Genomic DNA, 57,671 nt, shown 5'->3' with positions numbered 1-57,671 from the left:
ATACACCACACCGGGCTGAACAGATTTCACAATTTCTTCAATTTCATCATCGGTATAGGATTGTTGAGGCTGCAAATCGTGCGAGAAATCCGTGATTATTATTTTATAATCTGGATTAAAATCGTGCCGATGATTCAGATAGATTCCCGATACGACGTATACGATTGTTATTACAACAATGAAGTATCCAAAGTCGCGATGTAAAATGCGTAGAAGTTTCCGAAATTTCATGGATAAATTGTTTTGGGAGTAAATATATGATAAATGAGTTGATTAGCAGTTTAACAAAAAATGTTAAATATCAACATTATTGGAAAATATTGATAATCAATATAAACCGCATCATGTTTACGATTCGAGAGATTAATTCAGGTAATTTTGTCTTTATAAGAGAAATCAAGTATTGACATGAAAAGCATATAGTTGTATATTGCATTCATCCTAGTGTACTAGGGCTCTGGTTTTATCACAACTTAATTGGGTACCTCCGGCTATTGAGCCGGAGGTTTTTCATGTCTTTTTTAAAAAACTTTCTACCTGAAAGCTTTTATTTATCCATATAATAGTCGTTTAACGATACCAAGTCTTCGGAGTTACAGACCGGGCATTTTTCATTATTTTCAGAGTAATCGCTAAAACTTGCTTTACAACTGTTACATCTGAACCAGTTTTTATCAAAATAAACATCACCACCTCTGAAAATAAGGTCTCTACCCTCAACGAATGCAGTCGCCACTTTATTTCGGGCTTCTTCGTAAATACGGGTTAATGTCGGGCGCGAAACATCCATAAAAACGGCTGCTTCCTCCTGTGTAAGGTTTTGGTAATCCAGTAAACGGATTGCCTCGTATTCTTCGAGGTGTAAAATAACTTCATTGGTTTTACGTCCGCGAACACCATAAACCGACATACCTTTAATTACCGGAGGTACCTGGATCCTTCTGTTTCTTTTTCTTCTTGGCATATTAAATCGTGTTAAGTTTATTTAGTAAAAAGTGGTCAACTAAAACTAATGCAGCCATTGCCTCAACGATGGGAACAGCACGTGGAAGCACACAGGGATCGTGCCTTCCTTTCGGATTAATTTTTATGCTTTTTTCATCCTTGTCGAGTGTTTGTTGTTCTTTTAACAAGGTGGCGATTGGCTTAAATGCAACATTGAAATAAATGTCTTCGCCATTGGAGATACCTCCCTGTATACCACCTGAGTTATTCGTTTTTGTACGAACACCTTCGTCGGTTTTTATAAAAATGTCGTTATGTTCCGAGCCACTAAGTCTTGTTCCTTCAAATCCTGAACCATACTCAAATCCCTTTACAGCGTTAATTCCAAGCATTGCAAAACCCATGTCGGCATGAAGTTTATTAAAAACGGGTTCTCCCCATCCTGCAGGTACTCCTGTCGCAACTCCGGTAATTACACCACCAACAGTATCGTGCTCGTGTCCGGCTTTTTCAATTCGTGCGATCATTTGATCTGCTACTTCCTGATCGGGGCACCGTACAATGTTATTCTCGGTAGCCGAAAGATCAAGTTCTTTGTAGCTTTTCTGCAGTTTAATTTCTCCTACCTGCGACACATAAGCCTGAATGGAAACACCGGCTTTAGCCAGGATTTGTTTGGCAATTGCACCGGCTACAACACGTGCAATGGTTTCGCGTGCCGATGATCTGCCACCTCCGCGATGATCGCGCGTACCGTACTTTTTAGTGTAAGTAAAATCGGCATGCGACGGACGGAATACATCTTTAAGATCGTTGTAATCGTTCGAGTGTTGGTCTTTGTTCCAAATAGCAAATGCAATTGGCGTGCCCTGAGTTTTTCCTTCAAATACACCTGAAAGAAATTCCACCTGATCCGGCTCTTTACGTTGTGTTGTAATTTTCGACTGTCCTGGCTTTCTTCGGGCCAGGTCTTTCTGAATTAAATCTATATCGAGCTCAACCCCAGCCGGACAACCATCGATTATACCACCAATTCCTCGTCCATGAGATTCGCCAAATGAGGTTAAGCGAAATATCTTTCCAAAAGTGTTCATCTGTAAAATATTGTTTGTTACTTTTTGTAACAATTAGATCTTGTGTTATTCGCAACTACTAATAAAGTGGTTGATTTTCACACCATCAGCTCTATAAAGTGAGAAACCCCGTTTCCAATATCAAATGAAAACAGGGTTAAAATAATTAAATTGAACTTATTATCAAAATTTATTAGCAGCCGCAGCCACAGCCACCACTGCTTTCAGTTCCACATGAACCGTCGCCACAGCTTTCGGTAGAACATCCACCACCGCTACCACAGCCACAGCCACCACCTCCTGAAAGGATCTGTGCAACTTCTTCGTCTGATGCTTCGCGAACATCAACAACCTTGCCTGCAAAAAACAAATCTTCGCCCGCCAATGGGTGGTTAAAGTCCATTTTTACAGTTTCGTCGTTAACGTCTAAAACCAATCCGTTTAAACGCTGGCCGTTACTGCTCATCATTGGTACAGTATTACCAACTTTAATCAGTTCTGCGTCGAATTCACCATTCACCAAAAACACGTTTTTTGGCAGCTCAACAATTGCTTCGTTGTTTACTGCACCATATGCTTCCGTGCTTTCAATTTTAATTGTGAAAGGATCGTCTTGTTTTAAACCGATCAATTCAGATTCGAACTTTGGTAGCATCATACCTGCTCCGTAAAGGAACTCCAAAGGTTGTTCAGTTGTTGCCTGCTCAACCAGTTCTCCCTGCTCGTTGTCGATACGAAGGTCGTACGTCAACTTCACCATTTTATATTTTCCAATCTCTAACATATTCTTTAATTCTCTTGATGATCTGCAAAATAAGTTATTTTCAATTCTCTAACAAAATACTTGCAGCTCCTCTATTCAGTTTTAACATTAATTTTTACTATTCTTAAAAACCACCTCCGGTTTAATTATTGCTCTGTATATCAATAGTGCTCCAACAAGTACAAAAGGAACACTTAACCACTGCCCCATGTTCAATGCCATACCTGCTTCAAATGCTTCCTGATCTTCTTTTATAAACTCGATAAAGAAACGAGCTAAGAAAATGAGAACGAAAAATGCGCCCAGCAATAAGCCCGGACGGTTTTTGGCACTAGTTTTCCAATATAAATACATTAGCACACCAAACGAAATGAGGTAAGCCAAGGCTTCATATACCTGGGTAGGATGTTTGGCAACGGTTTCGCCGTTTCTTTCGAAAATTACGCCCCATGGCAATGAAGTTTGAATTCCATAGATCTCTGAGTTCATAAGGTTTCCGGTGCGAATAAAAGCTGCTACCAATGCTGTTGGAACCACAATGCGGTCCAATGTCCAGAGCATGGTACGTTTGGTTACCCATCTTGAATGCAGGTACATAGCAATTAAAATACCAAGCGCACCACCGTGGCTGGCCAGCCCACCGTGCCAAACCTTAATAATTTCGCCCGGATTTTGTGAGTAATAATCCCATCCGTAAAAGAAAACGTGGCCGAGACGTGCACCAACAACAGTTGCTATAATAATGTAAAAGAACAGACTGTCGATCCATTTCTGGTTTACATTTTCCGACTTTAGCATCTTTTCGCCAATGTAATAGCCAATTAAAAAACCTGAGGCAAACAATAAACCATACCAACGTATTGACAGTGGCCCCAGGCTAAAAATTTCAGGATCGACATTCCAGTGAATGAAGTTCTGTAAACTGATCATACTCATCATATAGTTTGATTATAAGTCACCACCTCTTCCGTGGCATTGTTTGTATTTTTTGCCGCTTCCGCAAGGACAAGGATCGTTACGTCCAACACGTTTCTCAACTTTAACAGGTTGAGGTTTCGCCTTTTCCGCCGTATTTGTATTGGCTCCTTCCATAGCATTTTCGGCCGTTGGAAGTTCCGATTTTTGTGTTTTGTAGCGACTCATATCCGTTCTGCGTCGTACTTCTGCTTCACGTACCTGTTCCGCGCTCTGAATAGGAATCTGGCCTTTCATTAAGGTTGAAACAACATCCTTATTTACTTTGGCAACCATAATCTTAAACAGGTTAAACGACTCGAACTTGTAAATTAACAATGGGTCTTTTTGCTCGTATGTGGCATTTTGCACCGATTGTTTTAAGTCGTCCATCTCACGAAGTTGTTCTTTCCACGCTTCATCAATCGTGTTCAAAACTATTTGTTTCTGGTACGATTTTACCAATTCCTTACCTTTATTATTGTAGGCCTTTTCAAGGTTACAAATAATCTGGAATACACGTTTTCCATCGGTAATCGGAACAACAATATTTTTGTAAACCTCTTTTTTGGTTTCGTATACATTTTTAATTACGGGGTAAGCCTGTTGTGCAATCGTTTCAACTTTACGGTTGTAATTGCTGATCATTTTTTCGTAAATGCGCTGGGTTACCTCCGCTACATTCAAAGTTTTGAATTCTTCCTGATTAACAGGCGTCTCTAATGAAAGTAAACGCATCAGTTCCAGGTTGAAATCTTCAAACATATCGGAACCGTGGTACTCATTTACCAACTCTTCAACCGAGTCGTACATCATGTTCAGCACATCAACTTCCAAACGTTCGCCGTATAATGCGTGACGACGTTTTTTGTAGATCACTTCACGTTGCGAATTCATCACATCATCGTATTCCAGCAAACGCTTACGAATACCGAAGTTGTTCTCCTCAACCTTTTTCTGCGCCCGTTCAATCGATTTAGAGATCATGGAGTGTTGAATAACCTCTCCGTCTTCCAAACCAAGCCTGTCCATTACCCCGGAAATACGATCGGAGCCGAACAAACGCATCAAATCATCTTCCAGGGACACATAGAACTGCGAAGAACCCGGATCTCCCTGGCGCCCTGCACGTCCTCGCAACTGTCTGTCAACGCGTCGGGAATCGTGACGTTCGGTACCAATAATTGCCAAACCTCCGGCTTTTTTCACCTCTTCTGACAACTTAATATCGGTACCACGACCCGCCATGTTGGTTGCAATTGTTACCGCTCCCGGCTGACCAGCTTCGGCAACAATATCAGCTTCACGTGCATGTAGCTTCGCGTTCAAAACGTTGTGCTTAATACCTTTTATTTTCAGCATTCGGCTGAGCAACTCCGATATTTCAACCGATGTTGTACCCACCAATACCGGACGACCTTTTTTGTTCAGTTCAACAATTTCGTCGCCAACTGCATTGTATTTTTCACGCTTGGTTTTGAAAACCAAATCTTCCCTATCATCGCGAACAATCGGACGGTTGGTAGGAATTACCACAACTTCCAGTTCGTAGATGTCCCAGAATTCGCCTGCTTCCGTTTCTGCAGTACCGGTCATACCGGCCAGTTTGTGGTACATCCTGAAATAGTTCTGAAGCGTAATAGTCGCAAAAGTTTGCGTTGCGGCTTCCACTTTTACCTGCTCTTTCGCTTCAATTGCCTGGTGTAAACCATCGGAATAACGACGACCTTCCATAATACGACCGGTCTGCTCGTCAACAATTTTCACCTTATTGTCCATCACCACATATTCCACATCTTTTTCAAACATGGCATATGCTTTTAACAACTGGTTGATGGTATGAACACGCTCTGATTTTATAGCGTAATCCTGCATTAACTTATCTTTTTCAACCTGAATTTCTTCCGGCGCTTTCTCGCTGTTTTCCAGTTCGGCCATTTTTCCGCCCATATCAGGCAGAACGAAGAATTCAGCGTCTTCAAAACCAGCCGAGATCAAATCGATACCTTTATCGGTAAGCTCTACTGAATTTTGCTTCTCTTCGATAATAAAAAACAATGGATCGGTAACGATATGCATGTTTTTGCTGTTCTCCTGCATATACAGGTTTTCTGTTTTTTGCATAACAGCTTTCATGCCTTCCTCGCTCAAAAACTTAATGATGGATTTGTTTTTAGGCATCCCTTTATGGGCACGCAACAAAAGCAAACCACCCTCTTTTTTCTCGTCGGAAGTTGCATCGGGTTTTGTAAGCAGACGTTTGGCATCGATAAAAATTTTATTGACCAATTCGCGCTGCGCCCGGTATAATTTTTCTACATAAACTTTCAGTTCTTCAAACTGCTGATTATCGCCTTTTGGCACCGGCCCTGAAATAATTAGTGGTGTACGAGCATCATCAACCAACACCGAGTCAACCTCGTCGACAATGGCATAGTGATGTTTGCGCTGCACCAAATCTTCAGGATTGATAGCCATGTTATCGCGCAGATAATCGAAACCAAATTCGTTGTTGGTTCCGAATGTAATATCCGAGTTATATGCTTTTCTTCGGGCTTCAGAGTTTGGCTGGTGTTTATCGATACAATCAACCGATAATCCGTGGAACTCGTACATCGGCCCCATCCACTCGGCATCACGTTTCGACAGGTAATCGTTAACCGTTACAATGTGCACCCCTTTTCCGGTAAGTGCATTCAAAAACACCGGCAATGTTGCCACCAGTGTTTTTCCTTCACCGGTTGCCATCTCGGCAATGTTACCCCTGTGAAGTACCACACCACCAATCAGCTGCACATCGTAATGAACCATGTTCCAGGTTACCCTGTTTCCTCCGGCCAACCAACTGTTCTCCCAAATGGCTTTTTCTCCGGAAATTTTAATGCTGTCGCGGGTTGCCGAAAGATCGCGGTCGAAATCGCTGGCTGAAACTTCAATGGTTTCATTTTCGGAAAAACGTCGTGCCGTATCTTTAATTACAGCAAAAGCAGTGGGTAGAATTTCGTTGAGAACTTCTTCTATTTTCTCATCTATTTTTTCTTCCAGCTTGTCAATACGTTCGTATATCTTTTCGCTTTCCTGAATTTCAACTTCTTCAACTTCTACTTTTAAAGCAGCTATTTCGTCCTCTTCGGGTTTAATTCGGTCGGCAATAATTTGTTTTAATTTCGCCGATTCAGCCCTAAGATCATCATGCGATAATTTGGAGATTCTTTCGTATTCCTCTTTTATTTTATTGATGATAGGAGTTATTTCTTTAATATCCCGCTCCGATTTGTTTCCCAGCAATTTTCCCAGGATCTTATTTACAAATGCCATCTGTGCAACTTATATTTAAATTATATAAAACCTGTGCAAATGTAATTAATTGTACAGGCTAAAAAAACAATCGTTTTACTTATTACTAATAATTATGCCAAATAGTTTGGCTGTCTGTTATCAGACACATTAACAGTTTTCTGCACCATTATCTGCCAATACAACTGCCATATGCGCATAACTTTATTCAACTTTTAAAAAAGCGATCATCTGGTAATCGACCAATTTTAATACTTTTGACGCAAATATTTCGGATGGGAGATTTAAAAAATACCTGTTTTGTTTGTAAGCAACCGGTTAGTTCTGAGAATTCGGAATTGAATACTACCGTTAATTTGCCGGTTTGTGTGGAATGCAAATCAACTGATGCGGAGAAAAAGGCCGAAAAAGAGGCGTTCGACAGTTTGGCCGACGGTTTTGTTTGCGGCTGCATATAAAAAAAAACCGCGATCGCTCGCGGTTCCTTTAAAATTGCTTTCTATGAAATAAAATTTGATGTCTAATTCAAAAGGTGAGTGTAACCATCATTAATCAGGTCGGGCAAATAACTTGCAATTAAACCCAGCGCAGTTTCATCATCAACTTTATTAGGAGTGATAATACGTTGGCGCTCCATTTCTTCCTGGCTAATAACAGCTCTTGAAATTCTTTTTGGCACATCGCTCCAGGCTTTACGGGTTTCTTTAGCACCAAATCCTTCGCTGGTTGCAGCGTAGCTCACCTGAAAATGTTTTGAATGTACTACATACTCAACACCTTCAAGCGTTTTACGTTTTACAACTGTAACAGGCTCTTCTTCTGAGCTGTAACTTACTGTCCAAAGTGCTTTTACCGATTTTCCCATGTAAAGATTATCGACTTCTTCAATTTCGAACGATTTAAACTGAGTACGTACTCCAGTTGCTGATGCACTAACTGATACGAACAAGAATGCTAAAACCAATACGGATAATAAATTTACTTTTTTCATGACTCTAAATTTTTGTTTTCTGACTGTAATTGTTTTCGTAATTATTTGTATTGAAGAGACGCACGAATTACATTTTGGTGACACCCAAAAGCCTTGCTGTAAAACAGATTCCGTTTGCAGAAAAAGGTTGCTTTTTACGATTTGACATTTATTATCCATTTTAACTTTCAATTTAAAATATAAAGACGTCCTTGTGTTTTATTTTTAAATCTCTTTTTAAGATTAGTGATTACCCCTATTCTAACGGCAATTTTTTTCTGTCGGCCAACGACAGAATTTATCGACGAAAATTTTGTGCTTTTTTTAGTTTTATTTCCACTAAAACAACAAAAACTAAAAAAGCCATCCGTCAATTGACGGATGGCTTCGAATTAAAATTGCTTTTATTCTATTATTGCGATTAATTGAGTAAGTGCGTATATCCATCATTTAACAGGTCGGGCAGGTAGCTTGCAATCAATCCTAAAGCCATTTTATCATCCACCTTGTTTGGCGAAATAATCTCCTGTTTTTTCAATTCGGCCTGATTGATAACCGCATGGTTAATTTTGCTATCTACATTACACCATGATTTCCGAACCTGTTTTGCTCCAAAACCCGATGCAGAAGCTACGTAACGAACAGAAAAGAATTCTGCGCTTATCACGTACTCAGTTCCTTCAATTGTGTTTCTTTTAACAACGGTAACAGGTTTTTCTGATTTGTCATAGCTCAAGGTCCAAATTGCATCAACCTTTTTCCCCATATACAAATCATCAACAAGGGTAAATTCAAATTCATTAAATTCGGTACGTATTCCGGTGGCATTGGCAACAGAAGTGGCCATTGTAATAAATGTAACAATTGCGATTATAAAATTTACTTTTCTCATGACATTAAAATTTCAGGTTCAACTCTAAACTTTGTTATTGTTTAATTTTCGTGCAAATGACGTATATTTTTTAATGCTGCAACAAGAAAAACTAATGCTCTAAAACACATATCAAAAACGATTAAAACGTTGAAAATAAAAGACTTTAAGCGCAAATCAAATTTCCCTTACACTCTGATCTTCAAAATTTGAAAAACGAATAAATAATTGACAGAAAACCATATTTTTGCTTACACTTTTAAAAATTGAAAAAGTTTATCTTTACGAACTAAAAGCACATATTTTAACAAAAATCCCTTCGAAACACCCGCCAAACGGTAGAAATAATAAAATCCGTAAATTGGCAAACAGTTAATAACAAACAATTAATGGCCTATGAATTTGTCAGATATTATAAAAAACCGTTATTCAGTTAGAGATTATAAAGCTGCCAAAGTAGAAAAGGAATTACTATTAGAAATTCTGGAAGCCGGCAGGCTGGCTCCGTCGGCGGTTAATTTTCAGCCCTGGCATTTTATTGTTGTGCAAAACAAAGAAATCCTGACTCGACTATATAATTGTTACGACCGCAGCTGGTTTCGCTCAGCCCCGGTAATCGTTGTGGCTTGCGCCGATCATTCACAATCGTGGAAACGGGCTTCGGATGGCAAAGATTCAGCCGACATCGACCTGGCAATTGCCATCGACCACATTACATTAAAAGCTACAGAATTGGGCTTAGGAACCTGCTGGGTGTGTAATTTTGATGTAAAGGCTTGTTCCGGTGTATTGGAGCTTCCGGGCAACATTGAGCCTGTTGCCATGATTCCTGTGGGCTATCCGAACAACAAAAGGCCTGATAAAAAGCGCAAACCGATTGACGAGATCGTTCATTTCGATCGCTTTAATCCCTAGGTAAATTGTGATATTTAACCAGGTAGTTCTGCAAACGATTCACGCCTTCTTCGATATTCTCAATAGAGTTGGCATACGAAAAACGCAGGAAACCTTCTCCATTCTCGCCAAAATCGATTCCGGGAGTAACACCAACATGCGCTTTTTCCAAGATATCAAAAGCCAATTTGTAACTGTCGTTTGAAAGATGTTTGGCATTTACCATTACATAAAAAGCTCCTGTGGGCTTCACTTTTATATCGAAACCCAGGCCGGTTAATCGTTCAATTATATACCGGCGCCTTTTATCGTAGGTTAAGCGCATTTCTTCCACCTCGGCACCTGCATTTTTTAAAGCTTCAATGCCGGCACGCTGTGTGGTTGAACCGGCACAGATAAATAAGTTCTGCTGCATTTTCTGCATACACCGTACATATTCTTGTGGGGCAATTACATACCCCAAACGCAACCCCGTCATTGCATAACGTTTCGAAAATCCGTTTAACACAAAAGCTTTGTCTGTTACTTCCAAAATGGAATGGGCGCGATCTTCGTAAACCAAACCGTGGTAGATTTCATCGGAAATAATTGGAATATCAAATGTTACCAAATCTTTCATCAACTCAACCGACAAAAGGTTTCCGGTAGGATTCATGGGGCTGTTTATCATTATTGCACGGGTTCTGTTGGTAATGCGCTTTTTTATTTCCTCGTACCGATACTGAAAACCATCTTCCTCGTAAACCGGTACTTTAATTGCTTTTGCGCCAATAAACCGGATAAAATTCTCGTAACAGGCGTACCCCGGGTCGGAAATGATCACTTCATCGCCGGCATCGCACAAAACACCAAGTGTTAGCAAAATGGCAGGCGAACTTCCCGATGTTACAATAATCTGCCCGGGCGAAACGGTAACATTGTATTCCTCTTTGTACTTTTCGGCAATTTGTTTTCGCAGCTCAGGGTCGCCAAGACTGTGCGTATAATGCGTCCGGCCTTCATCAAAGGCCTTTTGTTCGGCTACCGACACACATTTCGGAACATTAAAATCGGGTTCTCCTACTTCCAGGTGGATTACATTAATTCCCCGCTGCTCCATTTCGGCAGCTTTTTCAAGCACCTCCATTACAATAAACGGGGTAATTTCCTTAGCCTTTTGTGCGATCATTAAAATCGGAATTTGGTTTTGGGGCTAATTTAATCAATAAGCAAAGTGCCAACAATGGCTTTACTCATAATTTTTATCGATGGTAACTTTACTTACCACTTTATCGCCCACCTGGAAGAGTGTTTTTACCTTTAATTTCTGTGACAAATATTCAGCAGCAAAAAAGAATGGAATAGGTAAAGTTACAGGACTAAAAATGCTTTCCACATATTTATTCGACAATTCGTAAGTTTCTGCTCCTGCAACATTTACTTTTTTTAGCAGCCTTTTGGTGCGGTTATGTTCGCGTCCCTCGTGGTTTACAGCAATTACCAGCGAGTCTTTCGCTGTTTCAATAAATCCGTGTTCGTATTGCGAAACCGACATGCTTAAAACCGGCATTCGCGTAACCTGACCGAGTACCAGTGCCGCAATATTAGCGGTAGCAACATTTGGTCCGTTACCAAGAATATACAAACAACAGCGTTTTTTCCGTTGAGTTTTTAAATATATTCTCGAGCCAATTTCGGTACCCAGTGTTTCAAATTCTGTCTGATGTTTTTTTAGGGCATTAACCGCTTCAACCGGATCAAAACCAAACCCCAGGTACAATACCAGCAATGTATTAATATATGTTTTTGTTGCAATATGATCTTCTACTCCGGAATACAACAGTACCTTTTTCGTGCAGTTTGGATGATTTACCAAGGGACTGTTCTCGTCGTTCACAATTGCAGTAAACGACTTAAAATAATCGGCACACCAAATTGTTTCGGAACTTTGTCCCGATTGCGAAATCAGAACACCTTTATCAGGCTCTTTATACTTTAAAAGGTAATTAAAATACTCTGCTGCTTTCTCCGGAAAAAAGTCTATTCCCATAAAACGAAAAGCCTTTGTTGCAATATGCGAAGCCCCCATACCAATATAAGGCACCTCCTCCGGCAATATCAACCCCTTGTTCTTCATGTAACACAGCTCTGCCCTGTACGGTATCTCAAAAACTTCATCTTTCATTGCTGTAGCCTTTTGGATTATAACTATAAGTTACAAAAACAAAACGTACAAATACAAGTAATTGCCGGAAAGAAATTTATAAATATCGTTTGGCTATAGCTATCGCCTGTTGCAAATATCCACCTCCAAATAGATAATAATGATTGAGCACATGATACAACTGATACAGTTGATTTCTTTCACGCCATCCTGAATCTAGCAGAAATTCTTCGTTGTAGGCATCAAAAAAACGCGAAGAGAAACCACCAAACATGGTAACGATTCCAAATTCCATTTCGCGGTGCGAATAGCTGGCTGCCGGATCGATCAACGCCGGACCATTTGCTGTTAACATGTAATTACCCGACCACAAATCGCCATGAATCAACGAAGCCTTTTCTTCATTCGGGATTAACAATTCCAGGCGATCGAGCAACTTTTCGAACAGGCGCAAATAAGAACTGTCAAGCCCTCTGCTTTCCCGAATCATGGTGATTAAAAACGATAATCTCCTGATGCGGTAAAACGACACCCAGCTGTCTCCCCAGTTATTATTCTGAGTGGTTGCCCCGCAATAGTTATCGGAATAGAATCCAAATTTATCCTGCCTGAATTTATGAATACGTGCCAACCCTCTTCCCAGGCGTTCCGACTGATCGGGACCTCCAGGCTCCAGGTATTCCACTACCAGAAAGGCGGGCGTTTCGTCGAGTTCTTTTGCATACAGCACTTTGGGAACACAAACTGTCCCGTCCGATGCTTTGCTTAGCTCATTTAAACTCTCTGCTTCCCGGGTAAAAATATCGCTTTCGCAATCCGAATTCCATTTCAGAAAAAAACGACCACAATTCGTATCAATTTTCGAAGCATGATTTATACATCCTCCGGATAAAGTACTAGCAGACAGAATTTTTACTGTTTCACCAAATACTTCCGACAATCTTTCTTCAACTTCTTGTAAAATATAATCCTGACTGTTTATATTCATTTTGTTTCCTTAATTTTCTTAATTCAAGAATATCCTTAAATTTAACAGGATTTTAATTTCAAAAAAACTATTTAGATTTGTTTCAAAAGAACCCGGTATGCGAATTCTTTTAATTTGCGTAATAGTACTTACTAATTGCTATTACCTAAATGCTCAATATAAAATTAAAGCCAGTAATGATTACCCTCCGTTTAACTACACTGATAAAAATGGTAATCTTGTAGGTTTTAATATAGATCTGGCAAAAGCCATAAACAAGCTTTATAACAACCAGATTGAAATTTCGGGAGCAGACTGGCAAACAATTAATGAAATGCTGGAAGAAGGCCAGATTGACGGTATTGCCGGAGCTCACTATCCCGGTTACCCCGACAACCAGCACCTTTATACACGTTCGGTCATCAATACCTCACACTGCTTTTTTTACAACAGCAATTATCAGAAAAATATAACACCCGAACTATTACGTACCGTAAAAGAACCTGTTGTTGCTTTGTGGAAAAATGATGTGCTTGTACGCTACGTATTAAGTATTAATCCGGCGGCAAAATTTGTTTATGCAACCGACTACGACCAATTGATTGAGTTATTGGAAGACGAGCATGTAACCTGCGCAATTGCTCAACGAATTGGAGGAATGTACCATGTAGCAGAGCTGCAAAAAGAATACATAAAAAGCACCAACCACCGCATATTGGAGCGAAATATGGGTTTTATGCTTTCTCCAAAATCTGTTGAACTGGCAGCAATTATAAATAATGCAACCGAGGTTTTACTTTCAAACGGCGAATACCAGCGCATTTACGACAAATGGCTTGCCGAGTACGACAAAGAATCGAATGGTTTACGCGACTATTGGCGCTACATTATTTTAATTAGTACGATTGTTGGCATTGTAATTTTACTGCTAGTTGTAATCAATCGAATACTTCAGGAAAGGGTTCGGAGTAAAACACAAGATCTTCAGCATCAACTCGACCTGAACTCCGAAATAATGAAAGAACTGTCGCGTCAGAAAAACAAGGCAGAGGAGAGCGACAAAATGAAGTCGGCTTTTTTAGCCAATATGAGCCACGAAATACGAACCCCGATGAATGGGATACTGGGGTTTGCTGAACTTTTAAAAACACAGGTCTATTCAAAAGAAGAAGAACTTCAATTTATAAACATTATTCAGCAAAGTGGCGACAGAATGCTGAATACCATTAACAACATCATTGATATTTCAAAAATCGAATCGGAAAACGAAGAGGTACAGATAAAAAAGATAGACATTGTAAAAATCATATCTGAACTAAATGACTTTTTCAAGGTGGAAGCAAATGAAAAAGGAATTGATTTGATTATTGAACCCGAGACTGCAGTAACATCGCAGAACTTTTACAGCGATAAATACAAGCTAACTTCCATTTTAACCAACCTCATTAAAAATGCCATTAAATTCACCAAAAAAGGATATGTAAAAATTCATTACTCGCTTAGCGATACAGAATTAAAGGTTACGGTATACGATACCGGAATTGGAATTCCTCCCGAAAAGCAAAAAGCCATCTTCGATTATTTTGTTCAGGCCAACCATTCGCACTCCAGCGGATACGAAGGATCGGGGCTGGGGCTTTCAATTACACGCGGCTATATAAAATTGTTGAATGGCGAGATCAGCGTTTCGTCAACACCCGGAAAAGGCACCTCGTTTACCTTTGTTTTACCAAATTTAAAAGCGGTTAGTACGCCTGCGGAATCGGTGGAAACAGAAACACCTGCTGAGCACATTGATTACAACAGGAATGGCGAACTAAATATTATTATAGCCGAGGATGATGAAATATCCTACAACTTTTTGTGTCATATCCTTTCCGATGTGCCTGGCAATATAAAACGTGTTAAAAACGGGGCCGATGTTATTGAACTTGTATGGAAAAATCCGGATACCGATGTTGTTCTAATGGATATAAAACTGCCTAAGATAAATGGTTTTGAAGCCACCAAGCGAATAAGAGCATTTAACAAAGATGTGTACATTATTGCGCAAACGGCTTATGCCCAGGATAACTACAAAAAAGAGGCAATTGCCGCAGGATGTAATAATTTTATTGTTAAGCCTATTAATAAAAATCAGCTAAAAAAGATTTTGTCGAATCTTAAACAACCGGCCTGATTTGAATAGCAGAATTATTGAGAACAATTTACGCAGGTGCGTGCTTGCGGCATAATAAGAATGCGCCCCAATGGAATTGGCTTTTTACATTTTATACAGCGGCCAAAATCATCGTCATTAACTTTCGTTAATGCAAATTTTAATTTCTCCAGCTTTTCTTTTGCCTTACGCAAAGTGGCTTCGGTAACACTCTTGTTGTTTATGGCATCCATTCTGGATATTCGGCCAATTGCATTCTCCGGCTCAATTGGTTTCGTAAGCTCGGTATATTCCTGAATAAGTTTTTCCGTTTTTTCAATTTCGGAAGTGATTTGAACTTTTATTTCAACCTTATTCAGTTCGGCCATAACAACAATAGCGTATTACGAAAACAGCGAATCGACAAACTCGCGACGACGGAAAATTTGCAGATGCTCCATTTTCTCACCAATACCAATGTATTTTACAGGAATTTTAAACTGATCGGAAATGCCAATCACCACACCGCCTTTAGCAGTTCCGTCGAGCTTGGTTAACGCCAGTGCCGTTACTTCGGTGGCTTTTGTAAACTGTTTTGCCTGCTCGAATGCGTTTTGCCCGGTAGATCCGTCCAAAACAAGTAAAACTTCATCCGGAGCGTCGGGAACAATCTTCTGCATAACTTTTTTAATCTTACTCAGCTCGTTCATTAAACCAACTTTATTGTGCAGTCGGCCGGCAGTATCAATAATTACCACATCGGCGTTGCTGGCTTTTGCCGATGCCAAAGTATCGTAAGCTACCGATGCAGGGTCTGAACCCATTTTTTGTTTTACAATAGAAACATCTACCCTTTCGGCCCAAACCTCCAATTGCTCAATTGCAGCCGCCCTAAACGTATCTGCAGCTCCCAATACAACCGATTTTCCGGCTTGTTTAAAATTGTATGCTAATTTACCAATGGTAGTGGTTTTTCCAACACCGTTAACACCAACAACCATAATTACATAAGGCCCGTCTTTTTTAGGAAGATCAAAATCTGAAACATCGGTGGTATTATTTTCCTCTAATAAATCAGATATCTCATCTTTAAGAATGGTATTCAGTTCGCTAACACCCATGTATTTATCGCGAGAAACACGCTCTTCAATACGTTCAATGATTTTAAGCGTTGTATCAACTCCTACGTCTGATGTAATAAGTACCTCTTCCAGATTATCCAGAACTTCGTCGTCAACTTTCGATTTTCCAACAACCGCACGACTCAGTTTCTTAAAAACACTTTCTTTTGTTTTCGACAAGCCCTCGTCAAGACTCTCTTTCTTTTTTCTGCTAAAACTTCCGAATATGGCCATATAAAAATAATTTGCAGGTCCTAAAATAGTACAAAATTTGGTTACAGTAAATTTGTGGTACAAAAAATACCAAATCGTTCATATAAACAAAAAAAGCTTTCATCTTACATGAAAGCTTTTCCTGTTATACATTATATTTTCTTATTTTTTAAAATAAGTTTTAACGTCGTCGTTTGGCACCATTTCTTCTTTAAAAGCGTATGCTCCGGTTTTCTCCGACTTAATCATTTTGATTACTTTCGCATAACCTTTACCGGCACCTTTCTGTAGTGATGCTACTGCTTTCTTTGCCATGTCTTATTTATTTAATTTCTTTATGTACTGTTACTTTCTTAAGAATAGGATTGTATTTTTTCAATTCCATACGATCCGGAGTATTCTTTCTGTTCTTTGTAGTAATATACCTTGAAGTACCTGGCACACCACTATCTTTATGCTCTGTGCATTCTAATATCACCTGCACTCTGTTACCTTTTTTTGCCATCGCTTAAGATCTTTTAAAATTTATCAATAAAACCTTTTTCCTGCGCCTCGGCTAAAGCAGATTTAATGCCTTTTTTATTAATGGTACGCATACCGGCAGCAGATACTGTTAGTTGCACCCAACGATCTTCGTGGGGCATATAAAATTTCTTTTTAAACAGGTTTACATCGAACTTTCTTTTAGTTCTTCTCTTAGAGTGAGAAACATTGTTACCCACCATTGCTCTTTTACCTGTTATTTGACAAACTCGTGACATTTCTTTTTAATTTCTTGATGTTCAAAATAAACACATTACTAAAAACGGAGTGCAAAGAAAATACTTTTTTAGAAAATAATCAAGCAGTTACCCTAATTTTTGCAAAAACAATTAACAATACAGTGTTAATACTCAGGAAAAAACGAGTTTTCTGCTCAATCGCCTGCAAATATATGCTATTTTTCGACAGCTTGATAAGAATATTGAAGCAATATTAATTTTTCTGAAAACCGATGAATAACAGCGTATTTTATGATTAATTCACTCCGGTTAATTCCCTGTAGAAACTTAATGAACAATAGTTTTCGAATCAAAAAGCCATATAAAAACAAAAGGTCCGGAATTAACCCCGAACCTTTCACTTTTTATCTAAAAAATCTCTTATAAACTTTGCTCACATGCTGCCAATACTTTTTTAGCATTTGCATTATTAGGATCAAGCTCTAAAGCTTTTTTCAAGAACGGAATAGCTTGTTCAAAGCTTTTCTTACCTGCTGCTACTGCATTTTTGTATTCATCATCCAAAGTTGTGATACTTCCTGAGTTAACACTTTCGGTTGCACTTTTAATAGTTGCAGCTCCCTCCTGGTACTTGTCATAGCCTTGAGAGAAATAAACCTTGGCAATGTTTTCAACCAGTTCGGCTTTATTTGCCTCGCTAACAGCTACTCCTTCAACAGACGATTTTCCTTCAGCAACCAAAGCTTCAGCTGCTTTTTTCAACGAAGCACTTTTATATTTTTCGGCTTTGTCGTAATTAAAATCGTTTTGTGAAATCGCAAAACAATTTGCCGCAGCCACAAAGTCTTCGCTTTTATAGCTTTTAATTCCTTCGTTATAGAAAATCTTACCTGCTTGCTCTTCAATTCCCTCACTTGGATAATCGGCAATAGCAGCTTTATAAAGCTCAATTGCTTTATCGTACTCTTTGCTATCAACTGCATCCGATGCTTTACTTTTTGCAACAGCCGGGCGCAACTGACCAAGTACTGCGTTAATATTTTCTACATTCTGTCCATGATCAGGAACGGCTAATACAGATTCAAATAATTTAATAGCCTTTTCAAAATCCTTGCTTTCAACAGCGGCATTTGCCTGCGTCATTAATTCACTGGCGTCCTGGGCAAATGTCATTACTGAAATAAACACCATCACCATTAATAATACTACTCTTTTCATTTTTCAACTACTTTTTGATATTTTATAATTCAGTTTAATTTTTCTCTAAATTTCGTCGATGAGCCCCAAAAATAGTAATTCTGAATTAAAAACCTAAAATACAGCAATTAAGATTCCCAACTCATTTTACACATTCCAGCAAAAACAAAAACAGTACCATTTATAAATGGTATTATTTTTTAACGACTTACGGGTTGAGCAGATCCGGATTCCAGAAGTTCAATATATTTTTAATCAGGTGAAGATTATTTGCCGCCTCAGTGTTCGCGGGGTCAATATCCAACACACGGTTAAAAGCATTAATGGCTTTGCCCCAGTTCTGATATTTTTGTTCAATTTTTCCTTTCAGCAGAAAATATCGTACGGTATTTTGTTCTTCAAGCTCTTCAAAACGATTTTTCGCCTCTTCTGCTTTTTCGGTTTTTAACAAATCTTCAATTACTTTCAGGCTGTTTTCAATCTTTGCGTTCTCCATTTCTATTTCTCTCCCCTACTTACTGAAATAACACCTTTTACCTTTTTAAGTTTATGAATAAGAAATTCGAGGTGATCGAGATTATAAACCGAAATCTGCAATATTCCTTCGAAATTGCCTTTATCGCTCGAAATATTTATCGAGCGCATTTGTGTGCCTACATCTTTTGCAATAATGTGCGTAATCTCTGAAATGATGCCAACTTCATCCGTTCCGGATATATGCAATGATGTTAAAAATGAACTGTTGCTGGTATTGTCTTTCCAAACGGTTTTTATAATTCGGTAAGGAAAACGCTCTTTCATTTGAGGCGCATTCGGGCAAGTGGCACGGTGAATTTTTATACCATCATTTATGGTAACAAACCCAAATATTCGGTCGCCAAAAACCGGATTACAGCATTTTGCCAGCTTATAGTTTACGTTTTTCAGGTTGTTGTCGATGATCAGAAAATCTTCGCCTCCATCATACGTAAGATTTTTCGCTTCGCTGGTGGGCAACAGTTCTTCAATTGTCTTTTTCGCCGTGTCTGCTTCCTCTTCTTTTTCAATAAACAGCGATTTTACTTCAAGCGTATCGATTTTACCATTGGCTACTTCATAGTAAAAATCAACTGCCAGTTTAAAACCAAAATGTTTTAGAATTTTACGTATTGCATCGTCGTTTAAATCCAGTTTCCAGTTTTTAAACTTGCGCAACAACATTTCGCGACCATCACTCGCCTGGCGATTACGATCTTCGTTTAAACTCGTCTTAACCCGGTTTCTCGCTTTTGACGTAACCACAAAATCCAACCAGTCGAGTTTGGGTTTCTGGTTATTTGACGTGTCAATTTCAATTTGATCGCCGTTTTTTAGCTTATGTTTTAAAGTAACTTTTTTACCATTTATTTTTCCGCCAACACAGGTATCGCCAATGCGCGAATGAATTTCGTAAGCAAAATCCAGCACTGTAGCACCCGATGGCATTTTTTTGAGGTCGCCTTTTGGCGTGAAAACAAATATCTCGTCGCTGTATATATCGGTATTGAAATGATCGATAAAGTCAACCGCATTTAATCCCGGATTTTCAAGAATTTCGCGAATTCCGGCCAACCATGAGTCAAAATTCGATTCCTTGCCACCTTTGTATTTCCAGTGAGCTGCCAAACCTTTTTCGGCAACCTCGTCCATTCTTTTGGTTCTGATTTGTATTTCAACCCATTTTTTATGCGGCCCCATTACCGTTGTATGCAGCGACTCGTATCCGTTTGATTTTGGAATGGTTATCCAATCGCGCAAGCGGTTTGGGTTGGTCTGATACTCCTCGGTAACAAACGAATAAGCTGTCCAGCAATCGGCCTTTTCATTTTCCGGCTCCGAGTCAAGAATCACACGAATTGCAAACAGGTCCATCACCTCGTCGAACGAAACATTCTTTTTACGCATTTTAGTATTTATCGACGAAATAGACTTTGTGCGCGCTTTCATCGAAAACTTCAATCCACGCTGCTGCAACTTTTTCTCAATGGGTTTTACAAATTCGGCTACAAAGTTGGCTCGCTCGCGTTCGGTTTCTTTTAAGCGGTTTACTACGTAATAGTACTCATCCGGCTTTTGAATTTCCAGGCAAATGTCCTGCATCTCGGAGTTTATATTGTACAAACCAAGCCGGTGTGCTAAAGGGGCGTATAAATACTGTGTTTCGTTGGCCAGTTTAAGCTGATTGTCCCTGCTGTATACTTCAAGGTTACGCATTACCTGCAGGCGGTCGGCAATTTTTACCAATATTACACGTACATCGCCGGCCAGTGCCAGCATTAGTTTTCGGTAGTTTTCCGAGTGCAGATCAATGGTATCGGTTCCCAAGGCATTGATCTTTGCCATGCCCTCCAGAATAGAACTAATATGCGCACCAAACTTTTCACCAATTTCTTCCTGAGTTACTTTTTCCTTTAACCCGGCGTACATAACGTTGTGTAAGAGGCCTGTAATTACCGAGTCGGGCTCGAGACCAATTTCCATAGCAATTATAGAGGCCACTTCAAGCGAATGGCTTAAAATCACTTCGTCGTGCGAAAAGCGGGTTTCACCAAGAACATTTTGGGCGAACTCAAAAGCATTCTCAAGTTTCAGAAACGATGCATCGTCCCACGTTAACTGGCAAAACTCCTTTAAGTGGTCGTATCTGGTATATATTTGTTCTCTGGGTTCCATGGTGTAAAAATAAAAAAGGCTGCACTTCCCGCAGCCTTTTAATTCTATATTTTGATCCTAATTTTATTGAGCTGCAGCAGTAGTATCAACAAAGGTACGATTACGCATTTCGCGATCCAGCATAAAAATACCGTTACCCTGTCCGTTGATAAGTTTTAAGGTGTCAAGAATTTCTGTAACGTTTGCTTCTTCTTCAACCTGCTCATCAACAAACCAGCGTAAGAAACTTTGTGTTGCATGGTCTCTTTCATCAACGGCAACATCAACCAACTTGTCTATTAAACTGGTAACCAACTGCTCATGTTCCAGTGTTTTCTCAAACACATCGATAACACCTTCCCATGTTGTTGGCATTTGGTCAATGGCTTTTAACTCCACTTTACCTCCACGCTCTACAACGTAATTGAAAAACTTATTGGCATGCGTCAGCTCTTCCTGGTACTGTACATACATCCAGTTGGCAAATCCCGGCAGCCCTTTATCGTTAAAATAGGCTGACATTGAGAGGTATAATAATGATGAATATTGTTCTGCGTTTATCTGCTCATTTAACGCATTTAGTACTTTTTCTTTCAACATGATCTACTTGTTTAATGATTTTGTGCTTAAAAGTAGAAAAAACAGTAGAAAGATAAAAAAGAAAGATCCGAAAACGGATCTTTCTTAACGAATTAAAAATCGAATGTTGTCAGAGAAAATTTTCACGTTAGTTGTGATACCGGATTTAATGGTGGCTTTATTCGATCTTCAATTTCAAGGTTTAATAAAAAATAAGGGTATCTTAATTACTTCGTTAGTACTGTATTGTAAAATTAAGTGGTTAAAATAAGCAAGGCAATAAGCATTTTAAGCAAACAATACAGAATACGCGGTTTTACTAGCCTGAAAAGAGATAAGCAAACATTTAAGGGAACAATCTGAACTACTTCTATTAAAAATTTGTAACCCACACAAAACACAAAAACCACTATCGACTAAATATCAACAATTTAAGCAAAGTAATATTCATCGTCACAACCAAGTTAAGCATTATCCACACCACAAAACAACCTTCCTATTTCACGTATTTTTTTTTGGTTGAAACTGAAATACTTTTGAGTTAGCAACTGAAAGAAAATAACCGCTATACCTGTCAAACATGACAAACAACATACTCTTTATAAATCCACATTATTAACAACTAAAATTTTAAATTATGAAAAAATTAGGATTTTTATTTGTCTTTATGGCGTTAGCAGGCTTAACGTTTGCTCAAAATGCAGTAGTCGACCAAACCAACGAAAGCGGCACTTCTGTGCAGGCAGCCGTTACACAAACCGGAACAAACACAGCTACGGTTACACAAAGCAGTGTTTTAAACGTTAACAATGTTAACACTATAAGTGCTACGGTTAATCAAACAAATACACCGGGAGGAGTGGCAAACAGCGTTACTATTAACCAAAGCATTACAGATGATGATGACTCCGATGGAAGCATTTTATCGGCTGATGCTACCCAGGAAGGTGAAGACAACAGCATCAGACAAACTCAGGAAAACAATGGAAATGATTTTCTTGACCGATTTGTATCCCGGGTTTTCACAGCTTCGCAAACTGGGAATTCAAACCTTATTGAACAATCATCTACTGATGGTGACCAGGGATCGGTTGAGTTTACAGCAACTCAGGTTGGAGATGAGAATACTGCAACACAAACAACTTTAATGGCAGGTGGTTCTTCGTACGACGGAGACCAAACACCTTTTGCTACGGGTGTAATTCTTCAGGAAGGAAATTTAAACCAGGCAACACAGATAATGCAAAGTCTTGATGCCGATGGCAACATTTACCAGAATGGTAGTTCAAATACTGGCACCCAGTTTTTTGGTAATTTAAGCAAAGAAAACTATGCCGATATTGATCAATTCGGGGAAGCAAATGAAGCACACCAGACATTTTCATCAGGTAATAGCACCGCAATTTCTACTTTAACTGCTTTTCAAAACGGTCAAGGCAACCAGTCAGAGCAGACTGTAACTGTTGGAAACGACAATACAGGATATGTTGAGCAGACAGGTAATTATGGCGATGCTTTTCAAACCTTTACAGGAGACGACAACAACGCTTCAGTTGATCAGTCTGGTTATATGAATGTTGCAACCCAAGATCTGATAGGAGATATGAATAACGCCACAATTGAACAAGTAGGTGGCTCGGAAAATTCGGCAACACAAAAAATGGAAGGTCACAATGACAATGCAACAATTCAACAACTAAATAACTTTTACGGGTCGTACAACACAGCTTCACAAACATTTACTAGTACAAGTGGAGACAACACTGCCAGTATATTACAAAATGGATTAGGAGGAGCTACTCCTCCAAATACAGCCACACAATATGTTGAAGGTACTTCAAACAATTTATCAATCACACAGACAGCTGAAAGCTGGTATAGTGATGCAACACAAAATGTTTTGGGTGCAGAAAGTTCGAACAACACACTAACTATTAATCAAAATTGGGGAGACGACAACAATGCGTTACAAACGGTAAGCGGAAGCTCAAACACTGTATACGGCGAACAACACGGAGTTTGGTATGGCAATGGAGAAAACCTGACTCAAACCATTACAGGTGATTTAAACGATATTAGCGTAATTCAATATGAAGACAATGATTTTGCTTCCCAAACAGTAACCGGCAATGGCAATACCCTAAAAACAGTACAGAATGGTGAAAACGCCAGTGCTGTAATGCTTGTTATTGGCGACAACAACGTTGCTTCGCTCGAGCAAAACGGATCTGTTGCTTCGGCCGACATTTATCAGGAAGGAGAATTAAACGTTGTACAGGGTTTGTCGGGTGCCGAATTTGCTATTGGTAACGGAACATTGGACATCGATCAGTTTGGAACAGGCAATATTGTCAATATAGGGCAAACTGCTTTCGGCGCCAGCGCTACCGTCAATCAGTCGGGAGCAGGAAACGTTGCAACGGTTAATCAATATTAACACTATTTTGGCGGGGAGGACAATTCTTGAAACAAAAAAGAGGCAGCTTATTAGTTGCCTCTTTTTGTGTTAACGAGTATTGTATTATTTAATTACCAGTCAACTTTTAAACATTCAACATATGGTTCTTTCCAAACATAAATACGGCTTCCATAATATTGCCACAATCAGTCTTCTGAATAATATTCGAACGATGTTTTTCTACGGTTCGCTCAGATATTCCCAGGCGCTCAGCAATTTGTTTAATGGGCACTCCGGTTGCCGACAATTGTAGTACCTGCCGTTCGCGAGCTGTTATAACATTCGGATCAAGATATTTTACGCTATTTTTAGTATTAAGGTAATTCACTTCTGCCAATTGCTCTTTATCTTTTAAAGGAATAACAACCCCTATAATTTTTGATGAAGACCCACGTTTTTTTACAAGCGAAAAATATAGGTTGAAATACTCATTCTCCCGTCCATGAATTCTAATTCTGTTTAAGCGGCAATCCTTAGTTAATCCATTCATAAATCGCGATAATTTTAATTCATCTTCATAACCGGTGTTAAGAGCAAAAACCTCGCTTAACAAATAATTACCGTTTTTTTTGGTGGCAAAGTTTGCCAGTTTATCAAACGTTTCGTTGGTTTGAGTAATACACTTATCATCGGCAACAAATACACCATAAGGAATCATCCGGCAAATTGAATCGAATTTTATGGCGCCATAAGCCTTTCGCTCCATATTCTTAATTAATTGTTTTTGAACAATGTTTAATATTCGTTCCTGATCGAATGGCGGAAAAATAAAACTATCAATACCCAATTCAACAGCAACAAAAAACTCATTTTTGCGAAATTGATTAAAGATTATAATAAACGGAATTTCGTTTTTTAATATCTCATTATCGAGAATATTGTAAACCTGGAAACCATTTAATTCATTTACATCGTAGAAACAGATAATTAAATCAGGGAGCTCTTTCATTAACTTTTGAATAGCTATTTCGATATTACTAACAAATGTGACGTGATAGTTTTCTTTTGCCAGTACATCAATAAACATTTTACTTGATGCTTCCGATTCGCCAATCAGAAGCAGATTACTTTGGGTAGTTTTCATTTTAAATCCTCATTTTTTATCCGATAGCAAATTACAAAAACCAAAAAGATAATAAAATACGTAATTTCTCTATATTTAACTCATTAGCAACACAAAACACCCTAATATTGCGTAATTATTCCGGAAAAAATGTAGGGAACTACTAATGCCCTTCACTTTGCCTTAAACCAATTACATCGCACGCTAATTATCACTTTGTGTTCTAAAACTCCAGGTTGGGCTATTCGCCACCCGGTTTCCTTCGTATTTAGCAACAACATACCAGTAGTAGGTTGTATTATTCTCCAGCATGGAAACAATTACTTCCTTATCAGAAAGGTTTTCTCCAGCCGTTTTTTGTGTTGTTGAATTTGCCTGAAAATAATAGACGTTATATTCCAGATCTTTGCCGCTATCTTCCTGATCGACCTTCCATTGCATTGTTAAGGAGGTGTTTTGATCAACAGCGCCATTTCCCGGCACGGGGTCGTAAAAGGTTACCCAGCCGATATCATTCTCATCTTTTAAAAGAAAGAAAGTAAGGGCGGTTGTTTCCTTGTCGTATACTGCTACGCTTACCGTACTGCTCAAATAATTCTTTTTGCGGGCAGTAACGGCAAGTTCACCTTCTGCAACCTTATTAAACTCAAATACACCATCCATATTTGTAATTGTTGAGCTGCTGGCCGGATTAGTGACTATCTGAACTCCGTTTAGTGGATCGTAAGTTTCTCCATCAAGTATCTGGCCACGGATTGCACCGAACCTGTCAATGTCCAATTTTTCTTCTTCGCATGCCAACAAAAGCATTGCTATAAAAAGAATTAGTAAACAATTTATTTTGCTCATTTATTTCGTTTTTAATTTTTACCCAAATAATATTTCAAACCCAGTTTAAAACCCCAAATATGGTCGTTAAACTGTCCGGCTATTTCACCGTCGTACCTATCGGAGAATAGTTGGATTACATATACTTTCCCAATTGCTGCCAACCTGTTGCCAAATAAATATTCTACCCCTGCCCGATAAGAAATGTAAGGGATCAACCTCTCATCAGACAAACCAACATTCGAATCAAAGTCATAATACGTGCCCCCTCCCACACCAAACAAAGGCGAGAATTTCCCTTTCGGATTTAGCAAATACATCAGACTTATGTCGGCATAATATTCTTCTGAAGTCATTAAATCTTCGATAAATATGCGTTGATACCCAACATCGGTTTCAAGAAAGAAATTCTTATGCAATGCATATCCCAGTTCCCACGTAGCTCCCGGACGAATGTAACTCGTAGAATAATCGCCGGCATAAAATTGTGCGGTTCCCAATATGGACATGAACATTTTTCCTCTCAGATGCTGTTCAAATGGCCGGCCCATATGGTCAATATCTACCCTGTCCTCTTTTTCGGCCATATAATTCTGTATTTGTTCGTCCTTTATTTCTTCCTGATTTTCAAGACTCCATAAATTATCCAAAACACCTTCGATTATAAGGCTGTGAACAGCTTTTTCAATGGCTTCGGTAACAGCCAGTTCGGTTGGTTCGTTATAAGTGTAACCGGTTTCGGCTTCCAGCAAACGCTTGTATTTAACATACCGGAAAACACCCATCGAAACTTCCTGCGACAGAATGGATTTTGTTGTGTATATCGTTTTTAGAATTTTTCCATTACTGGTAGAAACAGCACGTAAATAGATGCTCACACGGTCTTCGCGGTATTGTGCCGATGCATCCGTTCCAAAATAGCGAACTCCAGCCCCGCCGGTGTAAACATTTGTTTCGTACGAAACGATTCCTCCTTCGAGCAAAACACCTGCAAATAAAAGCGGCGGCAACAATACTCCATTATTACCTTCGTATTGCTCACGGCTCGATCGAATTATTTTTCGCTCATTCAGCAAATTGCTGATATTCTCTCTTTCAATGGGTACAAACCAGCCCGATTCTTCCAATGCACGTACAAGAATATTGGTAGCTCCTTGGGTAACAGCTGTCGACCAGTTGGCGCCAACTTCAGATGCTTTGTACTGCCCGGTCTGATCTCTGAATTTATAAACAGCAACCACTATGGGCTCTTTTGGCTGAGGCAGATCGAGCAATTCCTTTTTCACCGGAGTTTCAGGGCCCAGCTGTGCTTCCCGTTCTTCTCCCAATGGTTGATAGAAATAAGGACTGCAGCCTGCAATTACAGATGCAACTACGCAGAACTTTAGTGTTCTGAAAATCAGTCTTTGAAGTTTTAACATTTCAATCATATCTGCTTCAGAAATAAGGTACTTCTACCGATGTTGTAGCGCCGGTTGAATTATCAACAATTGATATGTTTAAACCGGTACCGCCATTTCCAATTTCGATTTGATAATCGCCAAGAACATAGGTTCCTTCATCTAAAGCATCTTCGCCAAACTGACGACTCACAATCTGCCTCGACAATTGACTAAGTATCTGCCGGTTAAGACTTTCCGTAAAATTATTTACCGGATCGGAATTATAATAGCTACTGTACGAGCTACTTTCATCTGCAGGAGCCTCGTAGGTATCTTGTGCCTGGGCCGAACTTAACAGCCAACTATAATTGTAAGGACTTCCGCCAAAAGCCGGATTTTTAGGAGTATAAACAAAATCCTGCGCATAAGAACAAGTGACGCCCATTGTAAAAACGCCTAACAGAGTTAATATTTTTTTTCTCATAACATATAGTTTTGGTTAAAAGATGCCCGAGCCTGCACGGTCGGCACCTTCCAGTTGTTTTAAAATAGCTTCATAGTTTTGCAGGTATACCTGCGTGCGTGCAACGGCTTGCTGAGCAAGGGTTTCGACAATGTCGCGCCGCGGTTGCAGGAAAGATTGAAAAACAAGTGTTTCGTTTATTCTAACCTGAATTTGAGTTGTAGTTAAACGGTAAGGTTTTTCACTTACAAAAATTGAATAGTTTTTTACATTTACCGGAGCCTCCCAATCGCGATAAAATAAGTCGTAAAAATCCCGGCCGCTTTTGGTTTTGGTTTCATCGAACAACAACCCATCAATCTCTAAATCAGCATCTTTACCTACCTTTTTAGCTTTCTCTTCGGTAATCTCCTTTAGTAATTGTTTTAAATCATCAGGAGCTTCTTTTATTTGTTTTGAAGCCTTAATCGAATCGGTTTGGGCACTACAAACGCCAAAACAAACAGGTATCAGGAGTATAGAAAGAAGTAGTTTCATATTATTGTGCAGGGAAATAAAAATCGCTGTGTTTCAGGATTAAACTCATTCCTCCGGTTTGGGTAACTTTTATTCCGGGCATCAGAGAATGATCAAGTATCAATTCGAGGGTATTATCTGCACCGATTTGTGTTGCATCAACGGTTTTGGGTAAATGCTCTGTCCATGAGCCCCCAATACCCATTAAGGCAATTTCCATGGTATTGTCGTCTCCAATTTGGTTAAGCAAATTCGATTTAGGAAGTATTCCTTCGTTATTGATAAACGAATTAATGGTATTCCTGTTCCCTTTCTGATATACTTCGGTGGCCGTAAGCGAGCCAATCGACCATGTATTTGCCTGGTTGTTTACTCCATTCTGAATAAGAAGTGTTGAATGTCCGGATCCATACTGAGTTATTCCTGCCTGATTTTCAGTTTGAAGCTGTAGAGAAAATATGGTGTTGTTTAACAAACCAACTTGCTCCTGATTTACAACTATCGTATTTACATTGCCCACCTGACCAATGATACTTGTGCTATTCAACAGCATTTCATTATCGATAACGCCAACCTGTATGAGCTCAATTAAATGCTCAACCAGGTTATCCTGTGCTTTAACATTTGTAAAACAACTGGCGAACAAAATCAGATAGAATATTTTCCTTAGCATAGCTTTTTTATTTGTGGGTAAAGACCAAAAACACTACAACTAAAATTACCACAATCAAAAGGATCGATCAATAGTTAGTGTATACGTGTTTTCTGCAGCTTTATACTTTATTTTTGATGGTAAACTCCGGAATATAGCCGCGAGGACCATTACATTTCATCTGTATCTGAAGTCAGAAAATTGCCACTATCTGATACTTCCTTTAGATATATTCTTTACAAAAATCCATACCGCATGGTAACATTTTACCTGGTATAGATTTAACGGAGGTCGATTTTCAATAATTCTTCCTGGGTATAAATTCAACAAATTACCTTCAAGTTATCCGGCACTTGTTTTAATTAAACTTTCGCTTAGGGATGCTAATCATTTAATCACGATTCAAATGTAAATGATGATAAGATTTTTCACAATACGTAAATACCTCCATCTAATAGGTCGGGTACGCAATATTACGTACCATACAGTTTCTGATTTATGCCATACACCTTACCAATGGCTTCAATAATATTCATCGAATTGGTTTTTCTCATGATATTCGAGCGGTGTTTCTCCACCGTTCGTTGCGAAATTCCCAACTCAGAAGCAATTAGTTTAATTGGTGTACCTTTTCCCGATATTCTTAAAATATCATATTCTCTCGAGGTTAACACAAAATCAGTTGTTCGTTCCTTTTTACTTTCAGTTAACACATTCCTATTTTTGCCAGAACAGGGCAAATCGGCATTATTTAGCTGAACCTCGATCTGTATTAGCAAGCGGTTAACTACAAAATTCGAAATGTTGGAAATGTACAAATTTGCAACATGTTCCTTATCTCCTTTCAACTGCACATTCGAAACTGTACAATCGTGTGTAAGGCCTTTTAAACACATACAAAATTGTTTTTTCTGCTCATGAGATTCTCTAAAATGAAAGAGTTCTTTTAATCCCGGAAGGCTCAAACTTTTGTCAAAACCCATTAGCTGATAAAAAGCCGGATTGGCTCGTTCAATGCTGCCAGTTTCGCATATCAGCATTCCAATTGGCGAGGCAACAAAAAGCTTTTCGAAAGTGGAGCGCTCAATTGCTTTTAGCCTATCTATTTTTTCGAACAGCAATTTTAGTTTTGTAACTATACGCTTTTCAACTAGTGGCTTAAAAATAAAATTATCGATTCCCAGCTCCAGCCCCATCAGTATTTCTTCCGAATCATAATTTTCAACAATTACAACATAGGGAGTGATACAATTTAATGTGGTCTTTCGCAATAAATTGTACGCCTGATAAGCCGTGTAGTCCATTAAATTATGACTGCAAATAATCAGATCGGGAGAATACTCAATAACTTTTTGAATGGCTGCCTGAATCGTCACAGCTCGTTGTACACGATAATTATGTGTTTTCAAGATACTGCTAAACTGCCTGAATAATTCATCATCGGACATGTTGAGCAGAATCAACTTTTCTTGTTGCAGATGGTTCATCGCTATTATGTATTGTAAAGGTGACAACTAAGTTAAGATAATTCCCAATAAATGACACAGTTAAATGACATTTTTTAAAACTAAAGACCAAAATACCCCAAGAACAAACCAATTATATTTGTTATACTGAAGTTCGGAAATGAGACAATTTACGCCAAACTGTTTTTCTCTTAGTTCTCATGGTTCTTTCCGGCACTTTATAGTTCTTTCAGTTTGCTCAAACAAATTTCATGAGATAATTGGGTCCACCAGTTTTATAAAAATTGAAGCGAACCAATCATTCCTTATCTGTCATTAGTCCAAATAAAAGTAACGAAACCCGCAATTAACAAATACTTTACAAATCTATTCGAACCTCAGATTATAATATTCGAATCATAGTCGGGGGAATTATATTTCTATATTTGCGCACCTGAAATTATTAGCCGATTTTAAAATCCGATAAAACATGAAAAATATCAAGTACGTATCGCCGGAAGAAGCTGTAAAGGTTATAAAAACCGGAGACAGAGTCCATTTAAGTAGTGTTGCAGTAACTCCTCACACCTTAATTAAACCAATGGTTGAGAGAGGTCGCAACAAAGAGTTCCACAATGTTACTATTCAGCATATCCATGTCGAAGGTCAGGTTGAATATGCCAATCCTGAATTCGAAGGAATCTTTCATTCTGAACAATTTTTTGTTGGCGGAAACCTGAGAAAACAAACTCAGGCCGGTTACGCCGACTACATTCCAATTTTCCTGAGCGAAACCCAGCGTTTAATGCGCAGAGGTTATTTAAAAGTAAATGTTGCCATGATTATGGTGTCAGTCCCTGACAAACATGGTTTCGTTTCATTAGGTACCTCGGTTGATGCAACCCGCGCCGCTATTGAAAATGCCGATACGGTAATTGCAGCTGTAAACCCAAATGTTCCAAGAGCTTGGGGTGATGCAATGATGCATATTGATGAGATTGATATTTTCGTTGAAGACGACATTCCATTGTATGTTCATGATCCTGCTCCACTTACGGACATGGACATTAAAATTGGAAAAAATGTTGCCGAATTAGTTGAAGATGGTGCTTGTTTACAAATGGGTATCGGAGGTATTCCAAATGCAGTATTGGCTCAATTGGGTAACCACAAAGACCTTGGAGTACACACCGAAATGTTTGCCGACGGAATTCTTCCTTTGGTTGAAAAAGGTGTTATTACCGGTAAGAAGAAAAAAACAGATCCGGGTAAGATGGTAGCATCTTTCCTGATGGGCTCACAAGCTCTTTATGATTTTGTTGACGACAACCCACGTGTTGCCATGATGGACGTTGCACACACCAACCACGTGGCAAACATTCGTAAGAACGATAAGGTAACAGCAATTAACTCTGCACTGGCAATCGACTTAACCGGTCAGGTTTGTGCCGACTCAATTGGTATCACGCACTACTCAGGCGTTGGAGGCCAAATCGACTTTATCCGTGGTGCTGGTCACTCTAAAAAAGGTAAACCAATTATTGCACTCCCATCGGTAACGAATAAAGGTATTTCAAAAATTAGCCCAACCTTACTTTCAGGATCAGGCGTTGTAACTACTCGTGCAAACATGCATTGGGTGGTAACTGAGTATGGTGCTGTAAACTTATATGGAAAAACACTTCAGGAAAGAGCAAAACTTCTGATTTCTATCGCTCACCCTGACCATCAGGAATCTTTAGACAAAGCATCGTTTGAACGGTTCGGTCCACATTACCATTATGTGAGGGGTGAATAAAAGACATATGTTTAAAGAAGCAGACTTAAGGTCTGCTTTTTTTATGACTATTATCATCAACCATTCTATCATTTCGTTCGAATATTAACTAATTCTAAAATCGTGATGCCAAACAATCAGGTTTTCGGTTTTTCATGAATAGGGAATTGTAAGAAGCATAACTTTGTTGGAGTTTAAAAATTTGACTATTAATATTTTATAACCATTCTAAATAAGCAGAAATAGAAACAATTAATGCCTGAACAAACTGTACTAACTGGTTCAAAATCTGCTTATTTTCAAGAATACAATTTTTTACAAGATGAACATTTCACATATAGAACACATCGGGATCGCAGTGAATAGTTTAGAAGAAGCTATTCCATACTACGAAGAGATGCTGGGTCTAAAATGCTATGCCGTTGAAGAAGTGGCAGACCAAAAAGTAAAAACCGCCTTCTTCCAGGTTGGCGACACTAAAATCGAGTTATTGGAATCAACCAGTCCTGACGGACCAATTGGCAAATTCCTGGAGAAAAAAGGTCAGGGCGTACACCACCTTGCTTTTGCTGTTGACAATGTTAACGATTCGTTGAATGAACTGGGAGAAAAAGGCGTTCAGCTAATCGACAAAACAGCGCGCAAAGGGGCCGAAGGATTAAACATTGGTTTCCTTCATCCAAAAGCTACCATGGGCGTATTAACCGAAATTTGTGGAAAAGAGTAAAACACACTTCTAATAACCGATTTTATGAGCAACCAGGATAAAATTAAAAAGTTAATCGACCTAAGAGCAGAAGCTAAGCTGGGTGGCGGATTGAAAAGAATTGAAGCACAGCACAAAAAAGGCAAATTTACTGCTCGCGAAAGAATCGAACTTCTGCTTGATGAAGGAAGTTTCGAAGAATTTGACATGTTTGTTACCCACCGCTGTACAAACTTCGGATTGGAAAAAACCAAATTTTTGGGCGATGGTGTTGTTACCGGTCACGGAACGATCGACGGACGTGTAGTTTACGTTTTCTCACAAGACTTTACCGTATTCGGTGGATCATTATCAGAAACCTTTGCACAGAAAATTTGCAAGGTAATGGATATGGCCATGAAAGTTGGCGCACCGGTAATTGGTATCAACGACTCGGGTGGTGCACGTATTCAGGAAGGTGTTAACTCGCTTTCGGGTTATGCTGAAATTTTCGAGCGTAACATTTTGGCATCAGGAGTTATTCCACAAATCTCAGCTATTTTCGGACCATGTGCCGGTGGTGCAGTTTACTCTCCTGCCCTAACCGACTTTATCATGATGACCGAGCAAAACTCGTACATGTTTGTAACCGGACCTAAAGTTGTTAAAACGGTAACCGGCGAAGACATTTCAGTTGAAGACCTTGGTGGAGGTAAAGTTCATGCATCTAAATCAGGTGTTGCACAATTTCTGGTTGAAAACGAGCAGGAAGGTATTTCGATCTTGCGTAAACTTATCAGCTACCTGCCTCAAAATAACCTTGAAGATCCGATTGTTACCGACAGTTCAGATCCTATTGATCGTTTGGACGATGTATTGAATGAAATCATTCCTGACAATCCGAACCAGCCTTACGACGTTAAAGATGTAATTCACACTATTGTTGATTATGGCGAGTTCCTCGAAATTCACCGTAACTACGCGAAGAATATCGTTGTTGGTTTTGCCAAATTCGACGGACAGCCTGTTGGTATTGTTGCTAACCAGCCAAACTACCTGGCAGGTGTGCTTGATATTGATGCTTCGGTAAAAGCAGCTCGTTTTGTACGTTTTTGCGATTCATTTAATATTCCAATCATTACACTTGTTGATGTTCCCGGATTCTTACCAGGAAGTCGTCAGGAGTACGGCGGAATTATTACTCACGGAGCAAAATTGATGTTTGCTTACGGCGAAGCTACTGTTCCAAAAATCACTATTACACTGCGTAAATCATACGGTGGTGCACACGACGTAATGTCGAGTAAACAATTGCGTGGCGACCTTAACTATGCCTGGCCAACTGCTGAGATTGCCGTTATGGGTGCTGCCGGTGCTGTTGAAGTACTTCACGGAAGAAAATTACGCGATATTGAAGACGCTGAAGAGCGTGCTAAATTTATTTCCGACCACGAAGAGGAATACAAAGAGAAGTTTGCTAATCCTTATCAGGCTGCATCTTTTGGTTACATCGACGATGTTATCGAGCCTCGTAACACAAGGTTCAGAATTATTCGCGGATTACAAAGCCTTGCTACTAAGAAACTGGTTAATCCACCGAAGAAGCATTCAAACATCCCACTTTAAAAACAGAACAAATTATGGAACCATTATCAATTCTATTAGCCAGTTCTGTTCAGTTTGGGTACACTGTTGCAATCGTTGGATTCTGCATCGTTTTCACTGCGCTTACCTGTTTGGTTATTGTGTTTACCAATGCTCCAAAGTTGATTAACATGAAATTCAACAAGGAGAAGTTAAAAAGGAATAAAACCAAAGGGCAGGCAGAAGACAAGAAAGACGAAGATTACATTGAAGGTAACGTAACTGCAGCAATCAGTTTAGCCCTGCACATGTACTTTAACGAACTGCACGACGAAGAGAGTAACATCGTTACCATTAAAAAGGTGAAGAAGTCGTACTCTCCATGGAGTTCTAAAATTTACAGTGTACAAAACAACTGGCCGCGATAAATAATTCTGATTAGAAAGTGTAAAAAAAGAATACAATGAAAAAATATAAATTCACAATCAGTGGTACGGAATATGATGTTCATTTAAAAGACATTGAAGACAATGTTGCAGAAGTGGATGTAAACGGAACCATATACGAAGTTCAAATTCATGGAGAAGTAAAAACTTCGAAAACGCCGAAACTGATTCGGAAACCGGTTGAGCAAATGCCGGGAGAAGGACAGATCAAAAAATCAGCATCAACTGGTAAACACAAAGTAACTGCTCCACTACCGGGCACAATTCTTAAAATTAATGTGTCGGTTGGCGACGTGGTAACTGAAGGCCAAAACCTGATGGTTATGGAAGCCATGAAAATGGAAAACCAGGTACAAACCACAAAAGGCGGAGAAGTTACAGCCATTAAAGTTAATGTGGGCGACAGCGTGTTGCAAGATGATCTGTTAATAGAAATTGCTTAAACAATACATTGCTGACATGAGAAAAATAGTTCAATTATTATTCGTATTGATTTTTCTTGCGCCTTCAGTATTTGCTGCCGGTCAGCCGGAAAAACTCAGCGATGTAATTACAAAGGGGAAATGGATAAATCATTCCGACGGATATGTGCCAATTCCTACTTATAAAGAAGGAGAACCTGATCAGAAAGAGGACCCTGTTACCGTAAAACGTTACAAAACATTTACGTTTGAAACCGACGGGGGATTTCTTCTTGACTCAGCAAAACAACGTTACTCAGGGCGTTACGAAGTTATTGGAGACCAGGTTGAATTACACTTCAACACTGTGCCTATTACCGAGTTGCGTACCAACAAAGATCCAAACCAACAGGGAGGTTATACCGTAACGACAAACCAGGTTAAACTGCCAAACCGTGTGCTGAAAATTAACGCCGATGGCAACCTGTCGGGAGACGGATATGTTTACAAACGTTACAGCGGAGCGGTAGCCGGATTATTTAACTTCTACGAATTTTCGGGATTTGCCAACATAGCCTGGGGAAACATCATTATGATGATTGTAGGATTTATATTCCTGTACCTGGCTATTAAGTACGATTTCGAGCCAATGCTTCTGATTCCAATCGGATTTGGTATTTTAATTGGTAACATTCCGATGTTCCAGGTGGCCGACTTTAACCTGAAATTGGGTGTTTACGAGCCTGGCTCGGTACTTAACATTCTTTACCAGGGTGTGGTTCAGGGATGGTATCCTCCACTTATTTTCCTTGGGATTGGTGCAATGACCGACTTCTCGTCGCTGATCTCGAATCCAAAACTGATGTTACTGGGTGCAGCCGCTCAAATCGGTATTTTCCTTACGTTCCTTGGAGCGATTTATTTAGGATTTGCCGCACCTGAAGCCGGAGCAATTGGTATTATTGGTGGTGCCGACGGCCCTACTGCGATTTTCATTTCGTCGAAACTGGCGAATGGATTGAACGTACTGCCCGACGGAACTACGGTGAAAAACCTGATTGGCCCAATTGCTATTGCAGCCTATTCGTACATGGCACTTGTGCCTGTAATTCAGCCGCCGGTAATCAAACTGATGACAACGAAAAGAGAACGCCGAATCAAAATGAAACCTCCACGTGCGGTTTCTAAAACGGAGAAAGTATTGTTCCCTATCATTGGTCTGATTCTGACGGCCTACATTGCACCATCGGCATTGCCACTTATTGGTATGTTGTTCTTTGGTAACTTGTTGAAAGAATCGGGTGTAACAAAACGTTTGGCAAACACTGCGGCTAACCCACTTATCGATGCCATTACAATTTTGCTTGGTATTACCGTGGGAGCTTCAACTCAAGCCGACGTATTCCTTACTCCGGCGTCAATCAAGATCTTCGGGCTTGGTGCAGCTTCATTCGTAATTGCAACAGCAGGTGGTGTTGCAGGTGCTAAAATCATGAACCTGTTCCTGAAAAAAGAGAACAAGATCAATCCAATGATTGGAGCAGCAGGTGTATCTGCTGTACCTGATAGCGCAAGGGTTGTTCAAGGTATGGGATTAAAAGAAGACCCAACCAACCACTTGTTAATGCACGCTATGGCACCAAACGTTTCGGGTGTAATTGGCTCGGCAGTAGCAGCAGGTATTTTGTTGAGTTTCTTAATGTAAGAAATACTGCTTACGATATATAAAAAAAGGATTTCTGCTTCAGAAATCCTTTTTTTTTGTTCATTCAAATGCCCATCGTTCGCTCGGATCGCCGGGCATAGAAACTGTTTTCCACGAAAACTTGAATACCCGCGGTTCAACCAAACGCTCAAAATCGGCATAGCTCATTTTAATCATCTCGGTGTGAGAGCCTGCGTTAAATGCAATTTCTTCATCTTCAGCAAGCGTTTCGGCCACAAAAACCTCCATGTCGTAAAGATTGCCAAATGGCGGCATCGCTCCTATTTCGCAGTCGGGGAAAAAACGTTGAAATTCAGCTTCAGTCGCCAAATTAACATGTGGTGTTCCGAAGATTTCTTTCAACAGTTCAAAATCAACCTGGTACGAAGCAGGAAGTACGGTCATTGCCAATTTACCATCAACATTTACAATTACAGTTTTTGCAAACTCTTTACCCGAAATGTGACTTTTTGCTGCAATTTCCTGAGCAGTAAAGGCGCTTGAATGTCTGATTACAATGTACTTTACATCGTTTTCATCAAGAAATGCTTTAAGTTTTTTTACCGGCATAACAACTTTAGTTTAACTCTTTAATCAGAAAATTTCTCGAAATTCAATAAGTACGATAGGTTCTTCTCAGTTTATTCTTACACCAATTACATACGACGGGTTTCGTTTTTTACGCAGTTTAAGAACATATGATTTCTGTTTTTCCTTAACAACTGGATTATATTGATTTATTTGAAATCAGCCATCGAACAATTAATTCATTTATTCGATTAATTCTTGTATTAACCTTTTCATCTTTCAAAATAGATAAAGCAAAATCCGACAAACACCAACCGCAAGAACCTTACATAGTTCATATACAGACACATACAACACACAAAATAACAAAATACTAGTATACAGATGTTTCATGAAAGACAGACACATGGTATACTTTCTAATCAATATTATGTACGGAAATAACTCAATTCGAAAAATATTAAAGGAGTAATTTGTATTCTATTTCCAAAATACACTAACTTGTTATTGCTTATCAAACAATCAGAATATGAAAGACACCAGATTCGTTAAAAGAATCCATCAGAATTGTTTGATCTCCACAACCTGCAAAATGCAAAACAATACTCCCGGGAAATTTATTCCGGAAACTTCACTGTGCTTTTTAAAACATCGTAATAATTCTAACTAATTAAAAATTAACATTATGAAAAAGTTTGTCTTTTTAATCGTTTTAATGCTGTTATGCACAGTTTCTCTTTTTGCACAGGAAGAAGATCAACCACTTTACATTCTTATGGAGTTTATGTCTGTTTCTGACGATATGAACGGGGACTATCAGGAAGTAGAACAATTTTGGTCAAAGATTCACCAGCAACGTGTTGCAGACAATAATATTATAGGTTGGGACCTGTGGGCAATGAATCCCGGTGGTACAGAACAGGGATCTCAGTATTTTACCGTTACATTATTCTCGAGCATGGCAGCCATGTTTGAAGGTATTCCGGGCGGTAAATTTGATGAATATCTGCAAAATGCTTATCCCAATTTAAGCGACAAAGAACGGGATGAAATGATGGAAAAAACTCTAAAATCGCGCGATATGGCTCATCAGGTATATTGCAAAGAAATAAATACAACATCCGGGGATTTTGATATGGAACTTGGAACCGTTTTGGTTATGGATATCATGAAACAAGAGCACGACAGTTACGAAAAAGTTGAAAACGAAATATTTAAACCCTGGCACCAACAAATGGTTGACGAAGGGAAAAAAGGTGCATGGGGATTATTGCGGGTTATACTCCCGGCAGGAAGTCAGGCGGTTGGAACGCATATAACATACAGCATGTATAAAGATTATAGTCAGCTTGCCAACTTTTGGGAAGGAGATAATGGAGATATGGATTTAACCACTTCATTGGCGGTTCAGAAAGCATTAAAAACAAGGGATTGGCGCGGTGTTGAAATGGCCCGTCTTGTAATGAAAGTTCGATAAATTAGGAGAATCATGAGCAATTTAGATCTGTTAAAAGAAGGGTATAAACTATTTGCTGAAGGTAATATTGAAGGTGTTCTTGCACTTTGGGATGAGAAAATTGTGTGGCACGAGTGCAAAGGTTTTCCATTTATAGACGGCGATGGAACTTTTGTAGGAGCCGAAGCTATTGTACAGAGTGTACTTTCCAAAATACCAGATAATTACGATGAATTCAATATTGAAATTCACGATTTTATAGATGGAGGTGATAAAATAGTTATGGAAGGTTATTATACCGGTGTATGGAAAGCTACAGGCAAACGTTTTAAAGCCAATGCTACTCATACCTGGACATTTAAAAACGGGAAACCATCTGTATTCTTTCAGGCTGTTGATACAGCAACGATTATCAATCCGTAGAATCTTTTAGGATCACACTTTTAACTATGAAAACATCAACTAAATAAAACACCCCTGAATTTAGCACTACATTAAATTTCCTATATTCCAATTTAAGAAGTCAGGCTTTTGCAAGTCTGGCTTTTCTCTTTTATTGTATTTTAGAAACAGTGAGCGGAATTAAACAACCACTTGGTTAAGCTGTTAAACGATAAATAAATAAATATTGAATTTATGAAGATAGTAGTTATTGGAGGGCAAGGCACAATTGGAAGCGCCGTAGCCAACCATTTTAAGAAAAAGCACGAGGTAATAACTGCCAGCCGAAATAACGGCGATGTGCTGGTGAATATGGAAAATTCGGAATCGATAAAGAACATGTTTGAGCAGATCGGTAAAGTTGATGCCATTGTAAATTGCGCCGGAGCTACAAAATGGGGGCCTTTTGCCGAACTCTCGGAAGAGGACTTTTATGTTGGATTAAGAGGCAAACTAATGGGCCAGGTAAACATTGTTCGGATTGGCAGACACTACCTCAATGAAGGAGGATCGATTACTTTAACAACAGGCGTTTTGGCCGACGATCCGGTGTACGGAGCAACCAACTCGGCCATGGCAAATAATGCCATCCATGGTTTTGTGCTTGCTGTTTCGCAGGAGCACCGAAATGAATTTCGTTTAAATGTGGTTTCGCCCGAACTGGTTGAAGACTCTGCCGAACGACTTGGAAATGCATTCCCGGGGCACACTCCTGTTTCGATGCAGAAAGTAGCCAAAGGCTATGAGCGAAGCGTAGAAGGCCTGCGAACCGGAGAGATCATTCGCGTTTACGAATAGCATTGCAAACGAAAATATAGTATCCTAAAAATAGCCGTTCCCAAGGAGCGGCTATTTTCATTTCTGAGCCTATCCATCTAAATATAGCCTCCACTTCATTCTAACTTCACCCTCAAAAACCGTTTTCCGGTTCGTACTTGTATTACTCCCGTTCGTGGGTTAAAGCAAACCAACTGTCTTCTTTTATTTCTGCCCCTCCTTTTTCTGAAAGATATTTGAAGTACGAAAACAATAAAACAGAAAAAACCATGAAAACTCGTCTAATAATACTCTTTCAATTTCTGATTCTGTTTGCTCACGCTCAGGTAGAAATTTCAGGAGTAGTACAATCGGAAACCGGAAGCCCGATTACCGGGGTGAATATTTTTATTCAGGGAACTTACGACGGGACAACAAGCGATAGCCTAGGTGTATTCTCGTTTAAAACCGAAACAAGCGGAGAACAGACACTTGTTGCCAGTTGTGTTGGATTTGAAACTTATGGTGAACAGTTAAACCTCACAAATAATATTACAGACCTAAAAATCGTACTGATTGAAGAAATCAGCGAACTCGACGAAGTTATAATCAACGCCGGTACTTTTGAGGCCAGCGACAAAAAGAAATCGGTGGTTTTAAAACCGCTTGATGTAGCGCTTACAGCAGGCGCCAATGGCGATATTTTTGGTGCTTTTGGCAAATTACCCGGTTCGCATACAGTGGGCGAAGAAGGACGACTTTTTGTTCGTGGAGGCGAAAGCTACGAAACCAAAACTTTTATGGACGGCATGCTGGTAAATACACCTTATTATTCGAAAATGCCCGATCTGCCAACACGCGGCCGGTTCTCCCCCATCCTTTTTAACGGTTCGGTGTTTAGCACCGGAGGTTATTCGGCCGAATACGGGCAGGCACTTTCCTCGATTGTGGCCTTAAATACCGTTGCTCTGGAGCCGGAAACAAAATCAAGTATTTCAGTTCTTTCAGTCGGGTTACAAGGATCGCATGCTAAAAGATGGGAAAATACATCGTTGTCAATCAGTGGAGAATACCTGAACACAGCGCTTACGAATAAGATCTTCAAGCAAAATGTTGAATGGTTAAAAGTTCCGGTTATTGTTGGCTCAACGATGCTATTCCGGCAAAAAACCAGTGAAACGGGAATGATAAAATCTTTTGCCAGTTTTAACTACGACACCAGCAGTTTATTGTACGATAACTTTGAGCAATCGGCTTTCCAGGAAATTTCATTGGGCAATAAAAATTTGTATTCGAATACAACCTATAACGAAATGCTGAATGACGATTGGATGATACAAACAGGCGTTGCCGCTAACATCGACCGCGAAAATATGGATATCGATTCAGACAATATCGCTACTTCGCGAAACAGCAGCCAACTGAAACTTACATTATCCAATTATTCCGTTAAAGATGTAACCACAACTTTTGGAGCTGAAGCTTTGATTTACAAATACGACCAGGACATCAAGATGAATGGGAGTTTCAACCTTTCATTCAGCAACAATCTGTTTGCTGGTTTTGCCGAATCGGAGTGGAAAGTAACAAAAAACTTTGCGCTGAAAGCCGGATTACGAACCGAATACAACTCGCTTATCAAGGAATTAAATGTTACTCCGCGTCTTTCAGCAGCGGTAAAAACCGGTAAAAGCAGCCAGCTTTCTGCAGCTTATGGAAAGTTCTTTCAGAATCCGAATGATGATTATTTGAAATTCACCGACGAGCTGGCACCGGAAACGTCAACGCATTCGATTTTAACGTGGCAGTATAAAAAAGACAGCCGCACCTTACGTATTGAAGCCTACAATAAAAACTATTCCGACCTGGTAAAATTTGATGAAGAATTTTCTGTTGAACCCGGAAATTACAACAACAGTGGAAGTGGCTACTCCCGAGGAATTGATATTTTTTGGCGCGACCAAAAACAGTTTGGGAAAGCCGATTACTGGATTTCGTATTCGTGGATCGATTCAAAAAGAAATTACCGCGATTATCCGGTAAAAGTAACACCTCACTACGTTTCAAAACACAACCTTTCGGTGGTTTACAAGCAGTATTTTACAAAGATTAATTCCTTTATTTCGGGCTCCTACACTTTTGCCAGCGGACGTCCGTACAATAATCCAAATACTCCTGAATTTATGGCTGGCAAAACCAAAACCTACAACGATTTAAGTTTCGGATTTACGCACTTATTTTACCTTTTCAACACGCAAACCGTAGCTCATGTAATTGTAAACAATGCCTTGGGTTTTAACAATGTGTTTGGTTACAATTATGCTCAAACGCCCGACAACAATGGAGTTTACCAATCACAACCAATCGTACCCGGGCAAAAACGACTCATTGTATTTCTACTATCATTTCAATTATAAACTTAAAAATTAAATCACATGAAGACTTTATTAACGCTTATTTTCAGTCTGGTAGTTTTAACTGCCGCAGCACAGGGAAAAAATTACGAGACAGCGATGACTGCCGCTCTCGAAAAAATGAAAAGCTCGGAAACAGTTGCCAATTTTCAGGAGGCAGCAAATACTTTTGAACGAATCAGCATGACGGAAACCAAAGAATGGTTGCCTTTGTATTATGCTTCGTATTCCATGATCGTGGTCAGTTACTTCGACCAGGACGTAAACAAAAAAGATGCTTACCTCGATAAAGCACAGCAATTTTTGGACAAAGCGCTTAAAATTGCCCCCGATGAATCGGAATTGTATTCGCTACAGGCATTTCTATATCCATCACGAATTACGGTAGATCCGATGACACGAGGAATGGAATACATGCCTAAAATGAATGCAGTGCTCGACAAGGCAATTGCACTAAATCCGGAAAATCCAAGAAGCTACTATTTGCGTGCAATTACCTTGTTTAATATGCCCGAACAATTTGGTGGCGGTGCAGAAGTTGCCCGTCCTCATTTTGAAACCGCAAAAGAGAAATTCGACAAATTCGAACCGGAATCACCGCTTCATCCGAACTGGGGTAAAGAAATAAATGAAATGGAGATGAAAAAACTATAACGTAGTTTAAACGAGTTCTCCGTACAAGTCATAATCTTCGGCACCTGTTATTTTCACTTTAACAATGGTGCCGTTTTTTATTTCCCCGTCGGTAGTAATATAAACTTCTCCGTCAACTTCAGGTGAATCAAACTCGGTACGTCCAACGTAGTAATCGCTCTCTTTTCGGTCGATAATAACATCGAACTCCTTCCCTATTTTCTGCTGGTTGAGTTCGGCTGAAATGTATTGCTGCACTTCCATTATTTCGTCGGCACGCGCTTGTTTTACCTCGTCGGGCAAGCTATCTTCAAATTTATTGGCGGCATAGGTGCCATCTTCATTCGAATAAGGGAAAACACCCAGTCGGCCAAATTTCTGCTCCTGAACGAATTCTTTCAACTCCTCAAAATCTTCCTCTGTTTCACCGGGGAATCCGACAAGCATCGTAGTTCTGATTACGACTCCAGGTACTTCTTCTTTTATTTTGGCGATCAATGCCTCGGTTTCTTCGCGTGTAACATGGCGCAACATATTTTTCAATACGCGGTTTGAAATGTGCTGCAACGGCATATCAAGGTATTTGCATACTTTGGGGATTTCGCGCATTACCGGCAAAATCTCCATCGGGAATTTGGTCGGATACAAATAATGCAAACGAATCCACTCAATTCCTTCCACTTCTGAAACTTTGTTGATCAATTCTGCCAATTGGTTTTTACCGTACAAATCGATTCCGTAATACGAAAGATCCTGAGCAATCAGCAACAATTCCTTCACTCCTTTTTTAGCCAGGTAACGTGCTTCCATCACAAGGCTTTCGATGGTGCGCGATTGGTGTCGGCCTGTCATTTTCGGGATGGCACAAAACGAACACGAGCGGTTACAACCTTCCGAAATTTTCAGGTAAGCAAAATGCGATGGCGTGGTAATTTTACGCTCGTAAATGTATTCGGGCGCATAAGTAACTTTTAGCTCTTCTACCATGGCTTTCATATCAAACTTACCAAAGTACTTGTCTACTTCGGGCAGTTCTTCCTGCAGCTCGTTGTGGTAACGCTCCGAAAGACATCCCATAACGTAAAGTTTGTCTATCTCGCCACGTTTTTTAGCCTCCGCATAATCCAGAATCATATCAATCGACTCCTGCTTGGCATCGTGTATAAAACCACAGGTATTTACAAATACAGCATCAAAATTGGTTTCGTTTGAATCGTGCAACACTTCAAACTTCCCCTTCTGCAACTGGTTTAGTAAAACCTCCGAATCAACCAGGTTTTTCGAACATCCCATGGTTACCACATTTACCCTTTTCTTCGCCATAACTTTTCTTCTTTCTTTTGAGGCTGCAAAGTAAAGATAAATTTGTCTGAAAATAAGTAAGTATTGCGGTTAACTATTGAAATATAACAATGTCTCTTCTATCTCATTTTGCACAAATTTACTATTTTCAATAATTATTTATTGTTTTTCAATAATTATTTATCTATTTTCGTTCAATAATTAATTACCTCACAATGAAAAACAAAGAACTAACCCGAACCCAACAAGTGCTGACTGTAATGAAATTTTTGGTGTACCTATCAATTACCTGGTATTTTCTAAAACTAGTTGGTATTGGTTTAATGGGATTATCCTTCCTTATCAGAGGTTTACCACTTTCAAATTTGTTTTTTATCCCAGATTGGTTCAATTTATTAGAAACGAATCCTGGATATTTAACGCTCGTAATTGTATTAGTAATGTCAGTTAGTCTTTTAAATATCACAATTTGGATATTGGTGTTGAGATTATTAAAAAGAATACAATTGACCAATCCATTTAATATGGAAGTTATAGAAAGATTAGAACGAATAAGCTATCTTCTTTTTATAATTTGGATTTTATCAATTTCTGCTGGAGGATTTTTTGCCTGGCTTGGAGAAAAAGCAGGTGAATTAAATGATTCCTGGAGTCATGGTCCGTATCTGTTTATGGCCGGCCTGGTATTTATTATTTCGCAAATATTTAAACGCGGAGTTGAGTTGCAGTCAGAAAATGATTTAACCGTTTAAGCTATGCCTATAATTGTAAATCTTGATGTAATGATGGCTCGGCGAAAAATGTCGCTTAACGAACTTTCAGAGAAAGTAAACATCACACTGGCCAACCTTTCGATACTAAAAACCGGTAAAGCCAAAGCAGTTCGTTTCAGCACACTGGAAGCCATTTGCGAGGCGCTGGATTGCCAGCCGGGTGATATTTTGGAATATGTTGAGGATCAGAAATAAAAAAGATTTCACTCCTTCCGGAATGAAATCTTTTTGCTCGTAGCTCAACGCTCGAGGCTAATAGCTTTCTTTTATTGTTTCGTCTTCAACGGATCAGCAGCCTCTTTAAAGAACTGCTCCTGCAAAGCCGGAACAACCGTGTCGGCTTTTACCAACCTAATCATTTCAACCAACTGCTCTACCTTTTCATTAATTAACAATTCGCCTGCCTCAGCATTGGCATCCCAGGCTTCGCCGCCATAATGATTCGGGTAACTGGCATACCACCAAATTCCGGTGTAAACATATTTTAGTGCGCTCATTCGGTCCTGATTAACTCCTGATTGTTGTTTGGCCCGGTTAACATGTACCACATCGGGTTGTGCAGCAACCATTGCCGAAGTTTCACTGTTTCCGGCATGTGCATCATACGGATCGTGTCGAGTTAAAGCTTCAGCTTTTTTCTTCAATTCCGGATCGCTTTCCGGACGAAACCAATACAACGAATAGCCGCGTGGTTCTGAAAGTTGTGCCATTCCGAAATAATTCAGAAAAGCATTGTTTCCACCGTGGCCATTTACGATTATAATCTTTTCAAAACCATTGCGGTGCAATTCATTTAAAGTTTCCTGTAACATCTTCCATATCAGTTCAGGCGAATACGAAATAGTGCCTGGCTGATGACGTGCTTCGTTTATCTGGCTAAAATAGTACCACGGAAAAACTACTGTATATTCCTGTTCTGCTGCTCGCAGAGAATATTCGCGCGACAAATAAAGATCGGTACCCAATGGCAATTGCGCACCATGTTTTTCCATTACGCCAATAGGAATAATGCAGGTTTTTGAACTCTTTTCAACAGCCTTTATAAAATCAGGAGCGGTTAATTCTTCCAGGCGATAAGATAAATCCTGTGCTGATACAAATGTTGAGATGGCCAAGAGCAAGAAGGTGGCAACTTTTTTCATAGGTTTTAGGTTTTAGTTAATATTTCCATAAAAATAGATTCTTGGAAACATTTTAGCAACGATTTTCTATTTTTATCAATAAACTTACAACATGCCAGTAATAATTGCACATAGTCATTTAAATCCGGGTGGTGTAACCAGGATTATAGAATCGCAAATTGAAAGCCTGCAAGGCGAAGAGATAAAAGTTTTGGTGGGGGCTTGCCCTGATGCCGATAAAATAACATCGAAAAATGCAGAACTTCATATTCTTCCGGAGCTGAATTATATGGAGCGCCGGCAATATACCGAAGAGGAAGCAAAAGAGCTATTGCATAAAGTTCATCGAGACATTAGAGAACACCTCACAGCCGATTCCGTTTTACATTTTCACAACCTGAATCTCGGAAAAAACCCAATTGTTACCTATGCGGTTTATTTGCTCGCAAAAGAAGGCGTAAAGGTTTTTAACCACGCCCACGATTTTGCCGAAGACCGCCCAAGTAACTATTCATTTCTGGAAGAAATTATCTATGACATTTTTCTTCAGGATATCAACGAGGTGTTGTATCCGAAGTTGCCCAACTATCATTTTGGGGTGCTAAATTCATTTGACTTTGACCGTTTAAAAGAACTCGGCGTAACCGAAGACCGTATTGAATGGCTTCCAAACCCGGTAACATTTAATACATCTGATGATCTGCCTGAAAAAGCGGAGGCCAAACAAGCCGTCTGTGATGAGTTGAATATCGATGCCGGCAAACTTTTGGTGACGTATCCGGTTCGTGTAATCCAACGAAAAAATATTGGTGAATTTATTCTGCTATCCATACTATTCCGGCACAGGGCAAATTTTGCGGTAACACAACCTCCACAAAATCCGGTAGAGATTGAAATGTACAACCAGTGGATTAAATTCTGTGAAAAGAATGAGATTGACATTGTGTTTGAAGCCGGCAAAAAAGTAAACTTCGAGAACTTACTGCGCGGCAGCGATTTCTGCATCACCACAAGTTATAAAGAAGGTTTTGGAATGGTATATCTTGAGCCATGGTTGCTGGATACACCCGTGGTTGGCCGCGATATAGATTTTATCACCCGCGATTTTAAAAACGATGGTTTTAGCTTCCCCACGCTATACTACAAATTAAATATTCCCGGAATTAAAACCGATTTCAAAGATCTGAACTTAAAAATGCAGATGGAGATCATTCTTGGAGTCATTAACAGAAAGATAGAAAAACACAAATTGTTTGAACAAAACCCTATACTAAACACTTTGTTTAGTGACGTAAAGTCACATATTACAGAAATAAACAAGACAATTATCAAAAACAACTATTCGTTGCAAGGATATGGAATTAAACTTCAGAAACGATATAAAAAAATGGTTGGATAGTTCGAAAAAACTGCAACCCATCCCAACCACTTTTTGCCCCAATTTAAAAACCGATTCGAATGAAAAAATCAAGGCCGTAATTTTCGATATATACGGCACTTTGCTTATTTCCTCTTCGGGCGATATCGATCAGGCTTCGCTGAACAAAGACAACATGCAAAAAGCGATGGAAGCCGGCGGATTTGAGTTATCGGATTGCAAAGAAGAAACCTGTAGCTTTCTGCTCGACCAGTTACAAGTGCAGGTTAAAAAGCAACACGAAGAGCTAAAGGCAAAAGGCCATCCCTACCCCGATGTTGATATTTTTAAGGTTTGGCAAAACATGTTTGAAGCAGCCGAAAACAAAGGGTTATTAAAACTGAGCGGCAACGAATCGTGGGCCGACACTATAATGGTTTTCGAATTGATAAGCAACCGTGTTTACCCTATGCCGGGGATGAAAGAAGTGCTGCTGGAAATAAAAAAGATGGGATTGCCGATCGGTATTGTTTCCAATGCGCAGTTCTACACGCCCATTATCATGAACTATTTTCTGACCGGTGAATTTTCAACCGATCAACATATCGATCTTTTTGAGGAAGACCTTTCGGTGTACTCGTTTAAAGAGCTGCGGGCAAAACCTGATACGGCTTTGTTTGAAAAGTTTATTCCGGTATTGAACAGCAAATACAATATAGAGACATCGGAAACCATTTTTGTGGGCAACGACATGTTGAAAGACGTTTACACCGCTACAAAAGCAGGGTTGCGAACAGTGCTTTTTGCCGGCGACGAACGTTCTCTGCGCCTGCGCGAAGACGACGTACGCGTTAAAGGAATGTTCCCCGATTTTATTATCAACGATTTACAACAACTACTGAAAATTATAGGATGAAACGAGCATCTAAAAAAGTGCTTTAACAACTTTAACATGATCATCCGCCAGTTGGCGGATGAGTTACCACTGAAAAATAAAAATATTAACGAATGAAGTTAAACGAATTACGCGTAGGAATTATCCATTCCTTAATTGGTAAAAACGATGGAGTTTCCATTGTTATCGACCAAACAGTTGAAGCCATGTCGGAACACCTCGACATAAACATTGGTAACTTTTTCTTTTTGGCCGCGCACTCATCGCCGCGTTTTAATGCACAAACAAACGATGTGTTCTGGCATAAAAGCGAGGCACATAAAACCATTTTGAATAATTTCAATAATCCCGACACCGAGGGCCTTGATGAATTGATTCATGAAAATGCGTTGTATGCCAAACATGTAATTCAGGAATGGGTTGATGAAAACGATATCGATCTGATTATTGCGCACAATACATCGCACCCATATAATTTCATAACAGCAGTCGGTTTAGGTTATTACATTGAAGAGCTGCGCGCCGAAGGAATTATCTGGCCAAAATTAATGGTTTGGTGGCACGACTCATATTTTGAGCGCGATATATTTTCGAATCCCAATGAAGTGATTCAGAAATATTTAAAATACCTGCCGGGAGTTACCTTTGTAAATTCGATTGCCTTTATCAATAAACAGCAAATCGATTTGGGCAAAAGGCTTTTCGAACAACACAACGCCAGCAAACTGGAGAAATTCTTTAAGTTGCGAACAACGGTTGTTCCTAACACCTGCGAAATTCCATGGGTTTGGGAAGACATTGATCCTGCAACAGAAGAACTGATTTGCCCGGCTCAAGACAATTACAACGACTCATTTTTTAAAGACATTGGGCTGGTGCAGCAAGTTGAAAGCCGTGGTTTTACTATAGATGAAACCGTAATTCTGTTACAGCACACCCGCGTTGTTCCGCGAAAGAAAATCGAGCTGGCCATCGATCTGGCTTTTGAGCTGGAGAAGAAATTCACCAAAAACCGCGAGAAAAAATGTGTTGCAGTAATTGTTAGTGGTCATTCGGGCGACGAGCAAAACCAATACCTTAACAACCTTTACGTACATTATACCGAACTTTGTAAGGCACATCCCGACAGCAATGTAGTGCTGATTTTTGGCGAACACAACATTCTTTCGCACCGCGATATTATTGTAGACAGAAAGTTCTACAAATTTGCTGAAGTACCTTCAATTGTTGCTGCTCATGGCGGAATTGGAACTTATTTCAGCGATGTGGAAGGTTTTGGTAATAACCTGCTGGAAATGATGTCATACGGACTGCCGGCGGTAATTAACAAATACGAGGTTTATAAAGAAGAGATTGAGCAATACGGTTTTGACCTTCCGGCGATTGACGGTGGCGGAGTAACTGATGATCTGGTTGATTCGGCCTACCGCCTGCTTACCGATATTTCGTACCGTAACCAGGTGGTAATGCACAACCTAAAAGTGCTAAAGGAAAAACTCGATCATAAAATAATTGCTGATAAACTCGAACCAATTATAAAAAGTATGTACATGCGCGAATTATAATACGAAAGGTGCATGTTAATTATTCGGCCTAACATTCCATTTGAAAACAGATGGGGAATGTTTAAAACAAATGTTTTTTTATATTTAAGAGGTTGCCGGAAAGACGGCACCATACATCAGTTATTTGACACACTAAAATAGTAGAAAATGGGAGATTTTTATCAGAATGGATTTGTAGCAACACTGCATAATTTACGTGCCAGACCATATGAAGAGCTGGAACAAAAATTGGAAAAATTTAGTAAAAAACGTCCCATTGGATTAATTATTCCTTCCTTATATTCAGAACTTTCGCGCCAGGCATTAAAAGATATTGTATCAATTTTAAAAGGGATACCATACATTTCTGAAATCGTAATTGGATTAGACCGCGCCGATGATTATCAATACAAAAATGCGTTGGAGTTTTTTGCTGAGTTACCGCAACATCACCGTGTTTTATGGAACGACGGGCCACGTATGCAGGAATTCAAAAAGAAGCTGGCATCGAAGAATATCGTTACCACCGTTCCCGGAAAAGGACGAAATGTGTGGTTCTGTTTTGGTTACATGATTGCATCCAACCGATCAGAAGCGATTGCGCTGCACGATGCCGACATTATTACCTACAACCGCGAAATGCTGGCACGCTTAGTTTACCCGGTTGCCGACCCTTCATTTAACTTTAAATATTGTAAAGGATATTATTTCAGAACCGATGACGAAAAGTTGCATGGTCGGGCTGTACGATTATTGGTTACCCCGCTGTTACGAACGCTAAAAAAACTTCTCGGCCACCATACTTACCTCGAATACCTTGATAGTTTTCGTTACCCGCTGGCAGGCGAATTTTCGATGCGTGCTGATATTATTAAAACCATCCGTATTCCGTACGATTGGGGGCTTGAAATTGGTATTCTAAACGAGGTTGAACGAAACAACTCGTTAAACCGGATTTGCCAGGTTGAAATTGCCGACCGTTACGATCACAAACACCAATCGCTTTCTGCCGAGGATGCAGAAAAAGGGTTATCGAAAATGAGTCGCGACGTTTCGCGGGCTATTTTTGGAAAACTTGCCACCGATGGTATTACGTTAACACCGGAATTCTTCCGTACACTAAAAGCAACATATTATCGGATAGCACTTGAATTTGTGGAACTTTACAAGGCAGATGCAGCAATGAACGGTCTTTCGTATGATTTCCACAGAGAAGAGGAAGTGATCGATCTGTTTGTAAAAAATGTGTACCAGGCAGGAATTGATTATTTGAACAATCCCGACACCGTACCGCTAATGCCAAGCTGGAAACGCGTACAAAGCGCATTCCCCGACATATTGGAAGAGTTTCATGAGATAGTAGAAGCAGATAACAAAATCATTTAAAAACCTGAAGAAATATGATTAATCCCGATACTTCTTTCATTAAAAAAATTGAAAGTCGGCTAAAGTTTATCTACAAGGATAAGTATGAGAAATCAATTCTTTCCGATCTGATACGTGTTATTTCAACCTACCGGATTAACTCATCAAAAGGGCAGAAATGGAACGAAAAGGATGTGGTTTTAATCACATACGGCGACAGCGTTAAAACAGACGATGAAGCTCCGTTGCAAACACTACGCACTTTTTTAAACGAAAAACTGAACGAACAATTAACCGTTGTTCATATTCTGCCTTTTTTCCCGTACAGCAGCGACGATGGGTTTTCGGTGATCGATTTCAGAGAGGTGAATCCCGAACTGGGCGACTGGCGTGATTTTGAAGACCTGACAAAGGATTACGACCTGATGGCCGATTTGGTGATCAATCATGCATCGAGCAAAAGCCAGTGGTTTAAAAACTTTCTAAAACAACACGGTACGGGTAAAGATTATTTTATAACCGAAGATCCGGAAACAGATCTTTCGCAGGTTACTCGTCCGCGAAGCACACCACTTTTAACACCGTACGAAACAGCAAACGGCACCCGGCATGTTTGGACAACGTTTAGTGCTGATCAGGTGGATCTGAATTTCTCAAACCCGGATCTGCTGGTTGAAATGATGGACATCCTTCTTGGCTACATCGACAAAGGTGCACGTATTATTCGCCTTGATGCCATTGCGTTTTTGTGGAAAGTAGTTGGCACAACTTGTTTGCATTTGCCCGAAACACACGAAGTGGTAAAATTAATGCGCGATGTTGCTGAGTTTATTAATCCGAATACCATAATATTGACAGAGACCAATGTGCCCAACAAAGAAAACCTGAGCTATTTTGGCGATGGCGACGAAGCACATATGGTTTACCAGTTCAGCCTCCCTCCCCTTTTGTTGCATGCGTTGCATACGGGTAATTCAAGTTATTTAACCACCTGGGCAAAAAGCCTCCCACAGCTCGACGGCGAAAAAACATTTTTCAATTTTACGGCATCGCACGACGGTATTGGTGTTCGTCCGCTGGAAGGACTTTTACCCGACGATGAGAAAAACGCGTTGGTGGAAAATATGAAAGGTTTTGGCGGTAGGATAAACTACAAATCCAACCCCGATGGCAGCCAAAGTCCGTACGAATTGAACATCACCTATTTTGATGCACTTAAAGGAACCCATAAGGGCGAAGACCGGCTACAGACTGAAAGATTCCTGGCTTCGCAGATTTGTATGATGAGTTTGGCAGGTGTGCCGGCATTTTATATTCACAGTTTAACTGCAACGCCAAATTATTACGAGGGTGTGGAAAAAACGCAACACAACCGTACCATAAACCGCCGCAAATGGCAGCTTGATGAATTGCAGAATGTTCTGAGTGGTGATACCCCACAGAAAAAGGTATTTGAAGCGTTACAGAAACTTATTCTGATGCGTAAAAAGCAAGAGGCGTTTCATCCAAATGCCATTCAGGAAATACTGGATTTTGGAACCGATTTGTTTGTTCTTCAACGTGAAACAAAAGATCAAAAAATTTTGGTAATCATCAATCTTTGCGACGAAGAAAAGGAAATTGAAATTCCAGTAGAATTTACTTATGATTTGATTTCGGATTCAATATTTGATTCCGACAAACTAAAGGCCTACCAGTGTTTATGGATGGTTAAAAGTTAATTAAAGAGATTCAACCCAATGCCATATAGAAAAGGCTACCAAAATCTGGTAGCCTTTTCTATTTGTGTAAAATCTGTTTTTACTCTGCTTTAGGTTTAACCGTTGTTTTTTTCCAGTCATCGCTGTTCGCAAACTTCCAGGTATTCAAAAATCCAACCTTAATTATGTTCTGCATTTTCTCCCAGTTTATTTTGCTCAACTCATCAGATGGTTGATGATAATCAGGGTGCATGGCAGCCATAAAATAGAAAATCGGGATATCTTCCTGCGCAAATGGTGCATGATCGCTACCTCCTCCGGGACGCTCCGACGGACGTAATTCCAGATCCAGGTTAATATCAAAATCTTCAATATTCTTTTTGGTGGTTTCGCCAATTAAAGTGTTTGCTTCCGTGTAAACCATATGTGCCTGGTTGCCCAATGAATCGCCTTCAGGATTTCGTGCAATCATATCGTAGTTCAAATTCAGCACTACGTTCATCTCCTTCTCTTTGGCATCGCGAACAAAATAATTCGACCCAAACAAACCTTTCTCTTCGCCCGTCCAGGCAGCGAATACAACCGATTTTTCAGGTTTCTTTCCGGTGGCCATAAAAGCTTTGGCAATTTCCATTACACCAACCGTTCCCGAAGCGTTATCGTCAGCTCCGTTGTAAATAATGCCATCCACTTTTCCCAAATGATCGTAGTGGCCGCCAACAACAATAAACTCATCTTTGTTTTCGCCTTCGATATACCCCACAACGTTTCGGGCATTTACAACGTTTGAATTAACAGTAGTTTTAAAAGCCACCGATTTTCCGCCTAAAATTTTTGAGGCTGGTTCCATGTCAGTGGCGGCTTTCTCTTCAAATTTTTCAATGTCGATGCCTGATCCCGACAAAATTTCGTTCACAACACGCGATGACACCGTGAAAGTTGACAAGTTTCCACCGATCTCTTTTCCCGGTAACGACATTCTGTTTCCGTAATATGGGTTTGGTCGTTTATCACTTTCGTTAAAACCACCGTTGTCTCTGTAAACATTGTTTTGCGCCCAGCCCATCATCGGGTTTCCATCCGGGCTGATGTAAATTACCGCCAAAGCTCCTGCATCCTGTAGATTCTTCATTTTATCGCGCTCGAGATAGTAGGCTGCATAACGTCCTTCAGGTTTATACTTTTTATAGGCCACCGAGGTTGTGTCTTTATGTCCCGGGTAGCCCTGCAGAATTACAACAATCTTTCCATCAACGTCAATCTTTTTCAGATCGTCGTATGTTTTATCCTCGTCAGAATAGCCATAACCGGCAAAAACCAACGGGGCCTGAACTTTTTGACCGACCGTTCCGGTTTGCACATAAAAATCGGTTTTAAAGGTAAAATCCATCGAACTTTCGCTTCCCGGTTTGCTGGTAACAACCGAAAACACCTGCTCGTCGCCGGGTTCGTACTCTATAAGGCCAAAATTCTGAAAATAAGTATAATAAGGCTCAGGTCTTGCACCGGCCATACGCTCACTTCGCGATGGCTGCGTGAAAGCTACATCGCCAAATGGTTTTACTCCATAGGTTTGAAACATCGATGCAATGTAATCGGCAGCCATATAGGCGCCTTTTGTTCCTACCGCACGGCCTTCAGTCCAGTCGGATGCCAGAAACTCTAATTGCCCTTTTAGCGATTCCATGGTGATAGCCTCCAGGCCTTTTTCAACCTCATTTTGGGCAAATAATAAATGCCCCGAAATAAACAGAACAAAGAATAAAGAAATTTTTTTCATGCGATTCAAATTGTTTTTTTTATGGTTTTACAAAATGGGCTATTCTGGCAGATTATCACCTTTTGGTTATCACCTCAGAAGCACCGTTTTTTTTTTAGATATCCTGTAGAAATGTATTAAATATTTTGTTGTAACTAAATTAATAGGTATATAAACGTCCTAATAATTACCAGTTCAACCTATTTAAAATTCATAATTATTTTGTCAATTATCAAACGAAACATACACAATGAAGCTTTATAAATCACAAATTGACAAATAAAATACAATATAAATAACATTTCGTCAACACAATAATAACAAATAATTGCTTTTAGAAACTAAACATTTGTCATGTTTTCATAAGTTGTACTTTTCGGTTGATTGCGTGTTTTTTGATACCGGAAATAAACTGCGTATAACATTTAGTCATCCGTAATCGTATTGTTGGATACAGTTTTTTTTCATTTCCACTCAACTAACTTAAAATAACTGCCATGGAAAATACCATACATTTAAACGGGATTGTTATCAAACATGAAAAACTCGTTCAGATAGCATTAAGCACACCAAACAATGTTTATATCGCTGAAGCCTCCAGTCCGTATGCCGATTATTACGGGCACTCCCCACGAACAGCCACTCCTAATTCAATCTTTCTTTTTACGAAAAGATTCCATTTCCTGGAACAATTGATGTGCTACACACCAGGTATTGAAAAGTGTTTGCATGAACGTATAAATATCGCCAGTGCAATTATAGAATCGGGTGATAAACAATTCCCGGCAATACGTGTAAAAGACTTTCCGGATTACAGCCAGTTGGTAAAATTGCAAAAGTGTTTAAGCGAAAAAAATATGCCCCTCGTTGAAAAAATCCACCTGGAGGAAGAGGTGAAAACGATTGTAAGCAAAGTTTTTGTTTTAAAAGAATTGGAGCCCGATTTTTTTATCGACCAGGTAGAAGAGCACAAAGGATATTTTATTGTTGACCGGCATTTTGAATCGGAAGAATTCCAGCGTGCAATTACACAAATCAGATATAACGGTGTTTGTAAGCTTTTTGATGCCGAGCAGGGCGTGCTTTTCAACAATGGTAAACTCATTCACATTGTGCGCATTTTCTCGGAAGCGCTGGACCTGGATATGCTAAAATGTATACGAAAAGAATTTGTTAAGCTGTAAGAATTATCTGATCATAAAAAAGCCCGGTAGTTTAATATTACCGGGCTTTGTGCGTTATTGCATGGACTCTATTTCCTGAAGTTTTGCTTTCACCTCTGCGTCATCCGATCTTAATTCCAACGCTTTTCGGTAGTAGAAACGGGCCACATTATAATTCCCCGCTTCGAAAGCACTGGTGGCCGTGGTTTTAAAGTTTTCAAACTGCTGCTGACTCTGGCCTGCAACACGCTCGGCTACACGACGTTCAATTTCACGGAGCTGCTCTTTCGGATAGTTTTCACTATCCTTTTGCGACAATGCCTGGTTGTACCAACCTCTGGCTACTGCCAGCTCGTTATTCCTGAAACTTTCATCCGCCAGATCGATAAAACGCTGGTATTCGCGGTCGCGTTCACTCATCATCATTTCGCCCAGTATCCGGTTAATTTCGGCAATTCGACGTGGCGGATAAGTTTCCTCCGGTTTCAGATCCTGTGCTTTGTAGTACCACGCTCTCGACACGTTGTACAGTTCGATATCAAAAGAACCATCGGCCTTTTTAATGATCTGATCATAGAGTGCATTTAAACCTGATTCTTCCAGAATTCGTTGTTCATCCAACTCCTCTTCCAGCGCAGCAATCTGATCTCTCCTTCTGGACAGGTCCTCGGCATTAGCTTGTTCCTGCGCAATTTGCTGGCGTTCGTTTTCGCGAATTGCATCGATTTTCCGAATCTGTTCTTTCGGATATTCTTCATCCGGTTTTACTCCCAAAGCAATCTCGTATTGCAGGCGGGCATCATCGTACGACTGTGTTCTGAAATGACCGTCGGCCACAACAATTACATTTCTGTATTTTTCGTCGATAGCTCGTTGCTCTAAAATCCTATCTATTTCCGCAATTTTATCTTTCGGATACGTTTCTTCAGGTTTTAATGCCAGCGCTTCGGTGTAATTCTGTTTTGATGGCGTGAAACTATTTGCAGAGAAGAAACGGTCGGCCTGCATAATCAAATTCGCATATTTCCTGTCTAACTCTTCCTTCGCTGCCTGCGCAGCCGCTAACTCTCTTAAAATCCGGTCGATCTCATCGATACGTTGCGGCGGATACAATTCTTCCGGTTTTATATCCTGAGCTGCACGGTATTCATTGCGCGATTCTTCGTAATTCTCAGCGGCAAACAGTTCGTCGGCACGGGCAATGGCATCGTTATAGTTTTTATCCTTCTCAGCCTGGATAGCAGCCAAACGGGCGGCTTCTGCTTCAGCTTCTTCCCTTGCAATACGTTCTCTTGTTGTCACAATCGAATCGATTTTGGCCAGCTGCTCATCGGGGTAAGTTTCGTTTGCTTTGGCTTGTTTAGCCGTATTGTAAGCTGCAATCGCCGCCTCCCAACTTTCGTTACGGAATTCGCGGTCAGCCTCGGTAACAGCATCTTCGTAGGCTTTTTGTGCTGCTGAAAGTTGTGCCAGCACGTTTCCTATTTCATCGATGCGTTGTTGTGCGTACGATTCTTCGGGTTTTATGTCGAGTGCTGCACGG

General features: G+C 39.7%; 55 protein-coding genes (1 of these 55 running past the window's edge). 23 read left to right on the top strand and 32 right to left on the bottom strand.

The features are described 5' to 3' along the window. From LH29_RS23065 to secA, 6 genes are all read right to left on the bottom strand, one after another. Positions 1–231: the beginning of a PepSY-associated TM helix domain-containing protein gene (locus LH29_RS23065; protein ID WP_045033754.1), read on the bottom strand. Its footprint begins 321 nt before the window's first position; the window shows 231 of its 552 coding nt (coding positions 1–231); the start codon lies at positions 229–231; its stop codon lies off the left edge, out of view. Between the two features lie 316 nt (positions 232–547). Next, positions 548–964, bottom strand: a complete 417-nt coding sequence (locus LH29_RS23060; RefSeq protein WP_045033753.1) for a DUF134 domain-containing protein — start codon at positions 962–964, stop codon at positions 548–550. A gap of 1 nt (position 965) precedes the next feature. Continuing rightward, a complete protein-coding gene (gene aroC / locus LH29_RS23055; RefSeq protein WP_045033752.1) occupies positions 966–2,039 on the bottom strand; it encodes a chorismate synthase in 1,074 nt (357 codons plus the stop codon). A gap of 172 nt (positions 2,040–2,211) precedes the next feature. Next, positions 2,212–2,802, bottom strand: a complete 591-nt coding sequence (locus LH29_RS23050; RefSeq protein WP_045033750.1) for an FKBP-type peptidyl-prolyl cis-trans isomerase — start codon at positions 2,800–2,802, stop codon at positions 2,212–2,214. 87 nt (positions 2,803–2,889) lie between these two features. Further along, entirely contained in the window at positions 2,890–3,720 is an 831-nt protein-coding gene (gene lgt, locus LH29_RS23045; protein ID WP_232302878.1) for a prolipoprotein diacylglyceryl transferase, read from the bottom strand. A 9-nt stretch (positions 3,721–3,729) separates the two neighbouring features. Further along, complete coding sequence (gene secA / locus LH29_RS23040) at positions 3,730–7,053, bottom strand: preprotein translocase subunit SecA (protein ID WP_045033746.1); 3,324 nt, start codon at positions 7,051–7,053, stop codon at positions 3,730–3,732. Between the two features lie 254 nt (positions 7,054–7,307). Here secA and LH29_RS23035 point away from each other — a divergent pair, with 254 nt between their 5' ends. Continuing rightward, positions 7,308–7,490 (top strand): hypothetical protein, encoded by a 183-nt coding sequence (locus LH29_RS23035; RefSeq protein WP_045033744.1) that lies wholly within the window; start codon positions 7,308–7,310, stop codon positions 7,488–7,490. A gap of 62 nt (positions 7,491–7,552) precedes the next feature. Here the strand turns inward: LH29_RS23035 and LH29_RS23030 are convergent, their stop codons facing one another. Both LH29_RS23030 and LH29_RS23020 read right to left on the bottom strand, forming a co-directional pair. Beyond that, positions 7,553–8,023 carry a hypothetical protein gene (locus LH29_RS23030; RefSeq protein ID WP_045033743.1) on the bottom strand — a complete coding sequence of 157 codons (471 nt, stop codon included), beginning with the start codon at positions 8,021–8,023 and terminating at the stop codon, positions 7,553–7,555. Between the two features lie 400 nt (positions 8,024–8,423). Continuing rightward, a complete protein-coding gene (locus tag LH29_RS23020) occupies positions 8,424–8,894 on the bottom strand; it encodes a hypothetical protein (RefSeq protein ID WP_045033741.1) in 471 nt (156 codons plus the stop codon). 375 nt (positions 8,895–9,269) lie between these two features. On the opposite strand from LH29_RS23020, the gene LH29_RS23015 reads away from it, so the two are divergent. After that, positions 9,270–9,788: a nitroreductase family protein gene (locus tag LH29_RS23015; RefSeq protein ID WP_045033740.1), complete on the top strand. Its 519-nt coding sequence runs from the start codon at positions 9,270–9,272 to the stop codon at positions 9,786–9,788. Here LH29_RS23015 and LH29_RS23010 read toward each other — a convergent pair. The 3 genes from LH29_RS23010 to LH29_RS23000 all read right to left on the bottom strand — a co-directional run bounded on the left by LH29_RS23010 (position 9,778) and on the right by LH29_RS23000 (position 12,898). After that, positions 9,778–10,935: a pyridoxal phosphate-dependent aminotransferase gene (locus tag LH29_RS23010; RefSeq protein WP_045033739.1), complete on the bottom strand. Its 1,158-nt coding sequence runs from the start codon at positions 10,933–10,935 to the stop codon at positions 9,778–9,780. The genes LH29_RS23015 and LH29_RS23010 overlap by 11 nt on opposite strands. A gap of 60 nt (positions 10,936–10,995) precedes the next feature. Beyond that, complete coding sequence (locus LH29_RS23005; protein ID WP_045033737.1) at positions 10,996–11,931, bottom strand: SIS domain-containing protein; 936 nt, start codon at positions 11,929–11,931, stop codon at positions 10,996–10,998. A gap of 76 nt (positions 11,932–12,007) precedes the next feature. Beyond that, positions 12,008–12,898, bottom strand: a complete 891-nt coding sequence (locus LH29_RS23000) for a fructosamine kinase family protein (protein WP_052671197.1) — start codon at positions 12,896–12,898, stop codon at positions 12,008–12,010. Between the two features lie 97 nt (positions 12,899–12,995). Between LH29_RS23000 and LH29_RS24180 the strand changes: the two genes are divergently transcribed. Next, on the top strand, positions 12,996–15,056 hold the full coding sequence (locus LH29_RS24180; protein WP_052671196.1) for an ATP-binding protein: 2,061 nt from the start codon (positions 12,996–12,998) through the stop codon (positions 15,054–15,056). Between the two features lie 14 nt (positions 15,057–15,070). On the opposite strand, the gene LH29_RS22990 is transcribed toward LH29_RS24180, so the two are convergent. The 9 genes from LH29_RS22990 to LH29_RS22955 all read right to left on the bottom strand — a co-directional run bounded on the left by LH29_RS22990 (position 15,071) and on the right by LH29_RS22955 (position 21,537). Then, positions 15,071–15,403: a TraR/DksA family transcriptional regulator gene (locus tag LH29_RS22990; RefSeq protein ID WP_045033735.1), complete on the bottom strand. Its 333-nt coding sequence runs from the start codon at positions 15,401–15,403 to the stop codon at positions 15,071–15,073. Positions 15,404–15,418: 15 nt separating this feature from the next. Continuing rightward, the gene (gene ftsY, locus LH29_RS22985) at positions 15,419–16,369 is read right to left on the bottom strand and encodes a signal recognition particle-docking protein FtsY (RefSeq protein WP_045033771.1); all 951 of its coding nucleotides are present in this window, start codon (positions 16,367–16,369) and stop codon (positions 15,419–15,421) included. 141 nt (positions 16,370–16,510) lie between these two features. Continuing rightward, on the bottom strand, positions 16,511–16,663 hold the full coding sequence (locus LH29_RS24415) for a DUF4295 domain-containing protein (RefSeq protein ID WP_074780824.1): 153 nt from the start codon (positions 16,661–16,663) through the stop codon (positions 16,511–16,513). A gap of 7 nt (positions 16,664–16,670) precedes the next feature. Beyond that, entirely contained in the window at positions 16,671–16,853 is a 183-nt protein-coding gene (gene rpmG, locus LH29_RS22980) for a 50S ribosomal protein L33 (RefSeq protein WP_045033733.1), read from the bottom strand. 13 nt (positions 16,854–16,866) lie between these two features. Continuing rightward, the gene (gene rpmB / locus LH29_RS22975; protein ID WP_038561818.1) at positions 16,867–17,109 is read right to left on the bottom strand and encodes a 50S ribosomal protein L28; all 243 of its coding nucleotides are present in this window, start codon (positions 17,107–17,109) and stop codon (positions 16,867–16,869) included. 381 nt (positions 17,110–17,490) lie between these two features. Then, positions 17,491–18,288: a tetratricopeptide repeat protein gene (locus LH29_RS22970; protein ID WP_157493809.1), complete on the bottom strand. Its 798-nt coding sequence runs from the start codon at positions 18,286–18,288 to the stop codon at positions 17,491–17,493. Between the two features lie 187 nt (positions 18,289–18,475). Continuing rightward, positions 18,476–18,763, bottom strand: a complete 288-nt coding sequence (locus LH29_RS22965) for a tetratricopeptide repeat protein (protein WP_045033729.1) — start codon at positions 18,761–18,763, stop codon at positions 18,476–18,478. A 2-nt stretch (positions 18,764–18,765) separates the two neighbouring features. Further along, positions 18,766–20,958 (bottom strand): RelA/SpoT family protein, encoded by a 2,193-nt coding sequence (locus tag LH29_RS22960; protein ID WP_045033727.1) that lies wholly within the window; start codon positions 20,956–20,958, stop codon positions 18,766–18,768. A gap of 63 nt (positions 20,959–21,021) precedes the next feature. Further along, positions 21,022–21,537, bottom strand: a complete 516-nt coding sequence (locus LH29_RS22955; RefSeq protein WP_045033725.1) for a ferritin — start codon at positions 21,535–21,537, stop codon at positions 21,022–21,024. Positions 21,538–22,153: 616 nt separating this feature from the next. Here LH29_RS22955 and LH29_RS22950 point away from each other — a divergent pair. Further along, positions 22,154–23,953, top strand: coding sequence for a hypothetical protein (locus LH29_RS22950; RefSeq protein ID WP_045033724.1), 1,800 nt, complete (start codon positions 22,154–22,156; stop codon positions 23,951–23,953). Positions 23,954–24,059: 106 nt separating this feature from the next. On the opposite strand, the gene LH29_RS22945 is transcribed toward LH29_RS22950, so the two are convergent. The 7 genes from LH29_RS22945 to LH29_RS22915 all read right to left on the bottom strand — a co-directional run bounded on the left by LH29_RS22945 (position 24,060) and on the right by LH29_RS22915 (position 30,365). Then, positions 24,060–25,058, bottom strand: a complete 999-nt coding sequence (locus LH29_RS22945; protein ID WP_045033723.1) for a LuxR C-terminal-related transcriptional regulator — start codon at positions 25,056–25,058, stop codon at positions 24,060–24,062. A 183-nt stretch (positions 25,059–25,241) separates the two neighbouring features. Further along, complete coding sequence (locus LH29_RS22940; protein ID WP_082063916.1) at positions 25,242–25,886, bottom strand: carboxypeptidase-like regulatory domain-containing protein; 645 nt, start codon at positions 25,884–25,886, stop codon at positions 25,242–25,244. An 11-nt stretch (positions 25,887–25,897) separates the two neighbouring features. Then, positions 25,898–27,286 carry a CsgG/HfaB family protein gene (locus LH29_RS22935; protein WP_045033769.1) on the bottom strand — a complete coding sequence of 463 codons (1,389 nt, stop codon included), beginning with the start codon at positions 27,284–27,286 and terminating at the stop codon, positions 25,898–25,900. A 16-nt stretch (positions 27,287–27,302) separates the two neighbouring features. Then, complete coding sequence (locus LH29_RS22930) at positions 27,303–27,731, bottom strand: curli production assembly/transport component CsgF (protein ID WP_045033721.1); 429 nt, start codon at positions 27,729–27,731, stop codon at positions 27,303–27,305. 15 nt (positions 27,732–27,746) lie between these two features. Further along, positions 27,747–28,247, bottom strand: coding sequence for a CsgE family curli-type amyloid fiber assembly protein (locus LH29_RS22925; protein ID WP_045033719.1), 501 nt, complete (start codon positions 28,245–28,247; stop codon positions 27,747–27,749). A gap of 1 nt (position 28,248) precedes the next feature. Next, positions 28,249–28,899, bottom strand: a complete 651-nt coding sequence (locus LH29_RS22920) for a hypothetical protein (RefSeq protein ID WP_045033718.1) — start codon at positions 28,897–28,899, stop codon at positions 28,249–28,251. Between the two features lie 452 nt (positions 28,900–29,351). After that, positions 29,352–30,365 carry a LuxR C-terminal-related transcriptional regulator gene (locus LH29_RS22915; RefSeq protein WP_045033717.1) on the bottom strand — a complete coding sequence of 338 codons (1,014 nt, stop codon included), beginning with the start codon at positions 30,363–30,365 and terminating at the stop codon, positions 29,352–29,354. Positions 30,366–30,813: 448 nt separating this feature from the next. Between LH29_RS22915 and LH29_RS22910 the strand changes: the two genes are divergently transcribed. The 6 genes from LH29_RS22910 to LH29_RS22885 all read left to right on the top strand — a co-directional run bounded on the left by LH29_RS22910 (position 30,814) and on the right by LH29_RS22885 (position 36,921). Next, entirely contained in the window at positions 30,814–32,121 is a 1,308-nt protein-coding gene (locus LH29_RS22910) for an acetyl-CoA hydrolase/transferase family protein (RefSeq protein ID WP_045033716.1), read from the top strand. A gap of 301 nt (positions 32,122–32,422) precedes the next feature. Next, positions 32,423–32,827, top strand: a complete 405-nt coding sequence (gene mce / locus LH29_RS22905; RefSeq protein ID WP_045033715.1) for a methylmalonyl-CoA epimerase — start codon at positions 32,423–32,425, stop codon at positions 32,825–32,827. 24 nt (positions 32,828–32,851) lie between these two features. After that, positions 32,852–34,411 (top strand): acyl-CoA carboxylase subunit beta, encoded by a 1,560-nt coding sequence (locus LH29_RS22900; RefSeq protein WP_045033714.1) that lies wholly within the window; start codon positions 32,852–32,854, stop codon positions 34,409–34,411. 14 nt (positions 34,412–34,425) lie between these two features. Beyond that, the gene (locus tag LH29_RS24410; protein ID WP_045033713.1) at positions 34,426–34,797 is read left to right on the top strand and encodes an OadG family protein; all 372 of its coding nucleotides are present in this window, start codon (positions 34,426–34,428) and stop codon (positions 34,795–34,797) included. Between the two features lie 35 nt (positions 34,798–34,832). Then, the gene (locus LH29_RS22890) at positions 34,833–35,258 is read left to right on the top strand and encodes a biotin/lipoyl-containing protein (protein WP_045033712.1); all 426 of its coding nucleotides are present in this window, start codon (positions 34,833–34,835) and stop codon (positions 35,256–35,258) included. A 16-nt stretch (positions 35,259–35,274) separates the two neighbouring features. Further along, positions 35,275–36,921 carry a sodium ion-translocating decarboxylase subunit beta gene (locus LH29_RS22885; RefSeq protein ID WP_232302877.1) on the top strand — a complete coding sequence of 549 codons (1,647 nt, stop codon included), beginning with the start codon at positions 35,275–35,277 and terminating at the stop codon, positions 36,919–36,921. A gap of 60 nt (positions 36,922–36,981) precedes the next feature. Here LH29_RS22885 and LH29_RS22880 read toward each other — a convergent pair whose 3' ends face one another. Further along, positions 36,982–37,491 carry an aminoacyl-tRNA deacylase gene (locus tag LH29_RS22880; protein ID WP_045033711.1) on the bottom strand — a complete coding sequence of 170 codons (510 nt, stop codon included), beginning with the start codon at positions 37,489–37,491 and terminating at the stop codon, positions 36,982–36,984. Positions 37,492–38,134: 643 nt separating this feature from the next. Here LH29_RS22880 and LH29_RS22875 point away from each other — a divergent pair. The 5 genes from LH29_RS22875 (at position 38,135) to LH29_RS22855 (ending at position 43,170) form a co-directional block, all read left to right on the top strand. Further along, a complete protein-coding gene (locus tag LH29_RS22875; RefSeq protein WP_045033710.1) occupies positions 38,135–38,926 on the top strand; it encodes a hypothetical protein in 792 nt (263 codons plus the stop codon). A 12-nt stretch (positions 38,927–38,938) separates the two neighbouring features. After that, entirely contained in the window at positions 38,939–39,328 is a 390-nt protein-coding gene (locus tag LH29_RS22870; protein ID WP_045033709.1) for a nuclear transport factor 2 family protein, read from the top strand. A gap of 213 nt (positions 39,329–39,541) precedes the next feature. Next, positions 39,542–40,144 (top strand): short chain dehydrogenase, encoded by a 603-nt coding sequence (locus LH29_RS22865; protein WP_045033708.1) that lies wholly within the window; start codon positions 39,542–39,544, stop codon positions 40,142–40,144. 248 nt (positions 40,145–40,392) lie between these two features. Beyond that, entirely contained in the window at positions 40,393–42,519 is a 2,127-nt protein-coding gene (locus LH29_RS22860; protein ID WP_045033707.1) for a TonB-dependent receptor, read from the top strand. A gap of 18 nt (positions 42,520–42,537) precedes the next feature. Then, a complete protein-coding gene (locus LH29_RS22855) occupies positions 42,538–43,170 on the top strand; it encodes a tetratricopeptide repeat protein (protein ID WP_045033706.1) in 633 nt (210 codons plus the stop codon). 6 nt (positions 43,171–43,176) lie between these two features. Here LH29_RS22855 and rimO read toward each other — a convergent pair whose 3' ends face one another. Then, positions 43,177–44,472 carry a 30S ribosomal protein S12 methylthiotransferase RimO gene (gene rimO / locus LH29_RS22850; protein WP_045033704.1) on the bottom strand — a complete coding sequence of 432 codons (1,296 nt, stop codon included), beginning with the start codon at positions 44,470–44,472 and terminating at the stop codon, positions 43,177–43,179. 194 nt (positions 44,473–44,666) lie between these two features. On the opposite strand from rimO, the gene LH29_RS22845 reads away from it, so the two are divergent. Both LH29_RS22845 and LH29_RS22840 read left to right on the top strand, forming a co-directional pair. Beyond that, the gene (locus LH29_RS22845; RefSeq protein ID WP_045033703.1) at positions 44,667–45,203 is read left to right on the top strand and encodes a DUF2975 domain-containing protein; all 537 of its coding nucleotides are present in this window, start codon (positions 44,667–44,669) and stop codon (positions 45,201–45,203) included. Between the two features lie 3 nt (positions 45,204–45,206). Next, positions 45,207–45,419, top strand: a complete 213-nt coding sequence (locus LH29_RS22840) for a helix-turn-helix domain-containing protein (RefSeq protein ID WP_045033701.1) — start codon at positions 45,207–45,209, stop codon at positions 45,417–45,419. A 71-nt stretch (positions 45,420–45,490) separates the two neighbouring features. On the opposite strand, the gene LH29_RS22835 is transcribed toward LH29_RS22840, so the two are convergent. Next, a complete protein-coding gene (locus LH29_RS22835; protein ID WP_045033699.1) occupies positions 45,491–46,366 on the bottom strand; it encodes a creatininase family protein in 876 nt (291 codons plus the stop codon). 91 nt (positions 46,367–46,457) lie between these two features. Between LH29_RS22835 and LH29_RS22830 the strand changes: the two genes are divergently transcribed. The 5 genes from LH29_RS22830 (at position 46,458) to LH29_RS22810 (ending at position 53,227) form a co-directional block, all read left to right on the top strand. Further along, entirely contained in the window at positions 46,458–47,744 is a 1,287-nt protein-coding gene (locus LH29_RS22830) for a glycosyltransferase family protein (RefSeq protein WP_045033696.1), read from the top strand. Next, on the top strand, positions 47,737–48,618 hold the full coding sequence (locus tag LH29_RS22825; protein ID WP_198152563.1) for an HAD family hydrolase: 882 nt from the start codon (positions 47,737–47,739) through the stop codon (positions 48,616–48,618). Before LH29_RS22830 ends, LH29_RS22825 begins: the two co-directional genes overlap by 8 nt. A 92-nt stretch (positions 48,619–48,710) precedes the next feature. Next, the gene (locus LH29_RS22820) at positions 48,711–50,162 is read left to right on the top strand and encodes a glycosyltransferase family protein (protein ID WP_045033692.1); all 1,452 of its coding nucleotides are present in this window, start codon (positions 48,711–48,713) and stop codon (positions 50,160–50,162) included. Between the two features lie 147 nt (positions 50,163–50,309). Continuing rightward, positions 50,310–51,527, top strand: coding sequence for a glycosyltransferase family protein (locus LH29_RS22815; RefSeq protein WP_045033691.1), 1,218 nt, complete (start codon positions 50,310–50,312; stop codon positions 51,525–51,527). Between the two features lie 14 nt (positions 51,528–51,541). Further along, positions 51,542–53,227 carry a sugar phosphorylase gene (locus LH29_RS22810; protein ID WP_045033690.1) on the top strand — a complete coding sequence of 562 codons (1,686 nt, stop codon included), beginning with the start codon at positions 51,542–51,544 and terminating at the stop codon, positions 53,225–53,227. A 79-nt stretch (positions 53,228–53,306) separates the two neighbouring features. On the opposite strand, the gene LH29_RS22805 is transcribed toward LH29_RS22810, so the two are convergent. Beyond that, positions 53,307–54,986, bottom strand: coding sequence for a M20/M25/M40 family metallo-hydrolase (locus LH29_RS22805; protein WP_045033688.1), 1,680 nt, complete (start codon positions 54,984–54,986; stop codon positions 53,307–53,309). Between the two features lie 476 nt (positions 54,987–55,462). Between LH29_RS22805 and LH29_RS22800 the strand changes: the two genes are divergently transcribed. Next, positions 55,463–56,149: a hypothetical protein gene (locus LH29_RS22800; RefSeq protein ID WP_045033686.1), complete on the top strand. Its 687-nt coding sequence runs from the start codon at positions 55,463–55,465 to the stop codon at positions 56,147–56,149. 54 nt (positions 56,150–56,203) lie between these two features. Here the strand turns inward: LH29_RS22800 and LH29_RS24865 are convergent. Further along, the coding region (locus LH29_RS24865) for a hypothetical protein (protein ID WP_045033685.1) at positions 56,204–57,671 on the bottom strand (1,468 nt) is incomplete at its 5' end.

It is taken from the genome of Draconibacterium sediminis, from assembly GCF_000949475.1.
Taxonomy (GTDB): Bacteria; Bacteroidota; Bacteroidia; order Bacteroidales; family Prolixibacteraceae; genus Draconibacterium; species Draconibacterium sediminis.
This window is presented reverse-complemented; position numbering and strand designations above follow the sequence as displayed.

Excerpts from the sequence above, each read along its gene's own strand:
- LH29_RS23030 (WP_045033743.1), bottom strand. The coding sequence starts at position 8,023 with ATGAAAAAAGTAAATTTATTATCCGTATTGGTTTTAGCATTCTTGTTC.
- LH29_RS22915 (WP_045033717.1), bottom strand. The coding sequence starts at position 30,365 with ATGAACCATCTGCAACAAGAAAAGTTGATTCTGCTCAACATGTCCGAT.
- LH29_RS22925 (WP_045033719.1), bottom strand. The coding sequence starts at position 28,247 with ATGAAACTACTTCTTTCTATACTCCTGATACCTGTTTGTTTTGGCGTT.
- rimO (WP_045033704.1), bottom strand. The coding sequence starts at position 44,472 with ATGGCGAAGAAAAGGGTAAATGTGGTAACCATGGGATGTTCGAAAAAC.
- LH29_RS22910 (WP_045033716.1), top strand. The coding sequence starts at position 30,814 with ATGAAAAATATCAAGTACGTATCGCCGGAAGAAGCTGTAAAGGTTATA.
- LH29_RS22970 (WP_157493809.1), bottom strand. The coding sequence starts at position 18,288 with ATGAAAAGAGTAGTATTATTAATGGTGATGGTGTTTATTTCAGTAATG.
- LH29_RS24415 (WP_074780824.1), bottom strand. The coding sequence starts at position 16,663 with ATGGCAAAGAAAGCAGTAGCATCACTACAGAAAGGTGCCGGTAAAGGT.
- LH29_RS22990 (WP_045033735.1), bottom strand. The coding sequence starts at position 15,403 with ATGGCCGAACTGAATAAGGTTGAAATAAAAGTTCAAATCACTTCCGAA.
- LH29_RS23060 (WP_045033753.1), bottom strand. The coding sequence starts at position 964 with ATGCCAAGAAGAAAAAGAAACAGAAGGATCCAGGTACCTCCGGTAATT.
- rpmG (WP_045033733.1), bottom strand. The coding sequence starts at position 16,853 with ATGGCAAAAAAAGGTAACAGAGTGCAGGTGATATTAGAATGCACAGAG.
- LH29_RS23035 (WP_045033744.1), top strand. The coding sequence starts at position 7,308 with ATGGGAGATTTAAAAAATACCTGTTTTGTTTGTAAGCAACCGGTTAGT.
- LH29_RS22840 (WP_045033701.1), top strand. The coding sequence starts at position 45,207 with ATGCCTATAATTGTAAATCTTGATGTAATGATGGCTCGGCGAAAAATG.
- LH29_RS22815 (WP_045033691.1), top strand. The coding sequence starts at position 50,310 with ATGGGAGATTTTTATCAGAATGGATTTGTAGCAACACTGCATAATTTA.
- LH29_RS22940 (WP_082063916.1), bottom strand. The coding sequence starts at position 25,886 with ATGAGCAAAATAAATTGTTTACTAATTCTTTTTATAGCAATGCTTTTG.
- LH29_RS22830 (WP_045033696.1), top strand. The coding sequence starts at position 46,458 with ATGCCAGTAATAATTGCACATAGTCATTTAAATCCGGGTGGTGTAACC.
- LH29_RS22860 (WP_045033707.1), top strand. The coding sequence starts at position 40,393 with ATGAAAACTCGTCTAATAATACTCTTTCAATTTCTGATTCTGTTTGCT.
- LH29_RS22950 (WP_045033724.1), top strand. The coding sequence starts at position 22,154 with ATGAAAAAATTAGGATTTTTATTTGTCTTTATGGCGTTAGCAGGCTTA.
- LH29_RS23000 (WP_052671197.1), bottom strand. The coding sequence starts at position 12,898 with ATGAATATAAACAGTCAGGATTATATTTTACAAGAAGTTGAAGAAAGA.
- LH29_RS23005 (WP_045033737.1), bottom strand. The coding sequence starts at position 11,931 with ATGAAAGATGAAGTTTTTGAGATACCGTACAGGGCAGAGCTGTGTTAC.
- mce (WP_045033715.1), top strand. The coding sequence starts at position 32,423 with ATGAACATTTCACATATAGAACACATCGGGATCGCAGTGAATAGTTTA.
- LH29_RS24410 (WP_045033713.1), top strand. The coding sequence starts at position 34,426 with ATGGAACCATTATCAATTCTATTAGCCAGTTCTGTTCAGTTTGGGTAC.
- LH29_RS22900 (WP_045033714.1), top strand. The coding sequence starts at position 32,852 with ATGAGCAACCAGGATAAAATTAAAAAGTTAATCGACCTAAGAGCAGAA.
- LH29_RS22870 (WP_045033709.1), top strand. The coding sequence starts at position 38,939 with ATGAGCAATTTAGATCTGTTAAAAGAAGGGTATAAACTATTTGCTGAA.
- LH29_RS22845 (WP_045033703.1), top strand. The coding sequence starts at position 44,667 with ATGAAAAACAAAGAACTAACCCGAACCCAACAAGTGCTGACTGTAATG.
- LH29_RS23015 (WP_045033740.1), top strand. The coding sequence starts at position 9,270 with ATGAATTTGTCAGATATTATAAAAAACCGTTATTCAGTTAGAGATTAT.
- LH29_RS22820 (WP_045033692.1), top strand. The coding sequence starts at position 48,711 with ATGAAGTTAAACGAATTACGCGTAGGAATTATCCATTCCTTAATTGGT.
- LH29_RS22855 (WP_045033706.1), top strand. The coding sequence starts at position 42,538 with ATGAAGACTTTATTAACGCTTATTTTCAGTCTGGTAGTTTTAACTGCC.
- LH29_RS22930 (WP_045033721.1), bottom strand. The coding sequence starts at position 27,731 with ATGAGAAAAAAAATATTAACTCTGTTAGGCGTTTTTACAATGGGCGTC.
- LH29_RS22920 (WP_045033718.1), bottom strand. The coding sequence starts at position 28,899 with ATGCTAAGGAAAATATTCTATCTGATTTTGTTCGCCAGTTGTTTTACA.
- LH29_RS22955 (WP_045033725.1), bottom strand. The coding sequence starts at position 21,537 with ATGTTGAAAGAAAAAGTACTAAATGCGTTAAATGAGCAGATAAACGCA.
- rpmB (WP_038561818.1), bottom strand. The coding sequence starts at position 17,109 with ATGTCACGAGTTTGTCAAATAACAGGTAAAAGAGCAATGGTGGGTAAC.
- LH29_RS22865 (WP_045033708.1), top strand. The coding sequence starts at position 39,542 with ATGAAGATAGTAGTTATTGGAGGGCAAGGCACAATTGGAAGCGCCGTA.
- LH29_RS22805 (WP_045033688.1), bottom strand. The coding sequence starts at position 54,986 with ATGAAAAAAATTTCTTTATTCTTTGTTCTGTTTATTTCGGGGCATTTA.
- LH29_RS24180 (WP_052671196.1), top strand. The coding sequence starts at position 12,996 with ATGCGAATTCTTTTAATTTGCGTAATAGTACTTACTAATTGCTATTAC.
- LH29_RS23020 (WP_045033741.1), bottom strand. The coding sequence starts at position 8,894 with ATGAGAAAAGTAAATTTTATAATCGCAATTGTTACATTTATTACAATG.
- aroC (WP_045033752.1), bottom strand. The coding sequence starts at position 2,039 with ATGAACACTTTTGGAAAGATATTTCGCTTAACCTCATTTGGCGAATCT.
- LH29_RS22885 (WP_232302877.1), top strand. The coding sequence starts at position 35,275 with ATGAGAAAAATAGTTCAATTATTATTCGTATTGATTTTTCTTGCGCCT.
- LH29_RS22890 (WP_045033712.1), top strand. The coding sequence starts at position 34,833 with ATGAAAAAATATAAATTCACAATCAGTGGTACGGAATATGATGTTCAT.
- LH29_RS22835 (WP_045033699.1), bottom strand. The coding sequence starts at position 46,366 with ATGAAAAAAGTTGCCACCTTCTTGCTCTTGGCCATCTCAACATTTGTA.
- secA (WP_045033746.1), bottom strand. The coding sequence starts at position 7,053 with ATGGCATTTGTAAATAAGATCCTGGGAAAATTGCTGGGAAACAAATCG.
- LH29_RS22960 (WP_045033727.1), bottom strand. The coding sequence starts at position 20,958 with ATGGAACCCAGAGAACAAATATATACCAGATACGACCACTTAAAGGAG.
- LH29_RS23010 (WP_045033739.1), bottom strand. The coding sequence starts at position 10,935 with ATGATCGCACAAAAGGCTAAGGAAATTACCCCGTTTATTGTAATGGAG.
- LH29_RS22945 (WP_045033723.1), bottom strand. The coding sequence starts at position 25,058 with ATGAAAACTACCCAAAGTAATCTGCTTCTGATTGGCGAATCGGAAGCA.
- LH29_RS23050 (WP_045033750.1), bottom strand. The coding sequence starts at position 2,802 with ATGTTAGAGATTGGAAAATATAAAATGGTGAAGTTGACGTACGACCTT.
- LH29_RS22935 (WP_045033769.1), bottom strand. The coding sequence starts at position 27,286 with ATGTTAAAACTTCAAAGACTGATTTTCAGAACACTAAAGTTCTGCGTA.
- LH29_RS22880 (WP_045033711.1), bottom strand. The coding sequence starts at position 37,491 with ATGCCGGTAAAAAAACTTAAAGCATTTCTTGATGAAAACGATGTAAAG.
- LH29_RS22810 (WP_045033690.1), top strand. The coding sequence starts at position 51,542 with ATGATTAATCCCGATACTTCTTTCATTAAAAAAATTGAAAGTCGGCTA.
- LH29_RS22965 (WP_045033729.1), bottom strand. The coding sequence starts at position 18,763 with ATGGAGAACGCAAAGATTGAAAACAGCCTGAAAGTAATTGAAGATTTG.
- LH29_RS22875 (WP_045033710.1), top strand. The coding sequence starts at position 38,135 with ATGAAAAAGTTTGTCTTTTTAATCGTTTTAATGCTGTTATGCACAGTT.
- LH29_RS22800 (WP_045033686.1), top strand. The coding sequence starts at position 55,463 with ATGGAAAATACCATACATTTAAACGGGATTGTTATCAAACATGAAAAA.
- ftsY (WP_045033771.1), bottom strand. The coding sequence starts at position 16,369 with ATGGCCATATTCGGAAGTTTTAGCAGAAAAAAGAAAGAGAGTCTTGAC.
- lgt (WP_232302878.1), bottom strand. The coding sequence starts at position 3,720 with ATGATGAGTATGATCAGTTTACAGAACTTCATTCACTGGAATGTCGAT.